This window comes from Sivoneniella epilithica UHCC 1019 (assembly GCF_040830845.1).
Taxonomy (GTDB): domain Bacteria; phylum Cyanobacteriota; class Cyanobacteriia; order Leptolyngbyales; family Leptolyngbyaceae; genus ULC077BIN1.
The window spans coordinates 1-48,221 of record NZ_JBFPDP010000005.1 but is presented as its reverse complement, the minus strand read 5'-3'; the positions used below and the strand labels follow the sequence as shown (position 1 = coordinate 48,221).

Sequence of the window (48,221 nt, the reverse complement as noted above, 5' to 3'; positions counted from 1 at the left end):
GCCATAGCTGTCAACTTAGGCATTGCTGAATTTGGGGATGAAATTTGTAGGGGCAATCCCTTGTGGTTGCCCTCCATCCCCGGCAGGGTAAGGTACAAGGACTAACCCTACAGTCAGAAATCATACTTACATTTAGCAACGCCTATCTCTGGGTCGGGGGACGCAGTGGGCGCAAATTCAACTCTATGCCACTTGGTTTTTTATGCTGTCCTCAATGACTTGTGCGCAGAAGTCGCAGTCGCTTTAAGGCAATTGCTAGAGCGCATCTCAATGGAAATGGTGTTTCGGTCGCTTTATCATTTTGCTCAAGCGAAACAACGAGATGCCGCGACCGAATAGATTCCCTATCTTGTCCACTTTCAGCAGTCTTTTGGCTTGCTCAAAGCCCACACCCAGCGAGGGCGAAAAAATGACGCACTAGCGCTTGACATCTGGCTTCCTTCTTTTAGTTGACAGCTATGGCACAAGACCTATCCCTACAGTCAAAAATCATACTTACATTCAGCAATGCCGGGTTGTGAGAGTATCTCACGCCATCTCACTGGTTTCAACCCGTCTCTAAACTGTCTAAACTGCACCCAAAACTTGTCGATTCATTTCTAGAATGGGGCAAAATAAACTTGCTTGAGGTGCGGTTAGATGTTCCTTAATAACAGTCTGCATCACTGCATAGGTGACATTACAACTGCGTTCAGCGCCAAATGCTTTCATAATCGTCCGAAACCAAAACAATAGGCGATCGCGTAATGAATCCGGATCATTCAGCAGCATGGCGATCGCCGAATATCGCAGCACCCGAATCGTATCCCGTTTCCACTTTGCAATCAGGTCTGCATTATTGCTGTGAAAAAGTGACGGCTCAAGAAACTGTATCTTGGTCAATACCTGCTGCACAATGACTGCTTCCGACGCTTGCAACCGTTGATACGTTTGCACTCTCAAATAAAACGATCGCCCAAGCTCACTCACAAACTCTAACTCCTCATCCGTCGCATAGCGACCGTCTGTTTCGCAGCTTAGTTTTTGCAGTTGGCTTAGCATTTCGCAACCTCTTTCATCAGTCTCTTGTTCCCGATTCCACTTACCATACGCCTGAAACCGCACATCCAAAACGCTAAACATCAGTACTATTTGTCAAAAATTGCCCCATATTAAAACTCGTTTTATCTTCAATTTGCTTCATCATTGAGCGAGTAATCAGCTTACCTGCTTCCACCAAAACTTGACCCGTAATTGGGTGGAGCAAATCCTGTTCAGCCCGACGACCAATCAACGCTTCAATATCCTTAATTGAATTGATATACATCCCCGGCGGCAGTTCTACCACTACGCCATTGTTTAATACTCGCGCCTGACACGCTAACCGAGAATTTGGCTTGCAGGTCGTAATCACTTCTAGTGTGCGCTGTTCTCGCCGATTCACGGGAGATAATCCTCCCATGCCGCTTTTCACATAGACATGGCAGGTGGCACACAGACCACGCCCACCGCATTCTTTTAATACATCCAGATCTTTGTTAATCAAAATTGATAACAGATTGCCGTTCGTTTCAACAGAGGAGTCTTGAGAAATAGGTTCAAGCCGGACGATTTTAGCCATGAAAGTAAGAATGAAGAGGTTTTGAGTTTTGAGTTTTGAGTTTTGAGTTAGTTTTGTCCCTAGCCCCTAGGTTCCCAACTCCTCATTTAATTCAGCCCAAAAGTAAGGCTTTTTGTTCATTTGTTAAAACTTTTTGATTAATTAGGGATGGAAAATCGCGGATTACTTGAGAACACCGGGTGACAAAGGTCGTGACCCATTCTTGAATCCAGAGGAGTTCTTGAGGACTGACTAAATTTTGTAACGATTGGGACGGGGTGCGGGTCAGGCTAAATTGCCCGGATCGCTCAATTTGAAATTGGTTTAACCATTCATGGCTGGGGCGGGTCGATTTCCAATAGTTAACGACGACATGAATACCTAAATATTGGGTTGTGACTTGGCTGAGGGTATTCAAAGCGGTCAAAATATCTTCGAGGGTAATATTGAGCGGACTAGCAGCCGAGGACTGGACAGGCTCAGGGAGATCGAGATCGGGAGAGGCTGGCTCCATCTCGGTGCTAACGCTGGAAAAAAGGCGAGATGTCGGTTGAGATACTTCGGCTGGTGTGCGGTTTTGAGTGGCAGTTACGTTGGCTTGGGGGCGTTTGGGACGGTTCAATCCTGGCAGAGTGGCAGCACCCGTTAATAGGCGAAAGGTGGCGATCGCATCTGCCATATTTTCCCGTAGGGCGATCGTGAGGGTTTTAACGGTTTGTTTGTATTCAGAATAAACTAAACCACTTTTAGTCAGAACCAGTAAAATCATTCCTGGATCAAGCTTATGAATATGAACTTGATAATTAGCAAACTGAAATTTAAATGATTCAAACCCTTCGGGAATGGTGTCAACAACTTGCAAAATACCCTGAGCTAAAGCTTCTTTTTGTTGGTAGTTTAAAGCGTGATCAATTCCACAGAAATAGGGGCGGGATCGCTTATCTATCAAAGCAAGACCCGCAATTCCTGGTAAATTCAGAAAGTCCTGGATAACTTCCTGTTTCATATAGTCTTTTTACGATTTGATACAATCATGTACCGAATTTAAGGCTTAGAGGTTCTACAGATTATTTCACAGTTTATCTATGCTACGGTTTTGGTCTTAGAAGCCTCAGAATGATTTGATCCTGATCATCTTCATTGGGCTGTATCTGATAGGTAAATTCTTCGACTCCTTTCCATCTTCAGGTTTAGCTGTATGTCTGACCTTCCTTTTACCTTAGATCAACTTCGGATTCTCAAAGCGATCGCTGCTGAGGGGAGCTTCAAACGCGCTGCTGATAGTCTATATGTCTCTCAACCAGCCGTTAGTTTACAAGTCCAAAACCTAGAGCGCCAGTTGGATGTGCCCTTGTTCGATCGCGGTGGCAGACGAGCGCAGCTAACCGAAGCGGGACATTTGCTGTTGAGCTATGGAGAAAAAATTCTAACGTTATGTCAAGAAACTTGTCGAGCGATTGAAGATTTGCAAAATTTGCAGGGTGGAACCTTGATTGTGGGAGCCAGTCAAACCACCGGAACCTATTTGCTGCCGCGCATGATTGGCATGTTTCGGCAAAAATATCCTGATGTTGCAGTTCAACTTCATGTACATTCAACTCGGCGTACCTCCTGGAGTGTGGCAAATGGACAAATTGATCTGGCAATTATTGGCGGTGAAATTTCGCCTGAACTGCAAGACTCTTTAGAAATTATTCCCTATGCGGAAGATGAACTCGCACTCATTTTGCCAATGGATCATTCATTAGCCCAAGAGGACATTATTCAAAAAGATGATTTATACAAGCTCCAGTTCATTGCTCTAGATTCTCAATCCACCATTCGCAAGGTGATTGATCAGGTGCTAACCCGCTGTGGCATTGAAACCCGTCGTTTGCGGATTGAGATGGAGCTTAATTCGATTGAGGCAATTAAAAATGCGGTGCAGTCTGGTTTAGGGGCGGCGTTTGTTTCCATTTCGGCGATCGAAAAGGAACTACAAATGGGGGTGCTGCATCGGGCAAGAATTGATGATGTAATCGTCAAACGGATGCTGTCGGTGATTATCAATCCCAATCGCTATCGTTCTAAGGCAGCAGAGGCATTTTGTAAAGAAATTTTGCCAAAGTTTGCCTCGTATACCGCCGAACTCCAGCGCTATACGATCGCCCATGCGGAGCCAATTCCAGCGATCGCGCCTAGTTTGGAGCATCTGGCACGGGTCGCATCTGATATCGATGTGTAACATCTATGGATCTCCATTGCACCCGTCCAGGTTGCCAAAGACCTGAGAATTGTTTTACCGATCTGGATGATTCTGCAACGCTAAAGGCGGTTCAGCAGAAATTTTGCACGAATTGCGGAATGCCGTTGATCTTAGTGGGGCGCTATTTACCGCAAAAGCTGCTGGGGCAAGGAGGGTTTGGAGCCGCTTTTTTGGCGCGCGATCGCTATACTCCCGGTTTGCGCCGCTGTGTGGTGAAGCAATTTCAACCTGCCAATACTCTCAGTCCCAAGCAACTCCAAATTGCCCAAGATTTATTTGAACGAGAAGCCGAGGCGCTGGAGGATTTAGGCAATGCCCATCCGCAAATTCCTGACTTATTTGCCTTTTTTGAATTAGCCGTGCCCAGTTCGCAAGCTAGCCGGGACGAACAATTTTTCTACCTGGTGCAGGAATATATTGATGGGCAGACGATGGAGCAGGAAATGGCGGAGGCTGGCGCGTTTTCCGAAGACAACCTGTTGAAAGTGCTACAAGAAATTCTGAAAGTGCTGCAATTTGTGCATGAAAACGGTTCTATCCATCGAGATATCAAACCGTCTAACATCATGCGGCATCGCAATGGACTGATTTACCTACTTGATTTTGGCGCAGTCCGTCAGGCAACCAAAGCTGGGGTTAAATCAACCGGAATTTATTCTGAAGGGTTTGCGCCACCGGAGCAAATGGCAGGTGGGGAGGTGTATCCCTCTAGTGATTTGTATGCGCTGGCAGTGAGTTGTCTGATGTTATTGACCCACAAGCAGCCTAGTGAATTGCTAGAAACCTATAGCAATACTTGGCGCTGGAAATCGCATTGCTCTGTGAGCGATCGCTTAGGCGACATTTTGGATCGGATGTTACAGTCAGTGCCTAGTCAGCGTTACCAATCTGCGGCTGAAGTGCTAGCTGCATTGGATGGCGCGTCTTTTGGGTCGCCTTCATCCTCCATTTCTCTGAAACCACAAGCTGCCTCACTGCCGAGTCCTGTTGCAACACCGCCGTCGCCTACCACGTTTCCAACGGTTCCTATGCCCAATCAGCCTGCACCCATTCAGCCGGCTCAGCCGATACAACCTGTGGCATCTCGTCCGGCGATTCGTTCCACGATCCCAAAGGGAATCGCGCCCTTTTCCCTGTTAGAACAACTAGCAAACGCTGGGTTTACTGGCTTTGAGGCTGGATTGTTGGCGATCTCCCTGATTAGCGTGTTAGGCACTACTCTAATTAGCGGTGTTTTTTGGCTGCTGCTGCTGGCGGGTCTGGTTTTTGCCCAATCACGCCGGGTGATCGAACGAGTAGACTTAGTGATTATTGCCGCGCTGACTGTGGGAGGCGTGTTTGTGCTGGCGGGGTTGAAACGGCTGGCAATCGCGCCTTTGGTTGGCAGTCCTTGGCTAACGGCGATCGCCTTAGCGGTGATGGCAGGACTATTGGCGATCGCTCTCACCACTTTATTTCGATTGGTCTACAAACTGCTGTCCCTAATCATTGCTAAATTTTTCTAACGCTTCACGCTAAAAATTAGGGGAAATTGCCAAAAAGATCTATTAATTTCCTTAAATATGTGGGTAGAAGGGGTTCTTTGTCAGAATATTTGTGTGGATTGATGCGCTCTGCTACTACTTTCTCAGCCATTTAAGTAGTAGATTGATAATCTCTTCCTGCCACTTGATTGGGTCGTAATTTTAATGAATAGCAACGGAATGCCTCCAAAACAGGGTTTGTATGATCCGCAGTTTGAACACGATGCGTGTGGCGTTGGTTTTATCGTTCATAAAATGGGTCAGAAGTCTCACGAGATTGTTGAGCAAGCCCTGACAATTTTGTTGAATATTGACCATCGGGGAGCGTGTGGCGCGGAAACCAATACCGGAGACGGGGCGGGGCTGTTGATGCAGATTCCCCATAAGTTTTTGCAAAAGGCAATGGCAACTCAAGGGGTTATCCTACCTGAGGTCGGAAGCTATGGAGTTGGGATGATTTATGCTGCGTCCGATCGCGCTCAGCGAGAAGCGAGTCGGCGGCTCTTTGAAACTATTGTGATGGAAGAGGGACAGCGCGTTTTGGGCTGGCGAGATGTGCCAACCGATAATGCTTCTCTGGGCAACACGGCGAAAGCGAGTGAGCCATTTATGCAGCAGGTATTTATTGCGCGATCGCCTGATCTGACGGATGAGTTGGCGTTTGAACGCAAGCTGTATGTGATTCGGAAGCGATCGCACTCGATGATTCGGGCGACTCAGATTGATCCCTACTGGTATCCTTCCAGTCTGTCTTGCCGGACGATGGTGTACAAAGGAATGCTGATGCCCGTGCAGGTGGGACAGTATTACCCTGAGTTGCATGATCCTGATATGGAGAGTGCTTTAGCATTGGTACATTCTCGCTTTAGCACCAATACGTTTCCAAGCTGGGAGCGATCGCATCCCTATCGCTACATTGCCCACAACGGCGAAATCAATACATTGCGCGGCAACATTAACTGGATGCACGCCCGCCAATCGCTGTTTGAATCTGAGTTATTCGGCGATGATTTGAAAAAAGCGCAGCCCGTAATTAATATTGACGGCAGCGATTCGCTGATTTTTGACAATGCGCTGGAACTGTTGGTGTTGGCAGGGCGATCGCTGCCCCACGCCATGATGATGATGGTGCCGGAACCCTGGACGGCTCACGAATCGATGAGCGCGGAAAAGAAGGCATTTTATAAATATCACTCGTGCCTGATGGAACCCTGGGATGGTCCGGCATCGATCGCGTTTACCGATGGCACAATCATGGGCGCAGTCCTCGATCGCAATGGCTTACGTCCTTCGCGCTATTACGTCACCAAAGATGATCTGGTGATTATGGCATCAGAAGCGGGAGTCTTGCCAATTGCGCCGGAGCGGATTGCCTTCAAGGGTCGGCTGCAACCGGGGCGGATGTTCTTGGTGGATATGGCGCAAGGACGGATTATTGCAGATGAAGAAATTAAGCAGCAGGTCGCCACAGAGCATCCCTATGGAGAATGGCTGACTCAGCATATGGTGTCATTATCCACGCTCAAGGATGCGCCCGAATCCGCAGAAATTCCCTTCACCGCTCCACTGCTCCAACGGCAAACCACATTTGGATACACGTTTGAGGATTTGCGACTGCTGCTCACCCCCATGGCGCGGGATGGCGTGGAAGCGATCGGGGCAATGGGTGCCGATACGCCGCTTGCTGTGCTGTCTGACCGTCCAAAGCTGCTGTATGACTATTTCCAGCAATTATTTGCTCAGGTGACCAATCCGCCGATCGACTCGATTCGGGAAGAAATTATTACCTCTGCGGAAACCACAATTGGCTCAGAGCGTAACCTGTTAAAGCCAGAGCCGGAAAGCTGCCGTTTGATTGAGCTTAAAACGCCGATTTTGAGCAATCAAGAGCTAGGCAAACTTCAGCAGATTGATCAAGCAGGCTTTAAGTCTGTGACCCTGCCGATTCTCTTTAATCCGAAAGCGGGTGTAGTCGGTCTAGAACAGGCAATCCAGGAGATGACCACGGCGGCAGATCAGGCGATCGCCACGGGTGCCAATATTCTAATTCTCAGCGATCGCGCGATTGACCCAGATCATGCGCCCATTCCTGCTTTGCTAGCGGTTGCTGGACTCCATCACCATCTGATTCGGACGGGAACTCGTACCCGCGTCGGTCTGGTGCTGGAATCGGGCGAACCCCGCGAGGTGCATCACTACGCCACGCTGATTGGCTATGGCTGCGGCGCGATTAATCCGTACCTGGCTTTTGAGACGATCGCCGACATGATCCAGGAAAGATCGCTGGTCAATGTGGACTATCCCACTGCCTGCAAAAACTACATCAAAGCGTCGACCAAAGGTGTGGTTAAAGTTGCTTCCAAAATTGGTATTTCCACGATTCAAAGCTATCGCGGTGCCCAAATCTTTGAGGCGATCGGGCTAAATCAGTCGGTGATTGACCGCTACTTCACTTGGACTGCCTCTCGGATTGAAGGGGCAGATTTGAACGTGATTGCTCAAGAGGCGATCGCCCGTCATCATCATGCTTTCCCGGATCGCGAGGTGAATGGGCACACGCTGGATGTGGGCGGCGAATATCAATGGCGCAAGGAAGGCGAGGCGCATTTGTTCAGCCCCCAAGTGATTCACACGCTGCAACAGGCAGTCCGGGCGGACAACTACGAGTTGTATAAACAATACGCCGCCTTGGTGAACGAGCAAAATCAGAAGCATTTCACGCTGCGAGGATTGCTTGCCTTTAAAGCTCGTCAACCCGTACCGATTGATGAAGTAGAACCGGTAGAAGCGATTCTGAAACGGTTTAAAACGGGCGCGATGAGCTACGGCTCGATTTCTCAGGAGGCGCACGAAGCCTTGGCGATCGCCATGAACCGGATTGGCGGCAAATCCAATACGGGCGAGGGCGGCGAAGATCCCGATCGCTACACTTGGACAAACGATCAAGGCGACTCTAAAAATAGCGCGATTAAACAAGTTGCCTCTGGTCGATTTGGCGTGACCAGTCTCTATCTGTCGCAAGCGCGAGAACTGCAAATCAAAATGGCACAGGGCGCAAAACCTGGTGAGGGCGGTCAGCTTCCGGGTAAAAAAGTTTATCCCTGGATTGCCAAAGTCCGCCATTCTACGCCCGGTGTGGGACTAATTTCACCACCGCCCCACCATGATATTTATTCGATTGAAGACCTGGCAGAGTTGATCCACGATTTGAAAAACGCCAACCGCGCCGCACGGATTAGCGTCAAGCTGGTGTCGGAAGTGGGAGTGGGCACGATCGCCGCTGGGGTTGCCAAAGCCCATGCCGATGTGGTGCTGATCTCTGGCTACGACGGCGGCACCGGAGCCTCCCCCCAAACCTCGATCAAACATGCAGGATTGCCTTGGGAACTGGGTTTAGCCGAAACCCATCAGACCTTGGTACTCAACAATCTGCGATCGCGGATTGTGGTTGAAACTGATGGACAGATGAAAACCGGGCGCGATGTCGTGATTGCCGCTTTGCTGGGTGCGGAGGAATTTGGCTTTGCCACGGCTCCCCTGGTCACCCTCGGCTGTATCATGATGCGCGTTTGCCACCTCAATACCTGTCCCGTGGGAGTTGCCACCCAAGATCCGCAACTGCGCGAGAAGTTTACCGGCGATCCTGCCCATACCGTCAATTTCATGACCTTTATTGCTCAAGAAGCGCGGGAACTGATGGCACAACTGGGGTTCCGCACCTTGAACGAAATGGTGGGTCGCACGGATGTGTTGGAACCTCAAAACGCGATCGCCCACTGGAAGGCAAAAGGGTTAGATTTCTCCAAAATCCTTTATCAACCCGACGTGTCGCCCGATGTGGGGCTTTACTGCCAAATTCCCCAGGATCACGGGCTGGAAAAATCCATTGATATGACAAAACTGCTGGAACTTTGCCAACCGGCGATCGAGCGGGGTGAAAAAGTCACTGCCACCTTACCCATCACCAACGTGAATCGCGTTGTCGGCACCATCCTCGGCAACGAAATCACCAAGCGCCACTGGGAAGGATTGCCCGATGATACAGTGCATCTCCACTTCCAGGGCAGCGCCGGACAAAGCTTTGGTGCCTTTGTGCCCCAAGGAATCACCCTAGAACTGGAAGGCGATGCCAACGACTACTTGGGCAAAGGATTGAGCGGCGGCAAAATCATCCTCTATCCGCCCAAGGTGTCCACGTTTGCCGCAGCCGAAAACGTGATTGTGGGCAATGTGGTGCTGTATGGCGCAACCTCCGGTGAAGTGTATATCAACGGCATTGCTGGAGAGCGCTTCTGCGTCCGCAATTCCGGCGTAAACACCGTGGTAGAAGGCGTGGGCGATCACGGCTGCGAATATATGACAGGGGGTAAGGTGGTAATTTTGGGCGAAACTGGACGCAATTTTGCGGCTGGCATGAGTGGGGGCATTGCCTATATTTTGGATGAATCTGGCGACTTTGCTAGCCGCTGTAATCAACAAATGGTGGGCTTGGAAACGCTGTCTGACCCAGAAGAAATCGCCGACCTGCGCCAACTAATCCAGCAGCACATTGACTATACGGCTAGCCCCAAAGCCACCCAAGTGATTGCCAACTGGGAAGCAACGGTGCCCCAATTCGTCAAAGTGATGCCCAAGGATTACAAACGGGTGTTGCAAGCCATTGCAGACGCGATCGCCTCTGGACTCAGCGGCGATGATGCCCTCACCGCCGCCTTTGAAGCCAACATCCGCGACGTAGCCCGCATCGGTGGAAGCTAGTTTATTTGCGTAGGTTAGATTAAACGTTGTGAAATTCAATAAATTTACCTGTTGGGTTTCACAACTCCACTCAATCGATGCTTTCCAGAAAAAATTCTGAACATTCATGGGCTTGACATTATGATTGAATCAATTATTGTTGTCAGTGGGTTAGTACTAGGTAGTTTAATCATCTTGGCAGTGATTTTCAGCTACCTTAAAGGGCGAAAGATTGCTCTTACTGATCTTTTACTAGCTTTGATTGGAGTAGTTTTAGTTAGCTTGTCTCTTTGGCAAACTATGAAAATTTCTTCCGATGGTAAAGGAGTAACTGCTGAAGTCACCAAGGCTCTTACACAGGTCGAAACCAACACAAATACAATTTTAAGTAATGATTCAAGTCTTAATGCCGAAGTAACTGGTCTTAATCGGAAAATTGCACAACTTACCTCTGATATTGATGCCTTAAAACGGAAAAATCCGGACATTCAAATATCCCAAGAGGAATCAAATAAAAGAAAACAAGAAGACGTTGTATTTCGAGCAAACGCTAATTATTCTGTTTTCGTTTTCTACCGTTCTGATAGAAGACAAGATGCAACTAAAACGGTTCAAGCTTTATTAGAAGCAGGATATGGTTCATCTATGATTCTGACAGATTTAGCTGAGGCAACTAATCCTCAGCCAAAAGGTGCTACATCCGTTATATATACTGAAAGAGGTAAACCAAGAGTCCAAGATGTAGAAAGAATTCTTCGTGGTTTAGGTTTGGGAAATATCACAATTGAAACTAATCGAAGACCAGAGTTGGGACGTGGGGATATTAATATCCTTCTTTTTTGAGCATTATGAGAAACATTACAAAGCACTTATTCAACAGTTAAAGAATGAGGTTGCCGAATAGGGATCTTGATATTATCCAACAGGTATGAAAATCACATCTGAGGCAGAAGTTCCCGATCAGAAATTAACTGTCTACTTGTTGGTATAAAAACTAAGAAATGACAATTCAAAGTTTTTGGGGGCGGCAGAATTTAAGGAGTCACGCAAAGATGCTTAAGCTATACCAGGATGTTGCTTTGACTCGTGATGTGCCAGAAGATAATCTCAAAGCGGGAGACATTGCCGTGTTAATTGACTTTATGCCCCATCCAACGGGGGGCGAACAAGGATGTTATTTAGAAGTGTTTAATGCAGTGGGTGAATCGATCGCAGTTGTGGCAGTTCCCATATCCGCTGTGAAAGCCCTACAGTCTGACGAAATTTTATCGGTGCGATCGCTGCCCCGTGTGAGCTAATCAAAGAAAATTAGGACATTTCAAGCTATGGAAACGAGAGAAATTAAGATTCGAGTTAATGCTGAATTTGCTCATGTTTTTGAAGCAGTTTCAGAGGAACAACGGCGCAAGATGGAAGCACTACTGAGTTTAAAGTTAGGAGAAGTTATGCGTCAAAAGCCGCCGCTTGAAGAAATTATGAGCGAGATTAGTCGCAAGGCTCAAGAACAAGGCTTGACACCTGAAATTTTAAATTCACTATTGAATGAATAGTAGACGGTATGTGTTTGATACTAATATCCTTGTTAGCGCATTGCTGTTTTCAACAGGTAAACCTGCTCAAGTTTTTCAATATGCGTTACAGCACGGTGAAGTTCTAGTGTCTTTTGAGTTATTAGAAGAACTGAATGAAGTGTTAGGGCGCGAAAAATTCAATCGCTATATCACCTCTGAAGATCGAGAGAAGTTTTTAGAGACATTTTTTAGAGACATTTATAGAACGGTCAATATTAGTTGAGTTAACTGAAAAGATTCAAGTATGCCGTGATTCAAAGGATGACCAGATTCTAGAACTTGCTATCAGTGGAAAGGCAGAATTTATTATTACAGGTGATAAAGATTTACTTGTATTAAATCCATTCCAAGCTGTGCAAATAATTACAGCAGAGGATTTTCTACGAACTATTGAAGCAATCTGAAAAAGCAAATTAGTCAATCATTGTTCCTTCTAGACACAACTTTAACTGAGAACATCATCATGGGAAAACCAACGGGCTTTATTGAATACGTGCGGGAATTGCCGGACGATCGCGCACCGGGCGATCGCATTCACGACTGGAGCGAGATTCATCGGCACTTGCCAGAGGATAAACTTCGGAACCAAGGTGCCCGCTGTATGGATTGCGGTACGCCCTTTTGTCATACGGGCACCATCATCAGCGGCATGGCGAGCGGTTGTCCGATCAACAACCTGATCCCCGAATGGAACGACTTGGTGTATCGCGGATTGTGGCATGAAGCCCTCGATCGCCTGCACAAAACCAATAACTTTCCTGAATTCACTGGGCGTGTTTGCCCCGCTCCCTGCGAAGGCTCCTGTGTTCTCGGCATCACCAATCCGCCCGTCACCATCAAAAATATCGAATGCTCCATCGTGGATAAAGGGTGGGATGAAGGCTGGATTACGCCCAATCCACCTAGCAAACGTACCGGCAAAAAAGTTGCGGTGATTGGGTCGGGTCCTGCGGGTCTGTCTGCCGCTGACCAACTGAACAAAGCCGGACATTGGGTGACGGTGTTTGAACGCGCCGATCGCCCCGGTGGACTGCTGATGTATGGCATCCCCAACATGAAGCTCGAAAAAGAAGCGATCGTCCAACGCCGCCTCAAGCTACTAGAAGACGAAGGCGTTACCTTTCAGTGCAACACGGAAATCGGTAAAGATCTACCCGTTGAGCAACTGCTGAGCGAGTATGACTCGGTAATGCTTTGCACTGGAGCTACTAAGCCCCGCGACTTGCCAATTCCAGGGCGAGAACTCAACGGCATTCACTTTGCCATGGATTTTCTCACTGTCAACACTCAGGCATTGCTAGACCAGAATCCACACACGCCCATTTCTGCCACTGGTAAAGATGTCGTCATCATCGGCGGCGGCGACACGGGCACGGATTGTGTCGGCACTTCCTTACGACATGGCTGCAAAAGCCTGATTCAGCTTGAAATTATGGACAAACCACCCTTGACCCGCGCCCCCAACAATCCTTGGCCAGAGTGGCCCAAAGTTTATCGGATGGATTATGGGCAAGAAGAAGCGGCGGCTGTGTTTGGCGATGATCCCCGTGGTTATCTCACCACTGCCACTCAGTTTGAAGGCGACGGAACGGGCAGCGTCAAAGCCATCCACACGGTTCAAGTCAAATGGGAACGAAATGAGAAAGGTCAGTTTATTCCCCACCATATTCCTGGCACAGAACAAGTACTGCCTGCCCAACTCGTGCTGCTGGCAATGGGTTTCCTCGGTCCCGAACAGCCGTTGCTCGATGCCTTGGGGGTGGAACGTGATCCCCGGAGCAATGTCAAAGCTGATCCGGCAACCTATACCACTAGCATTCCGGGCGTGTTTGCCGCAGGAGACTGTCGGCGGGGGCAAAGCCTGGTGGTCTGGGCAATTAATGAAGGACGCAACGCAGCGCGGGAATGCGATCGCTATCTCATGGGCAACACGGATTTACCTTAATCGTGATCAAGGGCGATCGCGCTTAAAATGCGTTAAAACAAGAGCGTCCAATCATTCGCAAGTCGTCCATGAAAATCGGTGATCCACTCCGGCACAGCCTCAAGTCGCTTCCTGCAACACTCCAGCGGATTCAACCAATTCTACTGATTTTGTTCCTGTTGGCATTTGGTTTGGCGGGATTATTTCGGGGTGACCTTGGGCAAACTCAGCCGCGCCAAGAAATTCGGGGCGTTTGGATGACGAGCAACGATATGGATATTTTGCGCGATCGCCAAAAAGTGCAGACTGCAACTAGTCAACTTCAGCAACTCAACTTCAACACGATTTATCCCGTGGTCTGGAATGCAGGTTACGTTATGTATCCTAGCGCTGTCGCCCAACGGGAGAAAATTCAGCCCTTTGTTTATCAGGGAGTAGAGGGGCACGATTTTTTGGCAGATTTGATCGCCCAAGGTCATCAACAAAATCTGCTGGTGATTCCCTGGTTTGAATTTGGTTTTATGGCTCCGCCCACATCAGAACTCGCCATGAACCATCCCGAATGGTTAACCCAAAAGCTGGATGGTAGTCAAACTTCCATCAGCGCGGCAGGGGAAGTGGTCTGGCTTAATCCATTTCGCCCGGATGTGCAAAAATTCATCACCGATTTAGTCCTAGAAATTGTCACTCAATATGATGGCGACGGCATTCAGTTTGATGACCACACCAGTTTGCCTAGCGAGTTTGGCTACGATCGCTATACCACCGCGCTGTATACCCAAGAAATGAAAAAAGCGCCGCCATCGAATCCTCAAGATGCCGCATGGATCAAATGGCGCGCCAATAAAATCACTTCTTTTATGGTTAAACTCCGGGCTGCTGTCAAAGCCAAAAAGCCACGCGCAATTTTTTCTGTATCGCCCAATTATTACGATTTAGCCTACCGTCTACATCTACAAGACTGGCTAACATGGGTACGGCGGGGCATCGTTGACGAACTGATTGTGCAAGTGTATCGCCCAACTTTACAAAGCTTTGTAGAGCAGATTAATCGCCCCGAAATTCAAGAAACTCAGCAAAAAATTCCCACTGGAATTGGAGTTTTAGCAGGATTAAGGAACAAGCCCGTGGCAATATCGCAAATTCAGGCACAAGTTCAGGTAGCACAGGAGCGCAAGCTAGGAGTATCCTTTTTTTATTATGAAAGCCTTTGGAACGCAGCCTCAGAACCAGCGATCGCCAGACAAGCTGGATTTCAAGCCCTTTTTCCAACCCCTGTTCCGCGTTTTACCCAACAGTAAATCTAGACGGCACGAGGAAAGGTTAAAACAGCAACTATCCGTTATTCCTTACTTCTCAAGGATTATTGTGTTCTAACCGATTTATCCGTTGTCATAACTCAATTCCGGTTTCTAGAGTGGGGCTGATTCAGTTCTTTGCACTTTGCCAGCGCCGCTTCATAGGCTTTGGTATACTCCTTTCCCCCCAACATCACATCCCCATAATATTCGTAGGGTTGAGATCCATAAATTGGCAGTGGCTCATCCTCTGGATAATCTTCCTTGGCTTCCTCGATCGCTGCTTTCAATTTTTTAACGGGCAATTCCTGAGCCGGAAAGTAGTGAAGATCCGCAGCTTTTCTGCCGAGATGAGGCAAAGATGGATCAACAATGCGATCGCTATACTCAACCCAGCTATGTTCAATCGGTCGGAAGGGTTGCCCTTCAAAACATAAAAATCCCTGCACATAAATGACATCCTTGATAAGCAAGGCTGCTTTATAAGCATTCTCAAACGGTGATTTAGCTTTACTGCCAATCTGTTTCGCCGTTGAGTTTGAAACTACTTCATCCACTGGTTTATTCAAAAAAACATCCTTAAACTTTTCACAAAAAAGCGGCGTTGTTGCATGAAGGAGTTGGGGATGGAGCGACCTAATAGGGTTGAAGTATCATCCACAAACCCTCATAACAATGAGCTACCGCACATCCGCACCTGGTCTGAGTATAACGCTGGTCTGAAGCAACGAGACAGCCTCACCTTTTGGATCGGGCATTGCTAAACAGAGGGATAAATTAAGCAGGGACAGGGACATCCCAAAACTTCAGATAGTGAATTAGCAACCGCACTGAGCGATCCAGCATTTCTACTGGCAACGCTGGTTGCCCGTTGTCAAAAGCGATGCTGAACTAGCTGAAAACAGCGACTTTAGCCAACTTGAGATTAAAAGTCGCGCTGAGCAAGTTTTAAGTGAGATCGAAGCGGAAAATGAGTCCGAAAATGAATCAGTTGATGCCTACAACCGTAGGGGGTTCAAAATTTTATTTGATAAATTTGACACTACGGAAAATGTACGGAGTTGTTGTGCAATTATTCACCTTCTTAAAAATGGTGGAAAGGTTTGATTGGAACCAAGGAATCCTAGAAAAGTCTTCCTCGCCAGAGGCTTGGAAATGGGAATCCTTTTTCTGCCGCAGCGTAAAAGAGATCCCTTGTTCCTCTAGCCACTGGGCGAGTTTAGGACTGTGGAACTCTCCGTCTCCGAACACTAAAACCCGGTAGTTTCTAAACACAAGCAGCACGGTTTTGAGCGATATTTAGTGTGCGACCGTACAATATCAGAGCCTAAGACCCTCAAAGGCGGCACCCAGATTCGAACTGGGGGTAAAGGATTTGCAATCCTCTGCCTTACCACTTGGCCATGCCGCCATACTGAACAATCAATATATCAAGTTTAGGGTTCCTTTGACTATTGCTAGCGAGAATCTAGATTCAGTCGGGTTAACTGTTTAGACTAGGCATCAGTCCTATCAGCCGTTTCCAAGTGATGCAAAACCTTATGATTAAAAGCCTATAATTCTCCAGCAAGTACACCATAAACTGCCCAAATTGCCATTGCTCTTAAATAGTGACTCGCGCGAAAAGTGCCAGAGGGCGTAATGGCTTCTGGGGTGCGGAACTGTAAACCGTTGTCGTAAATTTGCTGGACAACTGCGTGAGCGATCGCCAGCGCTTCGTCCTCCATGCCCATTTGCGCCATGAAAGCAGCAAGCCCAAAGTTGATGCCAATCCACACTTCCAGGGGATGAGTAGAGTTGGGGTTTTCGGGGGTGCCGTCGGGGCGAACTCCGTTGGCGGCTCCGATGGGAGGCGAGGAGATGTTGAGTTTTGCGTTTTGAGTTTTGAATTGATTAGCTGTGTCTAGCGTTTGCTGTTCTGCGAGACGGGCTTGTTGGACAGTGGTGAAGTGTTGAGTAAAGTTGCCAGATTTGAGGTATTGGTTGAACTTAACGAAGCAGGCATCGTAGACGGTGCGGAGGGCGGATTGGGCGCGATCGCAGGGCACAATGTCGGGTAGATGCAGCAGTCGGGCGTAGAATTGTCCGCACAGTTGATCAGTCATGACAATATCGGAGTCGCTGTCGCTGTCAATTCGATAGTACTGACCGTTCCAGAGCTTTTCTTGATACAAGAGAGAGGCTTGTTCTAGCCAAAGTTGGAAGTTACCAATGTCGTTGGATAGGCTGGTGAGCAGGCGAATATCAGCGGTCTGTTCGGCAAGGATGCGACCGATCGCGATCGCGGCTTCCAATGCCGCTAACCACAGACCACCGCAATAGGCGCTGATTCCTTGAAGCTTCCAATCATCAAAGGTTTGGTCAGGGGCACCAGAGTTTTCGGGGATGCCATCAAAGTTTTTGTCAAAGCGCTTGAGATAGTGCATCGTTTGCGAAATTGCAGCCCAGCATTCTTGCAAAAAGCCAATATCGGTTGGGTCGGTCAGCAAAAAGGCGCGATAAACTTGCAGCACAAAATCGCAGGACAAGTCTTTCCACAGGTTGCAATCTTGATAGCTGGTGTAGTTGGTTTTCTCCCAGACATGTTCATTCGGTGCGCCGAGATCGTGGGGAGTGGCTCCAGCCGTCTTGCGAACTGCCATGGGACTATCTGCGCCAATGGTCATGTAGTAGCCGATAATGCGAGTGCGATCGTCGCTGGTAGGAATGGCACGGGCAAAAGCGCGAATCACTGATTTTTCCAATTCTGGGAACAGCATCAGGAGTCCAAAAGAGCCGTACAAGCGCACATCTAAGCTTTCGTACCAACGGTAATCAATACATTCCAACACGGCAAACTGTCCAACTGGATCTTTTGCCGTTGCCGCGCTCCACACAGTGCCGCCATCGGTCAGGATATACAGTTCGTTGAATAGCGCCATTTTGAACCAGTTGGGCAATGGCTTGTCTAAAATAGGCTGCTGCCAAGATTGAATCTGCTGTTGCCAGGTTTGGTAGTGTTCTAGGGCAGTGTGGGCGATCGCCCAAGCATTCTTGCCGCTGCGATCAAAGAAATCGGTGTAGCGCTTAAAATACTCCACACCTTGGGCAAACTCCATCACTGGAAAATCCCAGCTTAAGGTGAAAGGAATCCGTTGAGTTTCGCCCGGTTGTAACGTGAAGCGCACCGCGATCGCGGTTGCAATCTGTTCGCCCGATTCTGCGGCAGTTGCATTTGCTTGATTCAGCAATGCACCAGTTTTAGCAAAAGTGCGCCACACTTCAGAGCCGTCGCCTGTGGGGTTCCAGCGAGTCTGATAAAAAACCTCGATGTTGGCAGGTGGTTGAACTGCGATTCCACTTTGCGGATCTCCGACGAGAATCGCCCACTGCCCATCGCCTTCGCTAGGTTGGCGATCGCCCATTGTTGCTTTCGCCTTCTCCATAACTATTCCAACTCGCGCTCCCTCATTTACCCAGCGGTTCACGTTTCCGGTGCTTTCTCCCAATCGCGGCTGATACTCATACACGGGGCTGCCGTCATCGCGCAGCTTCACTTCTGGCGATTTAGAAGCATTGGTGAACCAGCCCACCATATTTTGCCAAGTCAGCATCAGGCTGAGGGTAATGGGTTGATCAGTGGGATTGTGGGCTGTCCACTCAAAGATCGCGACAGGATAGCTAGTTTCCTGATAGTTATCGGGCAAAATGGGCGAAAACTGTTCACAGGTGAGATTTGCCTGAAACACATTCTCGTAAACAAACCAACTGCGGGGATAGAGGGCGTGATAGGTGCCTGTTGAAGGAGAGGGAGTTTTGAGTTTTGAGTTTTGAGTTTTGAGTTTTGAGTTTTGAATTCCTTCTGCTTCTTTTGCCTCCCTATTTCTTTCAACTGTTGGATACCATTGCCAGGTGCTTAAACTTCCATCCTTTGGTGGTTCTGTGGATAAGGCGTAGGCTTGGGATTGGTCGCCGACTTGCTCGAAGAGGCTGAACTGGCAGGCGGGTATGCTTTGAAAGATGTGTTCGCCGCTGTCCACATGCCACAGGTTAAAGTCTCCTCGGTGCGATCGCCCGATGCATCCGGCTCCGAAACCACCGAGGGGCATTCCGTGCCAAGGTCCATCATCTAAATTGCTGGGATAGCGAACGGTGTAGGGAGTTTTCCAGCCTAAACCGATGGGGCGCTGCCAGGTGCAGTCAGGAATTTGGGGCGAAGTGGATTGATTTTGCATGTCCTGATTTTAAGGGCGATCGCGCCAAGTAGAAACGCGGTTGTTTCTCTAAACTTTGGCATAAAGTCCTGTAAAACCCCTGATGCTTCTTGCGTGGCTCATGTTGCATTCTGAAAATTACGAGGGAAACGGAGAAACCGGAAAATTCACACGCCAACCCGTAGTTAAAATAGTGCATTTTTCCAGCCATTATTTACACATTTGGGCAAGAGGTATCCAGTGAAATTACAGATTGCCGGATTTTTTGCAGCCAGTTTGACATCATTTGCCGCGATCTCTACCGGATTGGTTCACCACACAGCCCAGCAGCTATGGAAGCCTGAAATAGCCCAGGCTGCCAAAATTACTACAATGTTACTCAAAAATAAGCCCAAGCTATTTTCTCGCAATTTGCGACCCGTAAGCCTGACGACTCAACCGAGTGTTCGTTATTTGCTCACTCCTCAGTCAAGGGGTTCAAGCAGCCTTTAGCTTAGCGATCGCGGTTGCTCCATCTCAAGCGGTCATACATTCGCTTAAAATGGCAGACTAGCCGCGATGATGGAGTGCTACCGATGAATAGTGAGTTAAAGGAGCCGCAGGAAACGCCGAAGCAGTGTCCACAGGTTTTGGGGATTGATTTAGGCGGAACGGCAATTAAGTTAGGGCGATTTAGTCACGATGGCGCGTGCTTGCAGTCGTTAACGGTGCCAACACCCCAACCGTCTACCCCAGAAGCGGTGGTCACGGCAATACTTCTGGCGATCGCCCAACTTGATCCCGCTCACCAAGCACAGGCGATCGGCATTGGCACTCCGGGTCCTGCTGATGCGACTGGACGAATTGCTAGAGTTGCCATCAACTTAAAAGATTGGCATGATGTTCCGTTGGCTGATTGGATTGAAGCCAAAACTGGATTACCAACGACCATTGCCAACGATGCCAATTGCGCTGGAATGGGCGAAGCATGGCTGGGTGCAGGACGCTGGTTCCGCAACCTGATTTTGCTCACCCTGGGCACGGGCGTAGGTGGCGCGATTATTCTGGATGGCAGACTGTTTGTCGGGCATCACGGCACAGCGGGTGAACTGGGGCTAATTACGCTCAACCCTGATGGACCTGCCTGCAACAGCGGCAATCAAGGGTCTTTGGAACAATATGCTTCGGTGCAGGCAATTCGTCGCCGGACTGGATTAGAACCCGATAAATTGGGCGCAATGGCGATCGCGGGTGATACCAACGCCCTGGAATTTTGGCAGCACTACGGGCATGATTTAGGCGCTGGAATAGCCAGCCTGGTCTATGTACTGTCACCAGAAGCCGTCATTATCGGCGGCGGGGTTAGTGCCAGCGCTGACCTGTTTTTTCCATCGATTCAGGCTGAATTAGAACGGCGGGTATTGCCCTGCTCCCGCGCTGGACTGCAACTCTTAAAGGCAGAATTGGGCAATCAGGCGGGGATTGTGGGTGCGGCAAAACTGGCTTGGCAGTTAGCGGCGGGGTAGGGGAAAGTTTTAAGTTTTGAGTTTTGAGTTCGGAGTTTTGAGCTAGGGAAGAGACAAGTCAGTTTTCTTTTCGATGTAATCTACGATCGCTTGATAGATCATCGGGTCGCTTTGTTGGGTAATGACGATGGTGATGTTACCGTCAAAAATTGAAAAGGATACTCGACTATTTGGGGTATGACAAAAGGCGCTTACCCGGTCTAGGTCAATCACGTAAGTATTGCGATCGTAGATCAGCTTAATCCAATAAGCCACGGACTTTTAGGCGAAGAAACGGTTAGACAATGGGTTCGTTGACCTAGAGTTAGGGATCTAGAGTTAAGACACTTCAGCCGGAGCAATAAAGGCGGCGGAATCTTGTCTATCTAGGACAACAGTAGATGCTTCAGGAACATAGCTTGGGTTTGACGTTGGCTCTTGTTGGGCAAGGGCTGCTCGGATAAATCCTTTAAACAATGGGTGAGGTAAGCTTGGGCGAGACTGGAACTCTGGATGAAATTGGCTGGCAATGAAAAAGGGATGATTGGAAAGTTCAACAATTTCGACCAAACGCCCATCGGGTGAGGTGCCGCTAATGACATATCCCGATTCTATAAGTAGATTGCGATAGGCGTTATTAAATTCGTAGCGATGGCGGTGGCGTTCATAAATCACTTCTTCTTGATACAGGCTGAAGGCAAGGGTATTGGGAGCAAGACGACACGGATATAGCCCCAGCCGCATGGTGCCACCCAAATCCACCACATCTTGCTGTTCTGGCAACAAGTTGATCACTGGGTTTTGGGCATCGGCGTTAAATTCTGAACTATTGGCATCTTCTAAATGGGCAAGATGGCGTGCCCATTCAATTACAGAGCATTGCATCCCTAGGCACAAGCCTAAAAAGGGAATTTGATGCGATCGCGCATAGTGAACGGCGGCAACTTTGCCATCAATTCCACGGGCACCAAAGCCACCCGGAACGATGATGCCATTCACACCCTGCAAAAACTGTTCAGGATTTTGAGTCTCGATATCTTCAGAATTGACCCAGCGAATATTCAGGTCGCTATCTAACTCGATCGCAGCATGGCGTAACGCCTCCATCACCGACAGATAGGCATCACCCAATCGCACATATTTACCCACGATCGCAATTTCTACGCGCTTGGTTGGGTGATACAGGCGATCGACCAATCGTGCCCACTGGGTGAGATCAGGGTCACGCTGTTCCAGTTGCAATAGCTCTAAGGCTTGATGAGCTAAACCTTCCCGTTCGAGTAACAAAGGCACTTCATAAATGCTGCTGGCATCGGGGCAAGAAATCACACACTCCGCTGCCACATCGCAAAAGCCCGACACCTTTTCTTTAAACCCTTCAGGCAGCGGGCGATCGCTGCGGCACACTAACATGTCAGGCTGAATGCCGATCGATCGCAGTTCCTTCACCGAATGCTGAGTCGGCTTGGTTTTCATCTCGCCTGCTGCGGGAATCCACGGCACCAACGTCACATGCATATACAGCACATTCTGCCGCCCTACGTCTTTACGAAACTGGCGAATTGCTTCCAAAAATGGTAGCGATTCAATGTCGCCCACGGTGCCGCCAATTTCGGTAATCACCACGTCGGGATTCGTATTTTTGGCAACCCGCAGCACTCGATCTTTGATTTCATTGGTGATATGCGGAATCACCTGCACCGTGCCGCCTTGATAATCTCCTCGCCGCTCTCGATTCAGCACTGCTTGATAAATCGAGCCAGTGGTGACGCTGTTTAAGCGCGACATAGACGTGTCGGTAAAGCGTTCATAGTGACCCAAATCTAAATCGGTTTCTGCACCATCTTCCGTGACAAACACCTCGCCATGCTGAAACGGACTCATGGTGCCTGGATCGACGTTGATGTAAGGGTCGAGCTTGAGAATGGAAACCGAATAGTTGCGTGACTTGAGCAATCGCCCTAAACTGGCAGCCACAATTCCCTTGCCGATGCTAGAAACAACGCCACCCGTAACAAATACAAACTTAGTCATAAAATTTTAGAGGGGGATTGGCTGGGAAGCGACACATCCCGTTTATTCTGCCACAGTCTTCTAACTTTCTGGGCGATCGCTCAAACATACCTATTTACCATCAGGAAATTAGATGTAATAGCGATAAAAAAGAACTATTAGAGTTAAGGTTGCCGCAAATGGAACATAACAGGTCACAAGCAACTCTAGCTTTTCATCCTCAACACTAAACTTCCGATTATAAAACAGCAGAAACAGCAGTGGACTAAACGGAATCAGATAACGCCCTTGCCATCCTCTAATAACTGATGCACCCAATGGTGCCCAATGCAAATACAATACAAAACTAATTAAGATTATATTTAATGCAGCAGTTAAGAAAATTACAAATCTTTGAATACGAAAAAGACGAATTTTCTTATTTCCGCCAAACAGAGCAATAATCACTAATATCCCAAGATAGGAGTCAATTAAAACTCCGGGTAGTTTCGTATCTAGCCATCCCAATTGACCAATTAGTTGATGAATAATACTTAATCCATCTACTTTCCATCCATTGAAGAATGCCACAAAAAACATTCCTGGGTTATCAGCTAGAAACGCAAGTTGGCTTGTGGGCGAAGTCATTTCTGGAGAGTAGGAAACATCTTTCAAATCCTTGATTGCATAAACCACCCCCAAAGAAAGTGCTGCACACCAAGCTGCAAGAAGAGTAAATACAGCAAAGTAGGTTTTCCTATTGCCTATTTTTTTAATGGGAATTGTAAAAAAAAGTAGGATTAGTAACTGATAAGGGGGTTTTGCCAGAGACAAAAGGGCAGCCAAGACGAAAATAATAATTCCCTTAGGGCGATCGAAGCTGACATTTTCATCTAGGGCACAACTCAAGAAAACAGCCGTTAGGAGAAAAGAAACCCCAATAGTAAGCGCATCGCCAGAAACAGAAGCAGCCGTGAAAAGAGAAATTGGAGTCAGCAATAATAGCAAGAATCCCCATTTGAAGATGGGGGTAATTTTTATGGCAAAATATCCTGTCAATGCAAAGAAAATTAAGTTAAAGAGTCTACCAAAATACATGAGTGCTAATGGTGTAGCGCCAAACAACCTGGCGATCGCGATGCCACTTGCCTGGGGAAGATAAGGGACAGGAGAATATTTTGCAACCGTCCAATAGTTAATAAAAGAACGCTTCTCTACATTTAATGGAATGCGAAGAGTCGTAAAAATATCCTCAATTTTTTGCTTATTTTCAGGATGGAAAGCCACGCCCGCCGATACAACTTGAGCAACGGTAGAGAGACTCTCTGGAAGTAATCCTCCAAACTCTTTATCGGCTCTCTTTGCCATTAAATGACCTTCCGATACATGATAAGCCCGGAAAAAATGGGCATTTTCATCGGCTACTTGAAAGGGTGGAGTAACAATTAAAAATAAAATTCCAAAAATAGATACCAAAATTGCAAATATCTTTTCAGGAGCAATTAACCTTAACTTGCTTCCAACCTTCATACTCCTGATATCCTCTAAACTTTAGTAAGGTAAAAATACCAATAATTGATAACTCAACGTCATATTTTTATGAACTTTTTTAATAGGTTTAATTTATTTTTTCTAACTCAATAGTCATAAACATTCCAATATATGGGTTAAAAGGCGAAAGCAACCATTCAATTAAACGAATTCCTAAATAGAAAGAAGATGGCAATAATTGCCTCAACGATAGCCCACCACTTAAAAGATATCTGAAGGGCGTATGAATCTGAATAGAACACACCTTTAACTGAGGAAATTTACTAGCAAATAAGTTCATATCTCGGAAAAAAATAATCCAAGGGATAGCCATATTTGCTCCGGTTAATGGACCTCCTTCGTCAAATCCCCACTCTCCACCTGGTTCAAAAGGTTCATGGTGAAACCGGGTATAAATAAACGTTGACCAGGGAGTATTGGCAGGTTCAATCATGACAATTTTGCCACCCGTTTTAAGACAGCGCTGCATTTCCTCAAAAAATCTAACCGAGTCTTTTACATGATGAAGCACATCAATCATGAGAAAGGCACTGACGCTGGAGTCTTTCAACGGAATATCAAGGGCAGAAAAAACCAGATCAACCCCGTCATACGGTAAGACATCTGAAGTGATGATATGGGGAGCCACTTTTTTAATGAACCCGGCTCCACTTCCCATTTCGATAAAATCCCCTGCTGGAGGAACAGTGATGCACCGTCCTAGCATGTCTTGATAGAAAGACTCGTAGGTTTTCTTAAGAAACGGTTTCCGCTTAATGATGTTTCGGATAATGTGGATATTATTTGGGTCATCTAAGTCAGAAATTCCAGTAAATTCTGGCAATCTCAGTCGATCTAATAAACCTTTATTTGCCACAATCAATTGACTCAATAAATTTTAAGAACTGATATTGCTGAAATAGGCTACTAGAGAAATTTGATTTTTCTGGCTGCATAGAGACACATTTTTAGCAAAACAATTCCCTCTTTCAAATGTTGAATATTAGAAGAACCATAGGTTCGGGGTAAGTAGCGAACGGGAATATCTCTGATTTTAAGACCTAGCTTAGCGGCACCAAATAGCAGGTCAAAGTCTCCAAATGGATCAAAATCTCCAAAGTAGGAACGATTCGCGGCTAATTTTGCATAGTTTTCTTTGGAAATTACTTTGGTTCCACAGAGAGAGTCTTTAATTTTAGTGTTCAAAAGATAGGACAACAACCAGGCAAAAAATCGATTGGCAAGACGGTTGAGCCAAGGCATGGTTTCAGAACTGAGGGGGTAGATCAACCGACAGCCATTGGCAAGTTCACAATAGCCAGATGCGATCGCATCAAAAAAGTAAACAAGATCTTCTGGTCTAACCGTCAAGTCAGAATCAAGGATCATGAATACATCACCTGTCGCCATATCAAATCCTTGACGAACTGCATCTCCTTTTCCTTTTCCAGATTGCCGACAGATCTTGATATCCCACTCTTCGCCATACTGCTGCTGCACCCGCTGGATTTCATCCCAGGTATTATCTGTCGAGTGTCCTTCAACAAAGATAATTTCCGTATGTTTTCCAAGCCTAGGCATTCTGGTAATGCAACTCTCAATATTACCCGCTTCATTCCTAGCCGGAATAATCACAGAGCAAGTCATGGTTTGTCGATTTTCCCTAGAATCTGTCTCATTCGGATGAAGGCGCGCAACAATATACTCAGATAAACAAATTCTATTAATCCAAGGCAGAGGCGCTATGAATTGGTTGATAAACCCTGATAGAAACGGAAAAAACTTAGGAAATAGTAAGCGTTTGCCATGAACGACAACATCAAAACCAGCAAGATTTAAGAGGTTCTCAATATCCTCAAAACTCAACCAGTTTAGGTTAGAAATTGGCATCCTCTGCCCAATCAAAGTTGCAGACTTCAGAACAGGTTCCCATGCAGGATTATGAAATGTCAGTACCACACGAGTCTGAGATTGACACGATTTATAAATGGCATGTAGCGCTTTTTGAATGTCCTGAATGTAGCTAATCGTGTTAGCCAGCAGAACATAGTCATAGGTAGCGATAGGTTGAAACTCCTCAGCATTTTCTTCCCAAAATTCTAAAGAAGGAAATTGGTTTCTTGCCGATTCGAGTGCAACGCTGCTGATATCAATTCCCAAACCAACTTTAGGGTCTACAGCATTTAAGAGATGCCCCAAACCTGACCCAATTTCTAATACATTTGACTGTGGTTGAACAATGAACTGGCAAAGTCTCTCTATATCTCGATAATAATAGAGGTTGCGATTTCTCCACTTTTCCAAAGAGTTTTGAGGATGCATAGTTTAGATTGATAGGTTTTGACAGTAAAGATTATTTTTGGAATAAAAAAGATTTATAGAGATAGAAGTTTAATGGTAAAAAACCAGGCATCCAAGCCATATTTTTGAGCATAAATAGTTTATTTGCGGCTTGGTGCATTGTTTCTGGTGAAGTGACATGGTGATTGCTGATACCAGAGAAACCGATCGCTGCAAATAGTTTTTCCATAAAAGAATTGACCGCAGGCATCCCGACTAATAAAAATCCACCCGGTTTTATTACTCGGTGGATTTCTGTTAGGAAAGGCTCAATATCTTTGATATGTTCTAGCACTGATACAGCCACTACTAAATCGAAATAATTATCCTCAAATAGCAATTGATCTGCAACCCCTGTGCTAAGTGTTGGCTTGCATCCTAGCGCTTTCAACTGCCTAGCAACAAATTCAGGATCACTCCCAATATCAACTCCATAAACCTGATTGCTCACTTTAGAAAGAGTTGGCAATAGAACTCCACTGCCATAGCCAATTTCAAGCGATTTATCAAAAGAAAGGTCATTCAATAAGCGAAGAGTAATATGAATTCTGCTAATAAAAAGCCTGGATACAAGGGGCACATAGTAGTACTTAAGCGGATCATCTGCTCCATTCGGTGAAAGCATTCCCTTTGGAGGTAGTTTAAATTTGATGGAACTTCCAGACTTCATATGCAGATAGAAAATCGATTTCTCTTGTCAATTGCTCAACACACTATATTCTTCTTTTAAGTCACTTTACAATCCCCAAGAATGCAAATCGACCGTCTGATCGGTCGATCGGTCATTGCCATACGCCATCTCGCTTTGACAGCATTGGTAGATAACTTTATAAATGCAATTTACAGTGTTTATGCTCTATTTATAGTTTTTACAGTTTATTTAAATTGGAAGCTACAAAAGTTTTTGACAATACTTTCTCTAAAAAATAGTCGCTTTGTAGCTTGATAGATGATTTTGGCAGTGTAATGTAAATTAGGTTTCTGTTTAGTGCATGACTAGTCAAAATCGAGTGTTTTGGGGTGATGGACATCACGCCATGGGTTCTCACATTGACGCAAAAAATCATTCAGCGCATCATTTAAGAGGCAGGAAGTTGTAGCCATTATTTACAAAACTGCCGCTTTTCTGGTAAGGAGGTCTATGTCAAATCAGCCCCTTCAATGGCAAGTTCAAACGTCCGTGCCGCCGGATTGTTTTTTGGGGGCGGTCAAGCAAATCGTGACCACCAGTCGCGGATATTTGGCGCAGTTGCTTTGGCAGCGTGGGATTCAGGATTTAGATCAGCTTGCAGGATATTTGAATCCGGCGGACTATGTGCCAACAAGTCCATTTGCCTTTGGGGAGGAGATGAATTGGGCGATCGCCCGACTCAAGCAAGCGCGGCACACTCAAGAAACTGTGGCAATTTGGGGCGATTTTGATGCGGATGGCGTGACGGCAACGGCGGTGTTGTGGGATGGGTTAGGGCAATTTTTTACCCCACACAAAACGTTGCTCTATTACATCCCTAATCGCCTAACGGAGTCTCATGGGCTATCTCGACAAGGGTTGGAATATTTGCACAGTCAAGGCTGTCGCTTGATCGTAACCTGTGATACGGGCAGCACCAACCTGGAAGAGATCGCGATCGCCCGCGAGTTTGGCATGGACGTAATTATTACCGATCACCACACTTTACCCAGCGATCGCCCTCCCGTTGTTGCCATTATTAATCCACGCTATTTGGAAACCACTCATCCCTTAGCGAGTTTGTCGGGTGTAGCTGTTGCTTACAAACTCGTAGAAGCGCTGTATGAAACCCTGCCGGGGGTGCCGCAGAAACCCTTGGTTGAACTGCTGGATCTGGTGGCGATCGGGCTGATTGCAGACTTAGTGGAACTGAAGGGCGACTGTCGCTATCTGGCGCAGGTGGGCATTGAACAATTGCAGAAACAAAGTAATCCGCTAACGATGACTCGCCCTGGTGTGGCGAAACTGCTGGAGTTTTGTAAGCGCACAGGCGATCGCCCTACCGATGTTTCCTTTGGTTTAGGTCCTCGAATCAATGCCGTCAGCCGCATTCAAGGAGATGCTCATTTTTGTGTGGAACTGCTGACCAGCCAAGATAGGCACCTCTGTACCCAGCTTGCCGAAGCCACTGAACTCGCGAACGCCCGTCGCAAAGCCTTACAAAAAGAAGTGGTGCAACAAGTCGCCGCGCGGATTGCCCAACTCGACCTGTCTACCACCCGTGTGATTGTGCTTGCCGACGAGCAATGGCACCTCGGCGTGCTGGGACTCGTCGCTGGACAGATTGCCCAAGAGTATGGCAGACCGACAATTTTGCTTAGCACAGAAGGGGAGCAGGGAATAGGGAACAGGGAACAGGGGACAGGGAATAGGGAACAGGAGGCAGAGTTTTCTGAGCATCTAAAACCTGAAGCCCGAAACCTGAAACCTCCATTCCGAACTCCGAACTCCAAACTTCAAACTCCTCTTGCTCGTGGTTCGGCGCGGTCGGTGAACAACATTGATCTGTATCAATTGGTGAAGGGGCAGGCGCATTTGCTGCATCGGTTTGGGGGACATCCATTTGCGGCGGGGCTGAGTTTGCCCGTGGAGAATGTGCCGCTGTTTATGGAGGCGATTAATCAGGAGTTGCGACAGGTGGAAGCAGGGGCGATCGCCCCCTCCCTACTAATCGATCTAACCGTGACGGTGGCAGAGCTTGGTAAGGAACTATTTCACGAGCTAAAACTACTGGAACCCTGTGGCATGGGCAATCCCAGTCCAAAATTGCTGATTCAAAACTGCTGGTTTGAAAAAGCCTGGAATAAGAACATCCAGGATCGGCGCGGCGGCAAGGTGCAATACATCAAAACGGAGTTTGAACTGCGGGATGATTCCACCGAGCAGTCCTTTCCTGGCGTGTGGTGGGGACATTATCGCGATGAAATTCCCCAAGAGCGTTGTGATGTAGTCGTTGAGTTGGATAGCAATACCTATGAGCGTCGATATGAGGTGCGGATTGTGGCAGTTCGCCCACGGGAATCGATTCAGCAACAAGACTCTAGCCCTCTGAAGGATGGGCTGTTGGATTGGCGAAGATTGGATCAGGCGACCCTTGCTACAGAAATCCAGCGACAGGAAGCGATAGGAAGAATGCCGCTGATCCTCCGGCAGGTTCCCACTAGCTGGACAGAGTTGCAGGTGTGGTTTCGACGTGCCGAACAGGAACAGCGATCGCTAGCGATCTCCTACACCCTACCCATACCTCATTCGCCTATGACTACGTGGCAAACCTTGGTCGGCATTGCCAAATACCTCAGCCGTACCGGAAAGACTGCAACTCGGCAGCAATTGCTAGACAAATTGGAACTGAGCGATCGCAGCTTACAGCTTGGCTTCAAAACCCTAACACTGCTCAATTTTGAAGTTCATCACCACGATCAAGCCTTTGCGATTGTAGGTAAGGCAATTCCTGAAGCGTTAGCGAAGCTTTCCACAGGACTCGCGACGGACACCGCGCCAACAGAAACGACTCCAGCCCTAAATGAAGCGGTTCAAAGCTTTTTCAGCGCAGTCAAAGAAGACCAGTTTCGTCGGCAATATTTCTGTCAAGTCGCGATCGCAGTGATTCGGGCGCTAGTGGTTTAAGGGTAGAGGCGTGGAGGGGTGGAAGAAACTCAAAACCCAAAACTCAAAACTTAAACCTTTTTCCTCTACGAAGCCGAACGATTGTTGTAATCGGTTGTCATCAACCCCGAACGGCTCGATCTACGGACAAAGTTTTTTAACATGTAGGCAAGATCATCAGGAGCTAGGGATGCCGATAGCGCATCTACGGTATTGATTGTGCCGGCTTCGTGTAAGTCATACAACGCCTGGTTAAGGGTTTGGCTACTATCCACGCCTTCTTCCATCAGCAGATGAATATCATCAAAACTGCCCTTCAGCAAATAGTCGCGAATGGTTGCCGTGTTGACCATAATTTCTAGAGCGGCGGTGCGTCCCCCTTGGGTCGTGGGCACCAGGGATTGAGCAATCACTGCTTTGAGGGCATCCACAATTTGAGTGCGAACGGTTTCCTGCTCTTCGGGGCTGTAAAAATTCAGCAGGCGCTTGAAGGCGTTTACGGCTCCCTTGGTATGCAAGGTGCCTAGAACGAGGTGTCCGGTTAAGGAGGCGCGAATGGCAGTGTCTACGGTTTCGCGATCGCGCATTTCTCCAATCAGGATAATATCGGGGTCTTGGCGCAGCGCTGCCCGCAGTGCATCTTTAAATTCTTGCGTGTGTAGTCCTACTTCTCGCTGGGTAAATAATGCCTGATTGGATGTATGCACATACTCGATCGGGTCTTCAATGGTGACAATTTTACGGGGATACGAGTCATTCACATGCCGCAACATTGCCGCCAGAGAAGTCGATTTGCCGGAGTTAACCGATCCCGTAATTAATACTAAACCTTGCCGTTCTTCGGCTAGATAGCCCAGCACCGCAGGCAAATTTAGCTCTTTTAGGGTCGGCACAGCCAAGGAAATTAACCGCAGCACCATCGAGCCGCCCATCATCGATTGGGCGCAGTTGACTCGACACCGCACTAATCCTTCATATAAAACAGCGGTGTCTAACTCTTGAGAAACTTGAAACTTTTCTCGCTGGTCAGGAGTCAGCAGTTCATCCAAAAAATCATCAAACTGGGCGATCGTCACTCGACCATAGGATGCCTGAATGACCATTTTTCCTTGAATCCGAAATCGGGGCGCTTCACCCACTTGGAGATGAATATCTGAAGCCTTTTGTTTGAAGGCATCTTCTACCATGCCGTGGATAGTGCCATGTTTCAGGACTTCTGCATCTGGTTCATCTAGGCTGATGCTGTAGAGCCGCAGTGAATCAGTGCCCTGAGCCGTAGGCGCACAAATCACCCGTCCCTGCATAAATCCCGGAATTCGCACATCGCTATCCAGCTTGCGGGTAGTGGCATAGTGCTGAATTTGCTGGGGCGAAAGCACTTCTTGAAGATAGTGCTGAAAGAGATCAGCGGTGAGTGTAGCAAAATGCCCTTGAGGTTGCATTTCGCCATTGATGCGATAAAACGGCGGGCGACCCATTTGTAGATACACCACGGAAGCTCCGCGATCGCAGGCATCTTGGATAATCTGCCGAATAGAAGCAGGCGTATTAAGCTGAGGTTCAGCAGAAACTTGAGTAGCAGTCATAGCAGTGTTGTGCGATGTGAGATGCAATAAATAGAAACAGCGCCTCTTGATAACAGGTGAAACTTTATAACAGGTGAAAGATTTGAATGGATCAGGGTTCTGAGTTGATCGCTTGTCCGTGTAGCTCGATCAAAGTTTCAGTAAGGTGAGCTAAGCGGCTCTCTAACTGGTGTTTACGATGCAAAATATGTTGAAACCGCTGGTAGCGAGCGATCGCCAAACTCACATCGGGCACCTGTTCTGCCGGACAATCTCGAAACCAAGGCTGCCCTGCTTCGCTCAGTCCGCAGAGCCGATAGCCATCGCTGTTTTCCTGAGTTTCCAACCAGCCATCAATCATCGGTCCTTCGTCATAAATCGTCTGAATCTGTTGAATTAGCGTTTGTAAGATAATTTGCCAACTGCCTACAGTCGTTTGCATTTCTTGCAATAAGCTAAGCGCGAGAGCCGCATTGACTGGCAAATTCAGAGCAGGCGTTGCTGGGGAATGAGTGCCAAAAGGCATGGAAAAAGGCTCCGCGATCGCCCCTTCTGCTGAAATCTCGTAATTTGTCGAGTAGAATGACAACGATAAATTGGGTTCTGTTGTCCACGGTTCAGCGGATGGGGACTGCTCTACTGTGTGAACATCCATGTGCTGGAGGGCAGCTTCTATTCGTTTCAGATCTGGTTTCATCACAACCTACTCTCTTACTTCCGAAACTAACGGCAACTTTTAAACCATCCCGTCTATAGTAAACACCTGAATCAGCGATTTGCAGCCTGGTCATGCACAATTTTCAACACTTTTTAAGAGTTTTATGTCAAGACATCTCGTTTTGGTGACTGGACCGAGTCGTTCGGGCAAGAGTGAATGGGCAGAAAAACTCGCGGCTCAGGTCGGTGATCCGGTGATTTATGTAGCAACTTCTCAACTTGATCCGACTGATTTAGACTGGCAAGCGCGGGTTCAACGCCACCGAGATCGCCGTCCTAAACACTGGATCACTCAAGCCGTACCGCTCCACTTGGCGGCGGCAATTCATACCGCACCTGCCGCTCATTGCCTACTGGTCGATTCTGTGGGCACTTGGCTGGCAAACTATTTAGATCAACCCGAAGAAGACTGGGAAAAAACAACGCAAACTCTGCTGATCAGTCTTCAATCCACCTCAAACACCGTCATTTTAGTTGCCGAAGAAACGGGTTGGGGCGTAGTGCCTGCCTATCCGCTAGGACGCACCTTTCGCGATCGTTTGGGTCATCTCACCCGCCAGATTGGGGCGATCGCCGATACAGTCTACCTTGTCACCGCTGGCTATGCGCTAGATTTGAGTCAGCTAGGCATCCCGCTCCAGCAAAGGTGAACAGAAACTTAAGATAGTTTCACAGCTTAATAAGTGCAACTTTAAACCTGTCACAAGCATGATAAGCACATTAACCTAAAGGTAGACAATTTTTAAGCCAAGGTAGAGAACAATGAGTTCACCACAAAAATTGAAACGCGACAAATGAAACGCGACAAATTTTTTGAAAAAGCACTGCCTTTTTACCTTAAAACTCAAAACTTAGAACTCAAAACTCTCCTCCCCCCACTTTTTAGTTTGGATATTTTTTATGGCATCTTCTGAGCAAATCAAAGAATATCTTGCTTACTGGTTTCAACTCGGCAAAGGAGTCGCGTTTCAATCTGAGCAATCGCCGTTGCTACCCAAAACCGTGATTCAAGGAAATCATTACAGTCCAGAGTTTGAAGCAGCTTGGCAACAGATTTTAGCTGAATCCAAAAATTGCTATTTAGAAGGCACTCAGGAAACTATCGCTGAACTGTTGACTCCAGCCTGGGAAATTAATCCCTGTTCTCGGTGTGCCATGCCCATGCCGTTGAAAAGCGTTGGCGTTGCTTCATTGGAATGCCCCTGTGTTGATGTAGAGGGGTGGCCCAATACCGAGATTCCGCAACCGCGATCGCCCGTCGATTCTCAAACGCAACTCAGCAAAATTCGCGATCGTCTGAAAAATCTCGCTAATCACTAACTCTCTCCACACTACAAATTTCCCCTTATCCACCCTTCCAAGATTTAATCAGCGATCGCCAAATAAGAGTTCAATTAAAGCTTCTACCAGGCGATCGAAGGTCATATCCAGGATGTCTTTACCTTGCAGCATCTCCATCATTTGATAGTAGTGGCTCAACGTCCCAGAAATGATCCAGGCAACAGCTTCAGGATCAGAACTGCGAAGTTGAGGAGCCGCTTGCAAAATGTTTGTTGAAACCTCCAAACCTGGTTTTTCAAAATGCTCAACATAGAACCGAGCTACATCAGGAAACCGCCCCGATTCGCCTACAATCAGCCGATAAAAGTTCATTCGCATCGGGTCAAGATTTTCAGGGGTAATGCTCTTCGCGGTAAGTAATCGCAATTGTTCTATCGGATCAGATGGCAATGACTCCGAGGCAAATACCTGTTGGAGATGCTGTTCGGCAGTGTACTGCACGATCGCCGCAAAGAGCTTTTCCTTACTTTCAAAGTAACTGTAGAGTGTTTCCTTCGATACTCCTGCGGTTGCTGCAATCCGAGCCATGCTGGTAGCAGCATAACCATCTCGCAAAAATTCTTGCAAGGCTCCCTGCAAAATTTGTTCTGCTTTGGCAGATTGCCTGGTTTCTTTGGACATAGCACAACCTGAAAGAACCTATTCAATCCTACCGTACAGTACGGTCTAAAAACTATCAGATCGGGGGACTTGCAACCGAACCAATCAGTCTAATATTGAATTACTCGAACCGAACGGTCTAGTTCGTTCCATGTCAATTATTGGAGGGAAGTTGAATGCAAGTTCAAACCCATGTGCAAATTTTCATTGACGCACCGATTGAGCAAGTGTTTGATTGTTCGATCGATTGCCAAAACTTACCTAAGTTCTTCACAGGCTATCAAGGAATTCCTGCCATTTTGAGTGCAACGACAACGGATGGTTTACCCCTGCACGAGGGCAGTAGGCGCATTGTGCAAAACAGTGATGGTTCCGAGATCGAAGAGACGATCGTCGCGCTTCAACGTCCTACCCTGCAAGACTACAAATTGCTAGGTGGATTTAAGCCACCGTTTTCATGGCTTGTGCATTCTGCTTCAGGTCGATGGTTGCATCGAGCCATCAATCCAGGAACGCAGACTATCTGGCAGTTTGAATTTGAGATGCGAAATGTACTCGCCTATGTTGTCTTTCTGGCACTGGTTAAGCATCCGTTTGAAACTGCCCAACGCCTTTGTCTTGCAAACCTGAAGCAAACAATTGAACACTCTGCCTCAATCACTGAGTGCATCTAATATTTCTTCGAGTAGGCGACAAAGTTGGAGTTAGTTTGCATTGTCCTAACTGTGTCGCCCCATCCGCTTTCACTTGTCAGTTGATTTGAATTGCCCTTTTCTCATAAGGAGAGACCATTATAATTCACCACATTTCGATTCCGGCAAACAATCCGCTTCGCGTTGCTCAAGTAGTAGCAGAGGTGTTTAATGGCAAAGCGGGGATCTTTCCACCCAATCCCAATAGCTACATGGTGATGGCAGGCGATGAACACGGCACACTCATTGAAATCTACCCCTCCAATAGCGTGATTGTTCCGGGACAGGGCGATCCGCCAAGCCTGGTTTCAGCAAGCCGTTCATTCTACAAGCTACAGTGCGGTTCACGCTGCAATTTCTGTTCCCACTAATTTGGAACAGATTGAACGTATCGCTGCACGAGAAGGATGGCGAGTACTGCCCTGTAATCGAGATGGGCTATTTGATGTGATTGAGTTCTGGATTGAAAACCAATTGATGTTGGAGTTATTGACTCCTGCGATCGCTCACAAATACCTCAATGCAATGCATTCTCAAAATCTAGAACAACTCATGCTGGACATGACTCAAGTGAAAGTCAGAGTCTAAGCTCGACTTTATCCATCTTGCGGCAATAGAGCGCCTGACATAGAAGAATGGGATGAGATGAACTTGGGCGTTGCTTAATCCAGCTATGAACTTGTTCGTCTCACCCCCAAATACTGCGTTTACTTATACCAGAACCCATTGCCGTTATCCTGTCCTGCTTCTGTGGGTTGTTTTCGCATCGGGTGTGGCAGCAGGCTGAGATTTTGATTGTGGAGCGATTCTGTGTCTGGGTAGTCGGATGGTAAGTGCAGTTTTGCGCGTGATAGGACTGTCAAAGCAGCGAGGTGGCAACTACCACCGATCGCCCTTCAGTAACGCCCTCACCGACCCTCTTCTGGGCGCTTTCGCACTGACAGACAACCTCAAAGGACAAGCGCAAGAACTGGTTGCGGAGCCAGCTAACGACCCCATTCACCCGTCGCTAGTAACTTTTCGGGCTTCACAAAGAGACTTGGTACGGTTGGTGTGCAACGGGATTGTTAGACTGTATCTCACCGATCACCTCTGAAGTGAGATCATAAGCCTTCAATCTTAACGATACCACCCTCAACATTATCAATTTGCAATCGATAACCGTAGAGCAGTGCCATTCCGAGCAAGGGTTCTGTCTCCGATTCTGCGATATCGATCTGGCGGTATTGCCCATCCCAGATCACTGTTGCGGTGTAAAAATCAAACAGGACTTCGCTGCCATCGCCAAAGTTGTCGAATTGGAGATCGTCCAAGGCAACCCAAGGCGAACGACAATTTCAGATGGTAAAGATAGAAACCCATCAAATCCGGTGTCAATTATGGTATCGATGACTCCGCGTTGACCAGATGAGTTACCAAATACAAGGGAAAGTGTGGCTTCGCAGCAAATTCACAACTCCATGTATCATGAACTCTTCTTTAAGCTTCGCGAACCAAAGTGATACACGGCGCGGCGTCCAATCCGAATTCCAAAAGGCTGGGCATTAGGATTGCGTTCAAATAGCCGATTGGTTGCAGCTACGACCGTTTCATCAAGCTCAAAATCTCCGGTTTCGATGTCGATCGCCACTATTTTTCCATCATTTCCCGCTTCGACTTGCTGCCGAATGCCAGACTCATAAAGTGCTTGCCCCCGTCGGGCTAACTCTTCTTTGCTGTAACGCCGTTGCCGAGTTGCCATTGGCTTGACCTCGTTTCCGCTGTACCCCTTCATTTTAGCCTGGGCGATCGCTGCTCACTGACTAAAAGACGATCGCGATCGCGGTTTGAAGTGAAAGAGCGATCGCAGTCTCATCGTTTCTGTGATGGATGCAGGGTTATTGAGTCTGACGAGCTAATTGTTAGACCGTATCTCACCGATCGCTTATGATCAATGCATTCGTGTCGGTTTGGGAGTTTAAACCATGTCTCTCGCTGAATTACTTCCTTTGGTGAACAATCTAAGCCAGTCAGACAAAGTATCACTCTTCAAACTCCTAGCCACACAGGTTCCAGACGCTGAACTACAAACTATCTTTTCTGCATCAGAGTATCCAGTTTGGTCACCCTACGACGCAACAGAAGCCGCAAACATTCTGATGCAGATGATTCAGGATGACCAAAAAACATCTACTCATGCCTAGTACAATCGAGTTTCCTTTTTCTAACGATGAAGCATTACCTACGATCCCCATCACTCTGAGTCATGCAGGCTTTTCTGTCTCTGCAAATGCACTGCTAGATACTGGATCTACGGTCAATCTATTGCCCTATGATATCGGGCTGCAATTGGGTGTAATTTGGGAGCACCAAACTGTTCGTTTGCCATTGGCTGGAAATCTTGCAAGGGTTGAAGCACGGGGTTTATTTGTGCCTATTCAAATTGGGAACCTGGAGCCAGTTCGCCTAGCATTTGCCTGGGTACAAGCCTCTCAGGTGCCCTTAATTCTTGGGCAAACAAACTTCTTTCGAGAATTTGATGTCTGTTTTCAGCGATCGCGATGCACAATCGAAATTAAGAGATCGCTGCTCACTGCCTAAAATACGACCGCGATCGCGGTTTGAAGTGATGGGGCGATCGTATCCAAATCTAAATCTGACGGCAAAATATAGTAGCGTCAGATGCCTCTGGCATCCCTACCAGTGGCTTTCGATCATTCGCTGTCGCCCCTGCTAGGGTGCAAGATTGAAATGTCCTCGCAGGCTATTCATCTTCGGATAAAGAGTCAGGGAGGCTATCCTTTTCTTGTTGCATATATTCTGACAGTAAATATGTGTGCGAAAGTCCCATATCTCCACTAGACCAAGGATATGTAGCAATAAATTTACCTTCCGCAGCAAAAAACATTGGATTGATATCTCTTCTAACAACTTCCCTAAACCAATTTGCTGCTTTTGTAGCATCGATAATAAGCTGATGGCACTCTTCTACCCAATCATCAAACTCATGACTTAATTTGTCATATCGTTCGGTATCCCATTCTGAAATTTTATAAAATTGAACGCCCCTATAAAACGGATTTTCATCATTATTTCCCTCAATTTTACAGTGTTTCTTAAAAAGAGTAGCAGCCTTATGAAGCAACATGCTTAATGTTTTAATCGATCTTTCCAACTCTATTAAAGTACCAGGAAAATCAGTGCTGAAAACCTTTTGGCGGAACTTAAGAAAGTCTTCTGGCAACTCAAAAGACCATCTCGGAATAGGTTCTAGTGGTCCAAATGTCCATTGCTTCCATTGAAATAAGTGACAGCATTCAACTGCTGAATCAATCAAACTCGCATAAATAAGATCATTAGCTTGCTGTTTTAAATCCCATGCTTGAGATAGTGTTTGATCGACCCAAAGTTCATGACCATTTTTAAGAGCCTGTAGCTTCTCAACTAAAAAATCCTCTGGATTTTTGTCAATAATCGTATGGTGGGTAGGACATAAAAGAATTAGGTTAGCGTAAGAGTCTCTTTCCTTTGATGAAAGAAGACTATCACCACGAGGACCATTCAGTTCTTTCGCTATAATGTGTGCCTGCTCACCAATTGTAATGCTGCTCGAAGCGGTTTCACTGTCTTGAGTTAATTGACATCTGCAACTTGGAAAAGCACATCTGCTTGCAGCCTTACCCCAAAGAAGTTTGATATCTCTCTGACTGATGGTCATGTAACTCGCAGCAACATATCGATTGCTAAGTATAACGCTTGAACACTAACTAGTAAATTTGCAGCTACGCCATCACTGATATCTGAGCATCTTAATATTAAGATGGAAAACTTTCGCATAACACCTCTAGTCAGGTAGAGAAACAGGATTTTCCCGTAGCATCTGACGTTTTGGGTGGATGAAATCTTTCTGCATATCTTCAGACGTGTAGATTTCAACGATCGCCCCATATTCCTCACCAACTACCGCTCCTAATCTTGCGGTGTTTTGCTTTTTCACCAATCGCCACCCGGAGAAAGCTAAACTCAACATCATGCCCTACTACCAATGATGCTGTCATGATGCAAACCTTATCCATTCGCGATCGCCAACGCTTGAATCTTGCGCCCTTGCAAGTCCCCGATCGCCTGCTGCTCGGACCCGGACCCTCCAATGCCCATCCCGCCGTGCTTCACGCCATGAGCCTATCGCCAGTGGGTCACCTCGATCCAGCGTTTTTGGCACTTATGGGCGAAATTCAATCCCTGTTGCGCTACGTTTGGCAAACCGAAAATGCCGTCACCTTTGCGATCAGCGGCACGGGTACGGCAGCAATGGAAGCGACGATCGCCAATTCTGTAGAGCCGGGAGATGGGGTGCTGGTGGGCGTAGCGGGTTACTTTGGCAATCGCCTGGTGGATATGGCGGGGCGCTATGGCGGCGATGTGAAAACGATCGCCAAACCGTGGGGACAGGTGTTTAGCCTGGAAGAATTGCGATCGGCACTGGAAACCCATCATCCGGCGATTCTGGCGCTTGTTCATGCGGAAACCTCCACGGGAGCGCGTCAACCCATGGAAGGCGTGGGCGAGTTGTGCCGCCAGTATGGTTGCTTGCTACTGATTGATACGGTGACCAGTTTGGGCGGAGTGCCAATTTTCCTGGATGAATGGGGCGTGGATCTTGCCTATAGCTGTAGCCAAAAAGGGTTGGGCTGTTCGCCGGGTGCGTCGCCGTTTACCATGAGCGATCGCGCCTTAGAAAAGCTGGCACAACGCAAAACCAAAGTTGCCAACTGGTATCTGGATGTCAACTTGCTCGGCAAATATTGGGGCGCAGAGCATACCTATCACCATACTGCGCCGATTAACCTGTATTACGGTCTGCGGGAAGCGCTGCGATTGGTTGCCGAAGAAGGGCTGGTGGCTTGCTGGCAGCGCCACCAAACTAACGTGGAATATCTGTGGCAGCAGTTGGCAGAACTGGGGCTATCCCTGCATGTTGAAAAAGAATTTCGCCTGCCAACCTTAACGACCGTTTGTATTCCCGATGGCGTGGATGGCAAAGCGATCGCTCGTCAATTGCTGACCGAACACAACATCGAAATCGGCGGCGGTCTAGGCGAACTAGCCGGAAAAGTTTGGCGCGTTGGCTTAATGGGCTACAACAGCAAACCGGAAAGCTGCGATCGCTTAATTGCTGCTCTCAAACAGGTGATGTGAAGTGCGGGTAGAAGTTTTGAGTTTTGAGTTTTGAGTTTTTAATTCTTGCCTCTCACCTCTCGCCTCTCGCCCCTCACCTCTACATCTACTTGTGACGAATGAATTCGTAGATTTCCAGGTAATCTTTGGCGGGATGGTTCCATGAATAATCGTAGTTCATGCCTTGCACGGCTAGCTCTTGGAATTCATCGGGGTATTTTTCCCATAATCCGATCGCCCGATCCATGGCGGACTCTAGCGCCGAGTCGTCGGTTTGATAAAACACATAGCCGTTACGTTCTTCGGGCAAATGGGTTTGATCATAATCGCGATCGAATACGGTATTCACCAAGCCGCCCACACCCCGCACAATTGGCACGGTGCCATATTTGAAGCCGATCATTTGAGTTAGCCCACAGGGTTCAAAGTTGCTCGGCACTACAATCAGGTCGGCTCCGGCATAGATTAAATGGGATAGTTCCTCGTTAAAGCCAAGCTCTAAATGGACGTTTGGATTGTCGTTGAGACAGCGTTTCTCGTGCCAAAACCATTGATTAATGCCGGGTTCAGTGGCAGAGCCAAGCAGAACAAACTGAGCGTTGCGATGCAAGGCGTAGTACATCGCATGGTGAACCAGGTGCATTCCTTTCTGGTCATCCAACCGCCCGATGTAGGCAATGAGGGGTTTATTTTCAACTTCTAGCCAGAGGCGCTCTTGCAGCGCTTTTTTATTGGCCGCTTTGCCCGTCAGGTCGTCTTTCGTGTAATGAGCCGACAGGTAGCGATCGCTCTCTGGGTTCCAAAACTCATAGTCAATCCCGTTGAGAATGCCACCAAATTTATGCTGATGGACATGCAGCGTATGTCCTAACCCATACCCCAACTCGCCGTGATGCGCTTCCCAGGCATGATGCGGCGAAACCGTAGTCACAAAGTTGGAATAAACAATGCCGCCTTTCATAAAATTCAGCACAAACGGATTGAAATTGTCGCGTAGGCGATCGTACTCAAAATAATAGGCTTCATTATTTAGCCCCGTCGCCTTCAGCATGTCGGCACCCGCAATGCCCTGATGTTTGAAATTGTGGATGGTATAGCAAACCCGCTGATTCGTCATCCCATGCCACTTGTAAATTTCGTATAGCAAAACGGGAACCAGCCCAGTCTGCCAATCGTGGCAATGTAAGATATCGGGTCGCTTGTTGGTTCTCAGCAAAAATTCCAGCGCTGCCTTACTAAAAAAAGCAAATCGCATATTGTCATCTTTGCAGCCGTAATAGGTGCCACGATTGAAAAAGTTATCCTCGGAAAGAGGCTCAATAAAAAAGCACAGTTGCCCATGCACCCAACCGCAATGAACCGTGCAGCGAATCACGCCATCGTACCAAGGCACCAGCAAATCTTGATAGGCTTCGTGCAAGCCCCAAATGTGGTCATACCGCATACAGTCATACTTGGGCAAGATAATTTCTACCGTATGACCGCGTAAGCTCAACTCGCGGCTCAATCCATAAACAACATCGCCCAAGCCTCCGGCTTTCACTACAGGGGCACATTCAGCGGCAATCTGGACGATGTACATGGTTACTCCTCAATGCGATCAGCGATCGCTGTTCTTAACTGCACAAAAGTATATAGTCCTAGGCGAAACTCGTACAGTCACAATTAAGGGCAGATTACCACTTCAGCCACACTCGCAACACAGACTAAGGGATGAATCGCTCTACTCATTTTCTATGAAAGGACAGATTTCGCTGCATCACAGTCTGCTGTAATTTGAGCTTTCAACGCATCCAGCGACTCAAATTTTTGTTCAGGACGGAGAAATTGCTCCAAGCTCACGGACAGGGTTTGCCCATATAGATTCCCTGACCAGTTGAGTAGATGTACCTCAGCAACTAGGTGAGTGCCTTTTACTGTTGGTCGATAGCCCAAGTTCATTACGCCTAGTTGAAAAGCTGTACCCGGTTGCGGGCGATCGCCCTTTTCGCACCAATGCACCCGCACGGCATAGACTCCTAAACGAGGCAGACATTTTTCGGGTGGAAGCTGAAGGTTGGCAGTAGGAAAGCCTAGAGTATTGCCAAGCTGTTGACCTTTAATCACGGTTCCTACCAGCGTATAAGGGCGACCCAGAAGATAATTGGCAAGCGCAACATCCCCAGATTGCAAAGCTTCACGAATCGCAGAACTGCTGATTCGTTTCTCGTCTAGCAACTTTAGCGAGGTAATTTTTACTTCAATCCCTGCGGTAGCCGCGATCGCCTGGAGTTCTTCTGCCGTACCTGCCCGATTTTGCCCAAATCGAAAATCTGAACCAATACTGATTTGGCAAGCCTGTAATTGCTCTACCAAAATCTCTTGGACAAATTGTGCTGGAGTCAGTGCCGCTAACTGCCGATCAAACGGCAACAATACTAGTTGCTTAACTCCCATTGCGTCTAGCTGAACTATTTTCTCGGGAAGGGGAGTCAGCAAAGTGCGCGGCTGCCCCGAAAAAAATTCTTGAGGATGGGGGTGAAAGGTGACCACAGTCGAATAAACAGGCGACGCAATTCCCATAGGAATCGTTTCACGAATCGCACTGTCAATTTCACTGTGATTAAATGACAAAACAGGTTGAATCACCTGCCGATGCCCTTGATGAACACCATCAAAATTTCCGAGGGCAACCGCAGTTGGAGTGAGAACTGTAGCGATCGATGAAGTAATCCACACGCTTTACATTCTGACACAGAACGTCTTGGCTATTAGACAGAAACCTGAATTTCTTTGAGGGGTTTTGCCCCGTTTAGGGAAGGAAAAGGTGGCGCAATGTGAAGCGGAACGCCTTCTCTCGCCAAAAGGCTATTCGGAAATGCCATAGCCACATCCCTACCGACTTGATCTAGGAAATCGTCGTCGTGCAGTGGATCGTGATGAAAGATCACCAGTTTTTTCACATTCGCAGCTTTGGCAACTTTAACGGCTTCTTGCCAAGTAGAGTGTCCCCAGCCCACCTTGCTAGATTGCGTTGAATGATATTCGTCGTCGGTATAGGTGGCATCGTAGATCATCACATCTGCATTCTGTGCCAGCTTTAGCACGTTCTCATCCATCCGATCTGGATAATGCTCCGTATCCGTGATATAAGCTGCTGCATGTCCCTGCCAATTGACTCGATAGCCTAATGCCTGACCGGGATGATTCAATAGTGCTGTTTCTACCAACACTTCATCTCCCACTGCCACCGACTGCCCAATCTGCAAATCTTTGAATTGCAAATCAGCCCCCATCACTTGCAGCGGCACTGGAAAATTAGGATGCCGCATTTGGTCATTCAGGCGCTTCTCAATGGTGGAGCCATCCGGGGCGATCGCGGCGTGGATGTGAAAGCAGTTACCCTTCACAAACGCAGGCACAAAAAAGGGAAATCCCTGAATGTGATCCCAATGGGAATGAGTAAAAAATAGATGGGCTTCTAAAGGCATTTCAGATAACAGCGATCGCCCTAAGACTCGAATTCCTGTCCCCCCGTCGAAAATTAACCGCTTGCCACCCACCTGCATCTCCACACAGGGAGTGTTCCCTCCATATCGCACGGTGCTTGCTCCCGGACAAGAAATACTCCCCCGGACTCCCCAAAAGTTGATGACAAAACGATTTAGCGCGCTGGACATGGATATCTCTCGGTGAACTTTGATAAGGGTTCTCAAGTAAACACTGCTTGGTAAACGGTGAACCTGATTTAATCCGTTCACGGATAGGCAGTAAAATCCGAAAATACTCTATTACGCAGCTTTATAGAAATTCGTCATTTTGGCAGTGATCTAGATCGCTAATTAGGGTGATTAATTCCACATGTAGTTTTGGGGATGGGTCAAAAAGCGTGAAGTCCTCTGATCTTATCAATCTTGCGCTTACCTTGCACTTAAAGTACCCATATGAACGACAATGCGAACGTTTAGTTATCTTTCCTAAGTTTTCTTTTTGTCTTATTTCTTTCTCTTTTTGCGGAAAGTAGTTAACTTTCATTTCGGCTTAATTCCAACGCGCTAAGCTTGAGTGTCATCATAGTTCAACTGATTAAGGGTGCATAGGCAGATAGCTCTATTGCCCAATTTTTTAGACCTTCTAGACCTTTCGAGGCGGTTAGATTGTATTGCAGTGGCGTAATTGTGATGTAGTTTTGCCGATTTGCCTGAACATCGGTAGGAACCACGTCTGCAAAATCCGACGAGTCTTCTACCTCTTCTAGAACTTCTCCTGCTAGCCAATAGTAGGTTCTACCCCGTGGATCAACTCGCTTTTCAAACACATCAATATAGCGGCGCAAGCCTTGGCGAGTAATGGCAACTCCCGCGATCGCGGCTGCTTTAACCGCAGGCACATTGACATTCAGCAACATTAAGGGCGGCATCGGCTGTTTTTCGAGCTTGGCAACCAGCGATCGTGCAAAATTTGCCGCTGGCACAAAGTCTTGAGAGGAGAAGCTAGTTAAGCTAAACGCAACACTCGGAATGCCCTCAATCACGCCTTCCATTGCCGCAGATACGGTGCCCGAATATAAAACATCAGTGCCCAAGTTCGCCCCATGATTAATTCCAGACAAGACCAAGTCTGGTTTCTCTTCTAATAGTGCCCAGAGCGCCAGCTTGACACAATCTGAGGGAGTTCCAGAACATGCCCATGCGTTGATCGTGGGATGAAACCCAGCTTCCACTCGCTCAGCCCGAATTGGCTGGTGGAGCGTTAGCCCGTGCCCGGTTGCCGATCGCTCGCGATCGGGGCAGACCACAAAAACCTCATGTCCAGCTTCTGCTAGCGTGTTTGCCAGCGATCGAATACCTAGGGAAAAAATACCGTCATCGTTACTAATCAATAGTTTCATCGCTTGCCGCCTGTGGATGGTTGCCTATGCCTATTGTCCATTAGACTACCCCGCAACCAGTGATCTATCGCCGTCGGGCTTTGCTTACCATTTTGCGGGAGAGGCGCAGGGTTAAGTCTTCTGCCTTTGCCCAGTCTTGCAGCAGGCGAAAAAACAGTTGGTTATCTTCAGCTTTGAGAACAGCGGTTTGATCAGCCGTTTCGATCACATAGGGATAGCCGCCGCCAATAATCACCTCACCCCGCACCCAGTCTAAGATTTGCTCTAGCCGCCCTGCGTCATAAATCCATTGGGGTAGCTCTAGGCGAATCGGTAAACCGTCATGGGCTTTGAGATAGGTAAAACTGATCCGCTCGGCGATCGCGGTTGGGTAATCCTGTAAAACACCAGAACGCCGACAGGAAAACAGCGGCGTGCGATCGCCCCACTGCATGAAGGTTCCGAGTAGCGGTGCATCATGAATCGAAGGGGCATCGGGCAAGTTAAACACCCGTTGCAGCATCACCGTTAAATCCCGTGCATAGCTGGTGTCAATGTAGCCAACTACGGGCACTTGATAGTGTTCGCTTGCCTGCAACAGCCGCACAACAGATTTCACATAAAAATCTCGCGTCGCTGGATCAAAGGTGTCTGCAAAGCTGACTACCAAGGAGCCATCAAAGAAAGCAAGACAGGTGCGATCGCCGGCTCGGTCTTCCATATATTGAATGAGGCGCTCCACTTCCATTTGAAATCGGCGCATATTCACCTGCTGATTCAGCATATCGCCACTGCTGTTTGCTTTCAGATCAGCGGGAGTCATCACATCCACGTCAATATCTTTTTCGTAGCGGCTATCGGCAGAATGAAAGTTTTCAAACCAGCCAATTTGAATCAGCGCGATCGGAATCGAAATATCCTTACCCGGATAAATTTGGGAGCCATCCACGGCAAAGGTCGCAATATCCGTTAGGCGATCGCGCACCCAAGCATAGCTATCTTCGCGGCTTTGCCAGGTTATCCCAAACGATTTCACCCAATTTCCATCATTGGTCAGCGATTCTAAGGGTTCTGCGCCGCGATCGCTGGGGGCACAGTCGCTCAAGCCCTCTAAAATCACTGGTTTCGTCTGCTGCGAGGCTTTGGCTAGCGCTTGACGATAGTTCTGAAAAGCTTGCTGTGCCGTATAATCAAACCGTTCAAAATCGGCTCGTTTCTCTTGGAGCAGCGCTAGGATTTGGGAAGATTTGAGGGGCATGGGGAGAGTAAGGGGGTGGAGGGGGTGGAAGGGAAAGATAAGACGTTTTGAGTTTTGAGTTTTGAATTGTGGAGGAGTAAAAGGGGTGAAGTTTGGGTCTTTTTAACTTTAATACAGTTGATCTGTGCTGTTGCGCGATACTTGAGGGCTATGAGGAATGGCTGGGGCGATCGCGTTGCTCCTTTAGGGTTAGGTGGCTTCCTGACGTAGCTGGCGGGTTTCATCAAGGATCAGCGTGATATCTTCTTCCGACAAGTTTTGAACGTAGTTGATCTTAATTTCTTCGAGCAGATCAGTGAGTAGAGATTGCATTTCTTGTAGGTTATTTTGTTGGGCTTCTTGGATAAATGAACTGCTGAAATTACGCACGAAGCGAACCACTAAGTCTGCGGTTTTGGGGTCGTCTAAGGCGGTTTTTAGGCTGTTGTGGATCAGTTGGGTGACATCATGAACTAAGGTTTCGGTGATTTGAGCAGGCACCGCGCCAATGCCGGGTATTGCCTGCAATCCTCGATAGGCAGGGGATTGATTCATCACTGTCTCAATGCTATGACGCACCAATGCTTCTAGATCGGGCTGAATTTTTGGAAAAACTTCGTGAACCATCATGTGGGTCATATGCGTTGCGATCGCCTCAATCTCGTTGATGTTGTTCACATCCACATAGCGGCGAGACGTGGTGCGTTGGAGAAAGTTAGTCAGTTCTCCGCGCTGAATTGACCCCTGAGCTTGGTTGATCACCTGGACGATAATCACCTCCACCATTTCACTGGCGATCGCTGACACAAACCCTTCCCGTGCCCGCGATTGAATATTTTCTAGGTTAATCATCTCGGCTTGATGCAGTCGTAAGGTGGTGGGCAGCACCCGTAACAGTGCCCAAGTGGGCGCAATCAGGCTAAATGGGATGAACAGCGGAATGTCATACCAGCGCCAAATCATGGCATCGAGCCAAGTTAAGTTGGAGTAGCGCCTGCTGATGTGGTAAGTCCGCGCCAAAAACTCTAAGAAAAACAAGAGGATAAATGGGGCATCCAGCAGCCAAAAATGGTTGGTAGGATTGCCGTTTTCATCCACGCCGCGATAGTAATTAGTCTGAATCAAGGGTTGAATCGCTTGATTGAACCAATCGATCTCAGCATTCCAGGTTGTGGGGGAAAGGTAGTTTGGATAGCTAGGATTGTCAGTACTCCAAAAAATATTAAAGGCTTCCCTTGCAGATATCCGAGTGTTTGTCCGACTAGCCACCCGACTTCGGATTCTATTTTTAATTCTTTCGAGGGCACCACTTTTGCCGGATGCCCCAAATGGGTTGGTTTCAATCATCTCGGTGCTGAGCTTTCGTAGTTTCGCCAGGGTGTCTTGAACTGCGATATCTTTCAATCCGGCTTCTAGTCCTTTTTGGGCAAGCTGGCTCTCAAGCTGAGCAACGGTATCTAAATAAGCTTGGGTGTCTCGGTGTGGCTCAATTCCTTTGATGGGGTCATAAAGGCAGGTCACCACTGGCTGCTGGATAGTGCGTGAGGGTTGCCCTGTTTCAACGGAGCGATCGCGGCACGCAATAGTAGGCACGGGAATATGGAGCTTGAAATTGGTTAAGGGTATGCCTATCCCCCCTTGCAGCCAAAAGTTTCGCCAAGGCACATAGGTAAGATCAAAGGTGACAAGTGCCAAATTAGTGACGGCTGCGATCGCCATAAACCGCTCAAACCAAAGATTTTTGCGGCGTTTTAACAATTTGGGCGAAGAATATTTTTGGAGAGACATAGGAAGGGCGAAGGGCGAAGGGGCGAAGGGGCGAAGGGCGAAGGGCGAAGGGCAAGGGGCGAGGGGAAGTGAAACCGGTTGATTATTATTCCTCCTTAATGTCATACCAATTTGAATGGAGATGCGACAGATCTTAGATTGTGACCATGACTGAGTAAAGCTTCTACAATTCAAAACTCAAAACTCAAAACTCAAAACTCAAAACTCAAAACTCAAAACTCAAAACTCAAAACTCAAAACTCA

48 protein-coding genes and 1 tRNA gene are annotated in these 48,221 nt (G+C 47.5%); 23 read left to right on the top strand and 26 right to left on the bottom strand.

Going from position 1 to position 48,221, the window contains the following annotated elements; genetic code table 11:
* Window positions 1–567 precede the first annotated feature (567 nt).
* From AB3R30_RS04785 to AB3R30_RS04775, 3 genes are all read right to left on the bottom strand, one after another.
* Complete coding sequence (locus AB3R30_RS04785) at window positions 568–1,122, bottom strand: phycobilisome protein (RefSeq protein ID WP_458648001.1); 555 nt, start codon at window positions 1,120–1,122, stop codon at window positions 568–570.
* Window positions 1,115–1,600 (bottom strand): 2Fe-2S iron-sulfur cluster-binding protein, encoded by a 486-nt coding sequence (locus tag AB3R30_RS04780; protein ID WP_458648000.1) that lies wholly within the window; start codon window positions 1,598–1,600, stop codon window positions 1,115–1,117. The genes AB3R30_RS04785 and AB3R30_RS04780 overlap by 8 nt, the downstream gene beginning before the upstream one ends.
* Window positions 1,601–1,691: 91 nt before the next feature.
* Window positions 1,692–2,585, bottom strand: a complete 894-nt coding sequence (locus AB3R30_RS04775) for a hypothetical protein (RefSeq protein WP_458647999.1) — start codon at window positions 2,583–2,585, stop codon at window positions 1,692–1,694.
* Between the two features lie 192 nt (window positions 2,586–2,777).
* Here AB3R30_RS04775 and AB3R30_RS04770 point away from each other — a divergent pair, with 192 nt between their 5' ends.
* From AB3R30_RS04770 to AB3R30_RS04725, 10 genes are all read left to right on the top strand, one after another.
* The gene (locus AB3R30_RS04770; protein ID WP_458647998.1) at window positions 2,778–3,803 is read left to right on the top strand and encodes a LysR substrate-binding domain-containing protein; all 1,026 of its coding nucleotides are present in this window, start codon (window positions 2,778–2,780) and stop codon (window positions 3,801–3,803) included.
* 5 nt (window positions 3,804–3,808) lie between these two features.
* A complete protein-coding gene (locus tag AB3R30_RS04765; RefSeq protein WP_458647997.1) occupies window positions 3,809–5,329 on the top strand; it encodes a protein kinase domain-containing protein in 1,521 nt (506 codons plus the stop codon).
* Between the two features lie 198 nt (window positions 5,330–5,527).
* Entirely contained in the window at window positions 5,528–10,105 is a 4,578-nt protein-coding gene (gene gltB, locus AB3R30_RS04760; protein ID WP_458647996.1) for a glutamate synthase large subunit, read from the top strand.
* 120 nt (window positions 10,106–10,225) lie between these two features.
* Complete coding sequence (locus AB3R30_RS04755; protein ID WP_458647995.1) at window positions 10,226–10,927, top strand: hypothetical protein; 702 nt, start codon at window positions 10,226–10,228, stop codon at window positions 10,925–10,927.
* A 209-nt stretch (window positions 10,928–11,136) separates the two neighbouring features.
* The gene (locus AB3R30_RS04750) at window positions 11,137–11,382 is read left to right on the top strand and encodes a DUF4926 domain-containing protein (protein ID WP_458647994.1); all 246 of its coding nucleotides are present in this window, start codon (window positions 11,137–11,139) and stop codon (window positions 11,380–11,382) included.
* 27 nt (window positions 11,383–11,409) lie between these two features.
* Window positions 11,410–11,634: a hypothetical protein gene (locus AB3R30_RS04745; protein ID WP_458647993.1), complete on the top strand. Its 225-nt coding sequence runs from the start codon at window positions 11,410–11,412 to the stop codon at window positions 11,632–11,634.
* Complete coding sequence (locus AB3R30_RS04740; RefSeq protein WP_458647992.1) at window positions 11,627–11,878, top strand: putative toxin-antitoxin system toxin component, PIN family; 252 nt, start codon at window positions 11,627–11,629, stop codon at window positions 11,876–11,878. Before AB3R30_RS04745 ends, AB3R30_RS04740 begins: the two co-directional genes overlap by 8 nt.
* Window positions 11,856–12,059 carry a putative toxin-antitoxin system toxin component, PIN family gene (locus AB3R30_RS04735; RefSeq protein WP_458648142.1) on the top strand — a complete coding sequence of 68 codons (204 nt, stop codon included), beginning with the start codon at window positions 11,856–11,858 and terminating at the stop codon, window positions 12,057–12,059. The genes AB3R30_RS04740 and AB3R30_RS04735 overlap by 23 nt, the downstream gene beginning before the upstream one ends.
* A gap of 59 nt (window positions 12,060–12,118) precedes the next feature.
* A complete protein-coding gene (locus tag AB3R30_RS04730; RefSeq protein WP_458647991.1) occupies window positions 12,119–13,600 on the top strand; it encodes a glutamate synthase subunit beta in 1,482 nt (493 codons plus the stop codon).
* Window positions 13,601–13,668: 68 nt separating this feature from the next.
* A complete protein-coding gene (locus tag AB3R30_RS04725; RefSeq protein WP_458647990.1) occupies window positions 13,669–14,880 on the top strand; it encodes a family 10 glycosylhydrolase in 1,212 nt (403 codons plus the stop codon).
* Between the two features lie 98 nt (window positions 14,881–14,978).
* Here AB3R30_RS04725 and AB3R30_RS04720 read toward each other — a convergent pair whose 3' ends face one another.
* On the bottom strand, window positions 14,979–15,446 hold the full coding sequence (locus tag AB3R30_RS04720) for a hypothetical protein (RefSeq protein WP_458647989.1): 468 nt from the start codon (window positions 15,444–15,446) through the stop codon (window positions 14,979–14,981).
* 295 nt (window positions 15,447–15,741) lie between these two features.
* Between AB3R30_RS04720 and AB3R30_RS04715 the strand changes: the two genes are divergently transcribed.
* Window positions 15,742–15,984, top strand: coding sequence for a hypothetical protein (locus tag AB3R30_RS04715; RefSeq protein ID WP_458648145.1), 243 nt, complete (start codon window positions 15,742–15,744; stop codon window positions 15,982–15,984).
* On the opposite strand, the gene AB3R30_RS04710 is transcribed toward AB3R30_RS04715, so the two are convergent.
* The 3 genes from AB3R30_RS04710 to AB3R30_RS04700 form a co-directional block, all read right to left on the bottom strand.
* Window positions 15,901–16,152, bottom strand: a complete 252-nt coding sequence (locus AB3R30_RS04710; protein WP_458648141.1) for a transposase — start codon at window positions 16,150–16,152, stop codon at window positions 15,901–15,903. The genes AB3R30_RS04715 and AB3R30_RS04710 overlap by 84 nt on opposite strands.
* 65 nt (window positions 16,153–16,217) lie before the next feature.
* A tRNA-Cys gene (locus tag AB3R30_RS04705) sits at window positions 16,218–16,288 on the bottom strand.
* Between the two features lie 142 nt (window positions 16,289–16,430).
* On the bottom strand, window positions 16,431–19,091 hold the full coding sequence (locus AB3R30_RS04700; protein WP_458647988.1) for a GH116 family glycosyl hydrolase: 2,661 nt from the start codon (window positions 19,089–19,091) through the stop codon (window positions 16,431–16,433).
* A gap of 219 nt (window positions 19,092–19,310) precedes the next feature.
* On the opposite strand from AB3R30_RS04700, the gene AB3R30_RS04695 reads away from it, so the two are divergent.
* Both AB3R30_RS04695 and AB3R30_RS04690 read left to right on the top strand, forming a co-directional pair.
* Entirely contained in the window at window positions 19,311–19,562 is a 252-nt protein-coding gene (locus AB3R30_RS04695; RefSeq protein ID WP_458647987.1) for a hypothetical protein, read from the top strand.
* Window positions 19,563–19,645: 83 nt separating this feature from the next.
* The gene (locus tag AB3R30_RS04690) at window positions 19,646–20,575 is read left to right on the top strand and encodes an ROK family protein (protein WP_458647986.1); all 930 of its coding nucleotides are present in this window, start codon (window positions 19,646–19,648) and stop codon (window positions 20,573–20,575) included.
* A 42-nt stretch (window positions 20,576–20,617) separates the two neighbouring features.
* Here AB3R30_RS04690 and AB3R30_RS04685 read toward each other — a convergent pair whose 3' ends face one another.
* From AB3R30_RS04685 to AB3R30_RS04660, 6 genes are all read right to left on the bottom strand, one after another.
* A complete protein-coding gene (locus AB3R30_RS04685; protein WP_458647985.1) occupies window positions 20,618–20,830 on the bottom strand; it encodes a hypothetical protein in 213 nt (70 codons plus the stop codon).
* A gap of 63 nt (window positions 20,831–20,893) precedes the next feature.
* Window positions 20,894–22,588 carry a CTP synthase gene (locus AB3R30_RS04680; RefSeq protein WP_458647984.1) on the bottom strand — a complete coding sequence of 565 codons (1,695 nt, stop codon included), beginning with the start codon at window positions 22,586–22,588 and terminating at the stop codon, window positions 20,894–20,896.
* A gap of 108 nt (window positions 22,589–22,696) precedes the next feature.
* Window positions 22,697–24,076, bottom strand: a complete 1,380-nt coding sequence (locus AB3R30_RS04675; protein ID WP_458647983.1) for a DUF2142 domain-containing protein — start codon at window positions 24,074–24,076, stop codon at window positions 22,697–22,699.
* Window positions 24,077–24,164: 88 nt separating this feature from the next.
* Window positions 24,165–24,968, bottom strand: a complete 804-nt coding sequence (locus AB3R30_RS04670) for a methyltransferase domain-containing protein (RefSeq protein WP_458647982.1) — start codon at window positions 24,966–24,968, stop codon at window positions 24,165–24,167.
* Window positions 24,969–25,003: 35 nt separating this feature from the next.
* Window positions 25,004–26,398 (bottom strand): glycosyltransferase, encoded by a 1,395-nt coding sequence (locus AB3R30_RS04665; protein WP_458647981.1) that lies wholly within the window; start codon window positions 26,396–26,398, stop codon window positions 25,004–25,006.
* 31 nt (window positions 26,399–26,429) lie between these two features.
* Window positions 26,430–27,041: a class I SAM-dependent methyltransferase gene (locus tag AB3R30_RS04660; protein WP_458647980.1), complete on the bottom strand. Its 612-nt coding sequence runs from the start codon at window positions 27,039–27,041 to the stop codon at window positions 26,430–26,432.
* Window positions 27,042–27,557: 516 nt separating this feature from the next.
* Between AB3R30_RS04660 and AB3R30_RS04655 the strand changes: the two genes are divergently transcribed.
* Entirely contained in the window at window positions 27,558–30,053 is a 2,496-nt protein-coding gene (locus tag AB3R30_RS04655; protein ID WP_458647979.1) for a single-stranded-DNA-specific exonuclease RecJ, read from the top strand.
* A 65-nt stretch (window positions 30,054–30,118) separates the two neighbouring features.
* On the opposite strand, the gene AB3R30_RS04650 is transcribed toward AB3R30_RS04655, so the two are convergent.
* Both AB3R30_RS04650 and AB3R30_RS04645 read right to left on the bottom strand, forming a co-directional pair.
* The gene (locus tag AB3R30_RS04650; protein ID WP_458647978.1) at window positions 30,119–31,618 is read right to left on the bottom strand and encodes a type IV pilus twitching motility protein PilT; all 1,500 of its coding nucleotides are present in this window, start codon (window positions 31,616–31,618) and stop codon (window positions 30,119–30,121) included.
* A gap of 91 nt (window positions 31,619–31,709) precedes the next feature.
* Window positions 31,710–32,294 carry a hypothetical protein gene (locus AB3R30_RS04645; protein ID WP_458647977.1) on the bottom strand — a complete coding sequence of 195 codons (585 nt, stop codon included), beginning with the start codon at window positions 32,292–32,294 and terminating at the stop codon, window positions 31,710–31,712.
* A 124-nt stretch (window positions 32,295–32,418) separates the two neighbouring features.
* On the opposite strand from AB3R30_RS04645, the gene cobU reads away from it, so the two are divergent.
* Together cobU and AB3R30_RS04635 are read left to right on the top strand one after the other, a co-directional pair.
* A complete protein-coding gene (gene cobU, locus AB3R30_RS04640; protein ID WP_458647976.1) occupies window positions 32,419–32,964 on the top strand; it encodes a bifunctional adenosylcobinamide kinase/adenosylcobinamide-phosphate guanylyltransferase in 546 nt (181 codons plus the stop codon).
* A 250-nt stretch (window positions 32,965–33,214) separates the two neighbouring features.
* Complete coding sequence (locus tag AB3R30_RS04635; protein WP_458647975.1) at window positions 33,215–33,634, top strand: hypothetical protein; 420 nt, start codon at window positions 33,215–33,217, stop codon at window positions 33,632–33,634.
* A gap of 48 nt (window positions 33,635–33,682) precedes the next feature.
* Here AB3R30_RS04635 and AB3R30_RS04630 read toward each other — a convergent pair whose 3' ends face one another.
* The gene (locus tag AB3R30_RS04630; RefSeq protein WP_458647974.1) at window positions 33,683–34,276 is read right to left on the bottom strand and encodes a TetR/AcrR family transcriptional regulator; all 594 of its coding nucleotides are present in this window, start codon (window positions 34,274–34,276) and stop codon (window positions 33,683–33,685) included.
* A 155-nt stretch (window positions 34,277–34,431) separates the two neighbouring features.
* Between AB3R30_RS04630 and AB3R30_RS04625 the strand changes: the two genes are divergently transcribed.
* The 3 genes from AB3R30_RS04625 (at window position 34,432) to AB3R30_RS04615 (ending at window position 36,043) form a co-directional block, all read left to right on the top strand.
* The gene (locus tag AB3R30_RS04625) at window positions 34,432–34,929 is read left to right on the top strand and encodes an SRPBCC family protein (protein WP_458647973.1); all 498 of its coding nucleotides are present in this window, start codon (window positions 34,432–34,434) and stop codon (window positions 34,927–34,929) included.
* A 291-nt stretch (window positions 34,930–35,220) separates the two neighbouring features.
* Window positions 35,221–35,535 (top strand): hypothetical protein, encoded by a 315-nt coding sequence (locus AB3R30_RS04620; RefSeq protein ID WP_458647972.1) that lies wholly within the window; start codon window positions 35,221–35,223, stop codon window positions 35,533–35,535.
* A 238-nt stretch (window positions 35,536–35,773) separates the two neighbouring features.
* The gene (locus AB3R30_RS04615; RefSeq protein WP_458647971.1) at window positions 35,774–36,043 is read left to right on the top strand and encodes a hypothetical protein; all 270 of its coding nucleotides are present in this window, start codon (window positions 35,774–35,776) and stop codon (window positions 36,041–36,043) included.
* Window positions 36,044–36,050: 7 nt separating this feature from the next.
* Here AB3R30_RS04615 and AB3R30_RS04610 read toward each other — a convergent pair whose 3' ends face one another.
* Together AB3R30_RS04610 and AB3R30_RS04605 are read right to left on the bottom strand one after the other, a co-directional pair.
* Window positions 36,051–36,260 (bottom strand): hypothetical protein, encoded by a 210-nt coding sequence (locus tag AB3R30_RS04610; RefSeq protein ID WP_458647970.1) that lies wholly within the window; start codon window positions 36,258–36,260, stop codon window positions 36,051–36,053.
* 152 nt (window positions 36,261–36,412) lie between these two features.
* Window positions 36,413–36,688: a hypothetical protein gene (locus AB3R30_RS04605; RefSeq protein WP_458647969.1), complete on the bottom strand. Its 276-nt coding sequence runs from the start codon at window positions 36,686–36,688 to the stop codon at window positions 36,413–36,415.
* On the opposite strand from AB3R30_RS04605, the gene AB3R30_RS04600 reads away from it, so the two are divergent.
* The 3 genes from AB3R30_RS04600 to AB3R30_RS04590 are packed head-to-tail and all read left to right on the top strand — an operon-like array spanning window position 36,674 to window position 37,527.
* On the top strand, window positions 36,674–36,877 hold the full coding sequence (locus tag AB3R30_RS04600) for a hypothetical protein (RefSeq protein WP_458647968.1): 204 nt from the start codon (window positions 36,674–36,676) through the stop codon (window positions 36,875–36,877). The two genes, AB3R30_RS04605 and AB3R30_RS04600, sit on opposite strands and share 15 nt — an antisense overlap.
* 34 nt (window positions 36,878–36,911) lie before the next feature.
* The gene (locus AB3R30_RS04595; RefSeq protein WP_458647967.1) at window positions 36,912–37,130 is read left to right on the top strand and encodes a hypothetical protein; all 219 of its coding nucleotides are present in this window, start codon (window positions 36,912–36,914) and stop codon (window positions 37,128–37,130) included.
* Window positions 37,123–37,527, top strand: a complete 405-nt coding sequence (locus AB3R30_RS04590; protein ID WP_458647966.1) for an aspartyl protease family protein — start codon at window positions 37,123–37,125, stop codon at window positions 37,525–37,527. Before AB3R30_RS04595 ends, AB3R30_RS04590 begins: the two co-directional genes overlap by 8 nt.
* 163 nt (window positions 37,528–37,690) lie before the next feature.
* Here the strand turns inward: AB3R30_RS04590 and AB3R30_RS04585 are convergent, their stop codons facing one another.
* Together AB3R30_RS04585 and AB3R30_RS04580 are read right to left on the bottom strand one after the other, a co-directional pair.
* Entirely contained in the window at window positions 37,691–38,644 is a 954-nt protein-coding gene (locus AB3R30_RS04585) for an HNH endonuclease (protein WP_458647965.1), read from the bottom strand.
* A 126-nt stretch (window positions 38,645–38,770) separates the two neighbouring features.
* Window positions 38,771–38,959: a hypothetical protein gene (locus AB3R30_RS04580; RefSeq protein ID WP_458647964.1), complete on the bottom strand. Its 189-nt coding sequence runs from the start codon at window positions 38,957–38,959 to the stop codon at window positions 38,771–38,773.
* Window positions 38,960–38,982: 23 nt separating this feature from the next.
* On the opposite strand from AB3R30_RS04580, the gene AB3R30_RS04575 reads away from it, so the two are divergent.
* Complete coding sequence (locus AB3R30_RS04575) at window positions 38,983–40,125, top strand: alanine--glyoxylate aminotransferase family protein (protein ID WP_458647963.1); 1,143 nt, start codon at window positions 38,983–38,985, stop codon at window positions 40,123–40,125.
* 85 nt (window positions 40,126–40,210) lie between these two features.
* Here AB3R30_RS04575 and glgA read toward each other — a convergent pair whose 3' ends face one another.
* The 6 genes from glgA to AB3R30_RS04545 form a co-directional block, all read right to left on the bottom strand.
* Window positions 40,211–41,686 carry a glycogen synthase GlgA gene (gene glgA, locus AB3R30_RS04570; RefSeq protein ID WP_458647962.1) on the bottom strand — a complete coding sequence of 492 codons (1,476 nt, stop codon included), beginning with the start codon at window positions 41,684–41,686 and terminating at the stop codon, window positions 40,211–40,213.
* A 152-nt stretch (window positions 41,687–41,838) separates the two neighbouring features.
* Entirely contained in the window at window positions 41,839–42,822 is a 984-nt protein-coding gene (locus tag AB3R30_RS04565; RefSeq protein WP_458647961.1) for a bifunctional riboflavin kinase/FAD synthetase, read from the bottom strand.
* Window positions 42,823–42,854: 32 nt separating this feature from the next.
* Window positions 42,855–43,763 carry an MBL fold metallo-hydrolase gene (locus AB3R30_RS04560; protein ID WP_458647960.1) on the bottom strand — a complete coding sequence of 303 codons (909 nt, stop codon included), beginning with the start codon at window positions 43,761–43,763 and terminating at the stop codon, window positions 42,855–42,857.
* Window positions 43,764–44,161: 398 nt separating this feature from the next.
* Window positions 44,162–44,974 (bottom strand): 5'/3'-nucleotidase SurE, encoded by an 813-nt coding sequence (gene surE / locus AB3R30_RS04555; protein ID WP_458647959.1) that lies wholly within the window; start codon window positions 44,972–44,974, stop codon window positions 44,162–44,164.
* Window positions 44,975–45,038: 64 nt separating this feature from the next.
* The gene (locus tag AB3R30_RS04550) at window positions 45,039–46,211 is read right to left on the bottom strand and encodes a DNA double-strand break repair nuclease NurA (protein ID WP_458647958.1); all 1,173 of its coding nucleotides are present in this window, start codon (window positions 46,209–46,211) and stop codon (window positions 45,039–45,041) included.
* A 189-nt stretch (window positions 46,212–46,400) separates the two neighbouring features.
* Window positions 46,401–47,978 carry a hypothetical protein gene (locus tag AB3R30_RS04545; RefSeq protein ID WP_458647957.1) on the bottom strand — a complete coding sequence of 526 codons (1,578 nt, stop codon included), beginning with the start codon at window positions 47,976–47,978 and terminating at the stop codon, window positions 46,401–46,403.
* Between the last annotated feature and the right edge of the window lie 243 nt (window positions 47,979–48,221).

Excerpts from the sequence above, each read along its gene's own strand:
- AB3R30_RS04775 (WP_458647999.1), bottom strand. The coding sequence starts at position 2,585 with ATGAAACAGGAAGTTATCCAGGACTTTCTGAATTTACCAGGAATTGCG.
- AB3R30_RS04575 (WP_458647963.1), top strand. The coding sequence starts at position 38,983 with ATGATGCAAACCTTATCCATTCGCGATCGCCAACGCTTGAATCTTGCG.
- AB3R30_RS04550 (WP_458647958.1), bottom strand. The coding sequence starts at position 46,211 with ATGCCCCTCAAATCTTCCCAAATCCTAGCGCTGCTCCAAGAGAAACGA.
- glgA (WP_458647962.1), bottom strand. The coding sequence starts at position 41,686 with ATGTACATCGTCCAGATTGCCGCTGAATGTGCCCCTGTAGTGAAAGCC.
- AB3R30_RS04690 (WP_458647986.1), top strand. The coding sequence starts at position 19,646 with ATGAATAGTGAGTTAAAGGAGCCGCAGGAAACGCCGAAGCAGTGTCCA.
- AB3R30_RS04740 (WP_458647992.1), top strand. The coding sequence starts at position 11,627 with ATGAATAGTAGACGGTATGTGTTTGATACTAATATCCTTGTTAGCGCA.
- AB3R30_RS04635 (WP_458647975.1), top strand. The coding sequence starts at position 33,215 with ATGGCATCTTCTGAGCAAATCAAAGAATATCTTGCTTACTGGTTTCAA.
- AB3R30_RS04745 (WP_458647993.1), top strand. The coding sequence starts at position 11,410 with ATGGAAACGAGAGAAATTAAGATTCGAGTTAATGCTGAATTTGCTCAT.
- AB3R30_RS04665 (WP_458647981.1), bottom strand. The coding sequence starts at position 26,398 with ATGCATCCTCAAAACTCTTTGGAAAAGTGGAGAAATCGCAACCTCTAT.
- AB3R30_RS04725 (WP_458647990.1), top strand. The coding sequence starts at position 13,669 with ATGAAAATCGGTGATCCACTCCGGCACAGCCTCAAGTCGCTTCCTGCA.
- AB3R30_RS04680 (WP_458647984.1), bottom strand. The coding sequence starts at position 22,588 with ATGACTAAGTTTGTATTTGTTACGGGTGGCGTTGTTTCTAGCATCGGC.
- AB3R30_RS04580 (WP_458647964.1), bottom strand. The coding sequence starts at position 38,959 with ATGATGTTGAGTTTAGCTTTCTCCGGGTGGCGATTGGTGAAAAAGCAA.
- AB3R30_RS04615 (WP_458647971.1), top strand. The coding sequence starts at position 35,774 with ATGGTAAGTGCAGTTTTGCGCGTGATAGGACTGTCAAAGCAGCGAGGT.
- AB3R30_RS04605 (WP_458647969.1), bottom strand. The coding sequence starts at position 36,688 with ATGGCAACTCGGCAACGGCGTTACAGCAAAGAAGAGTTAGCCCGACGG.
- cobU (WP_458647976.1), top strand. The coding sequence starts at position 32,419 with ATGTCAAGACATCTCGTTTTGGTGACTGGACCGAGTCGTTCGGGCAAG.
- AB3R30_RS04675 (WP_458647983.1), bottom strand. The coding sequence starts at position 24,076 with ATGAAGGTTGGAAGCAAGTTAAGGTTAATTGCTCCTGAAAAGATATTT.
- AB3R30_RS04560 (WP_458647960.1), bottom strand. The coding sequence starts at position 43,763 with ATGTCCAGCGCGCTAAATCGTTTTGTCATCAACTTTTGGGGAGTCCGG.
- AB3R30_RS04595 (WP_458647967.1), top strand. The coding sequence starts at position 36,912 with ATGTCTCTCGCTGAATTACTTCCTTTGGTGAACAATCTAAGCCAGTCA.
- AB3R30_RS04630 (WP_458647974.1), bottom strand. The coding sequence starts at position 34,276 with ATGTCCAAAGAAACCAGGCAATCTGCCAAAGCAGAACAAATTTTGCAG.
- AB3R30_RS04655 (WP_458647979.1), top strand. The coding sequence starts at position 27,558 with ATGTCAAATCAGCCCCTTCAATGGCAAGTTCAAACGTCCGTGCCGCCG.
- AB3R30_RS04590 (WP_458647966.1), top strand. The coding sequence starts at position 37,123 with ATGCCTAGTACAATCGAGTTTCCTTTTTCTAACGATGAAGCATTACCT.
- AB3R30_RS04750 (WP_458647994.1), top strand. The coding sequence starts at position 11,137 with ATGCTTAAGCTATACCAGGATGTTGCTTTGACTCGTGATGTGCCAGAA.
- AB3R30_RS04770 (WP_458647998.1), top strand. The coding sequence starts at position 2,778 with ATGTCTGACCTTCCTTTTACCTTAGATCAACTTCGGATTCTCAAAGCG.
- AB3R30_RS04700 (WP_458647988.1), bottom strand. The coding sequence starts at position 19,091 with ATGCAAAATCAATCCACTTCGCCCCAAATTCCTGACTGCACCTGGCAG.
- AB3R30_RS04660 (WP_458647980.1), bottom strand. The coding sequence starts at position 27,041 with ATGCTTTCACCGAATGGAGCAGATGATCCGCTTAAGTACTACTATGTG.
- AB3R30_RS04730 (WP_458647991.1), top strand. The coding sequence starts at position 12,119 with ATGGGAAAACCAACGGGCTTTATTGAATACGTGCGGGAATTGCCGGAC.
- gltB (WP_458647996.1), top strand. The coding sequence starts at position 5,528 with ATGCCTCCAAAACAGGGTTTGTATGATCCGCAGTTTGAACACGATGCG.
- surE (WP_458647959.1), bottom strand. The coding sequence starts at position 44,974 with ATGAAACTATTGATTAGTAACGATGACGGTATTTTTTCCCTAGGTATT.
- AB3R30_RS04645 (WP_458647977.1), bottom strand. The coding sequence starts at position 32,294 with ATGAAACCAGATCTGAAACGAATAGAAGCTGCCCTCCAGCACATGGAT.
- AB3R30_RS04545 (WP_458647957.1), bottom strand. The coding sequence starts at position 47,978 with ATGTCTCTCCAAAAATATTCTTCGCCCAAATTGTTAAAACGCCGCAAA.
- AB3R30_RS04755 (WP_458647995.1), top strand. The coding sequence starts at position 10,226 with ATGATTGAATCAATTATTGTTGTCAGTGGGTTAGTACTAGGTAGTTTA.
- AB3R30_RS04780 (WP_458648000.1), bottom strand. The coding sequence starts at position 1,600 with ATGGCTAAAATCGTCCGGCTTGAACCTATTTCTCAAGACTCCTCTGTT.
- AB3R30_RS04765 (WP_458647997.1), top strand. The coding sequence starts at position 3,809 with ATGGATCTCCATTGCACCCGTCCAGGTTGCCAAAGACCTGAGAATTGT.
- AB3R30_RS04785 (WP_458648001.1), bottom strand. The coding sequence starts at position 1,122 with ATGTTTAGCGTTTTGGATGTGCGGTTTCAGGCGTATGGTAAGTGGAAT.
- AB3R30_RS04625 (WP_458647973.1), top strand. The coding sequence starts at position 34,432 with ATGCAAGTTCAAACCCATGTGCAAATTTTCATTGACGCACCGATTGAG.
- AB3R30_RS04650 (WP_458647978.1), bottom strand. The coding sequence starts at position 31,618 with ATGACTGCTACTCAAGTTTCTGCTGAACCTCAGCTTAATACGCCTGCT.
- AB3R30_RS04585 (WP_458647965.1), bottom strand. The coding sequence starts at position 38,644 with ATGACCATCAGTCAGAGAGATATCAAACTTCTTTGGGGTAAGGCTGCA.